57 protein-coding genes (2 of these 57 running past the window's edge) are annotated in these 56468 nt (G+C 60.1%); 40 read left to right on the forward strand and 17 right to left on the reverse strand.

From position 1 onward, the window contains the following. Together J2T09_RS09665 and J2T09_RS09670 are read right to left on the reverse strand one after the other, a co-directional pair. A protein-coding gene (locus tag J2T09_RS09665) for a SctD/MshK family protein (RefSeq protein WP_306833688.1) crosses the window boundary here: on the reverse strand, positions 1-140 show its 5' end (the start). 796 nt of this gene lie to the left of the window's left edge; 140 of the gene's 936 nt are visible here — the first part of the coding sequence; the start codon lies at positions 138-140; its stop codon lies off the left edge, out of view. A 130-nt stretch (positions 141-270) separates the two neighbouring features. Next, entirely contained in the window at positions 271-429 is a 159-nt protein-coding gene (locus J2T09_RS09670) for a hypothetical protein (RefSeq protein WP_210300465.1), read from the reverse strand. Between J2T09_RS09670 and J2T09_RS09675 the strand changes: the two genes are divergently transcribed. From J2T09_RS09675 to J2T09_RS09740, 14 genes are all read left to right on the forward strand, one after another. Further along, the gene (locus J2T09_RS09675) at positions 428-661 is read left to right on the forward strand and encodes a hypothetical protein (protein ID WP_306833691.1); all 234 of its coding nucleotides are present in this window, start codon (positions 428-430) and stop codon (positions 659-661) included. The two genes, J2T09_RS09670 and J2T09_RS09675, sit on opposite strands and share 2 nt — an antisense overlap. A gap of 345 nt (positions 662-1006) precedes the next feature. After that, positions 1007-1627, forward strand: coding sequence for a secretin N-terminal domain-containing protein (locus J2T09_RS09680; RefSeq protein ID WP_306833693.1), 621 nt, complete (start codon positions 1007-1009; stop codon positions 1625-1627). A gap of 72 nt (positions 1628-1699) precedes the next feature. Next, positions 1700-1909, forward strand: coding sequence for a hypothetical protein (locus J2T09_RS09685; protein ID WP_306833695.1), 210 nt, complete (start codon positions 1700-1702; stop codon positions 1907-1909). A 38-nt stretch (positions 1910-1947) separates the two neighbouring features. Continuing rightward, a complete protein-coding gene (locus J2T09_RS09690) occupies positions 1948-2400 on the forward strand; it encodes a hypothetical protein (RefSeq protein ID WP_306833698.1) in 453 nt (150 codons plus the stop codon). A 5-nt stretch (positions 2401-2405) separates the two neighbouring features. Beyond that, entirely contained in the window at positions 2406-3224 is an 819-nt protein-coding gene (gene sctJ, locus J2T09_RS09695; RefSeq protein WP_306833700.1) for a type III secretion system inner membrane ring lipoprotein SctJ, read from the forward strand. Then, the gene (locus tag J2T09_RS09700) at positions 3221-3805 is read left to right on the forward strand and encodes a hypothetical protein (RefSeq protein WP_306833702.1); all 585 of its coding nucleotides are present in this window, start codon (positions 3221-3223) and stop codon (positions 3803-3805) included. Before sctJ ends, J2T09_RS09700 begins: the two co-directional genes overlap by 4 nt. Further along, entirely contained in the window at positions 3802-4398 is a 597-nt protein-coding gene (sctL, locus tag J2T09_RS09705) for a type III secretion system stator protein SctL (RefSeq protein WP_306833704.1), read from the forward strand. The genes J2T09_RS09700 and sctL overlap by 4 nt, the downstream gene beginning before the upstream one ends. Beyond that, the gene (locus tag J2T09_RS09710) at positions 4395-5735 is read left to right on the forward strand and encodes a FliI/YscN family ATPase (protein ID WP_373458409.1); all 1341 of its coding nucleotides are present in this window, start codon (positions 4395-4397) and stop codon (positions 5733-5735) included. Before sctL ends, J2T09_RS09710 begins: the two co-directional genes overlap by 4 nt. Further along, positions 5732-6217, forward strand: coding sequence for a type III secretion system stalk subunit SctO (gene sctO / locus J2T09_RS09715; RefSeq protein ID WP_306833706.1), 486 nt, complete (start codon positions 5732-5734; stop codon positions 6215-6217). The genes J2T09_RS09710 and sctO overlap by 4 nt, the downstream gene beginning before the upstream one ends. Next, a complete protein-coding gene (locus J2T09_RS09720) occupies positions 6211-7260 on the forward strand; it encodes a FliM/FliN family flagellar motor switch protein (RefSeq protein WP_306833708.1) in 1050 nt (349 codons plus the stop codon). Before sctO ends, J2T09_RS09720 begins: the two co-directional genes overlap by 7 nt. After that, complete coding sequence (gene sctR, locus J2T09_RS09725; protein WP_306833710.1) at positions 7257-7913, forward strand: type III secretion system export apparatus subunit SctR; 657 nt, start codon at positions 7257-7259, stop codon at positions 7911-7913. The genes J2T09_RS09720 and sctR overlap by 4 nt, the downstream gene beginning before the upstream one ends. A gap of 3 nt (positions 7914-7916) precedes the next feature. After that, positions 7917-8186, forward strand: coding sequence for an EscS/YscS/HrcS family type III secretion system export apparatus protein (locus J2T09_RS09730; RefSeq protein ID WP_306833712.1), 270 nt, complete (start codon positions 7917-7919; stop codon positions 8184-8186). 9 nt (positions 8187-8195) lie between these two features. After that, the gene (sctT, locus tag J2T09_RS09735) at positions 8196-9023 is read left to right on the forward strand and encodes a type III secretion system export apparatus subunit SctT (RefSeq protein WP_306833714.1); all 828 of its coding nucleotides are present in this window, start codon (positions 8196-8198) and stop codon (positions 9021-9023) included. Beyond that, positions 9020-10618 (forward strand): hypothetical protein, encoded by a 1599-nt coding sequence (locus J2T09_RS09740; protein WP_306833716.1) that lies wholly within the window; start codon positions 9020-9022, stop codon positions 10616-10618. Before sctT ends, J2T09_RS09740 begins: the two co-directional genes overlap by 4 nt. Positions 10619-10699: 81 nt before the next feature. Here the strand turns inward: J2T09_RS09740 and J2T09_RS09745 are convergent, their stop codons facing one another. Both J2T09_RS09745 and J2T09_RS09750 read right to left on the reverse strand, forming a co-directional pair. Continuing rightward, the gene (locus J2T09_RS09745; protein ID WP_306833717.1) at positions 10700-11161 is read right to left on the reverse strand and encodes a hypothetical protein; all 462 of its coding nucleotides are present in this window, start codon (positions 11159-11161) and stop codon (positions 10700-10702) included. A gap of 91 nt (positions 11162-11252) precedes the next feature. Beyond that, the gene (locus tag J2T09_RS09750; protein ID WP_306833719.1) at positions 11253-12269 is read right to left on the reverse strand and encodes a substrate-binding domain-containing protein; all 1017 of its coding nucleotides are present in this window, start codon (positions 12267-12269) and stop codon (positions 11253-11255) included. Positions 12270-12420: 151 nt separating this feature from the next. Here J2T09_RS09750 and J2T09_RS09755 point away from each other — a divergent pair, with 151 nt between their 5' ends. From J2T09_RS09755 to J2T09_RS09775, 5 genes are all read left to right on the forward strand, one after another. After that, the gene (locus tag J2T09_RS09755; RefSeq protein ID WP_306833721.1) at positions 12421-13422 is read left to right on the forward strand and encodes a substrate-binding domain-containing protein; all 1002 of its coding nucleotides are present in this window, start codon (positions 12421-12423) and stop codon (positions 13420-13422) included. 78 nt (positions 13423-13500) lie between these two features. Continuing rightward, positions 13501-14988 (forward strand): sugar ABC transporter ATP-binding protein, encoded by a 1488-nt coding sequence (locus tag J2T09_RS09760; protein WP_306833723.1) that lies wholly within the window; start codon positions 13501-13503, stop codon positions 14986-14988. Beyond that, on the forward strand, positions 14981-15964 hold the full coding sequence (locus tag J2T09_RS09765; protein WP_306833725.1) for an ABC transporter permease: 984 nt from the start codon (positions 14981-14983) through the stop codon (positions 15962-15964). Before J2T09_RS09760 ends, J2T09_RS09765 begins: the two co-directional genes overlap by 8 nt. A gap of 2 nt (positions 15965-15966) precedes the next feature. Continuing rightward, a complete protein-coding gene (locus tag J2T09_RS09770) occupies positions 15967-16965 on the forward strand; it encodes an ABC transporter permease (RefSeq protein WP_306833727.1) in 999 nt (332 codons plus the stop codon). Between the two features lie 17 nt (positions 16966-16982). Beyond that, positions 16983-18524 (forward strand): FGGY-family carbohydrate kinase, encoded by a 1542-nt coding sequence (locus J2T09_RS09775; RefSeq protein WP_306833729.1) that lies wholly within the window; start codon positions 16983-16985, stop codon positions 18522-18524. A 27-nt stretch (positions 18525-18551) separates the two neighbouring features. On the opposite strand, the gene J2T09_RS09780 is transcribed toward J2T09_RS09775, so the two are convergent. The 7 genes from J2T09_RS09780 to J2T09_RS09810 form a co-directional block, all read right to left on the reverse strand. Continuing rightward, positions 18552-19274, reverse strand: a complete 723-nt coding sequence (locus J2T09_RS09780) for an MOSC domain-containing protein (protein ID WP_306833902.1) — start codon at positions 19272-19274, stop codon at positions 18552-18554. Between the two features lie 69 nt (positions 19275-19343). Then, entirely contained in the window at positions 19344-19919 is a 576-nt protein-coding gene (locus J2T09_RS09785) for a redoxin domain-containing protein (RefSeq protein WP_306833731.1), read from the reverse strand. Between the two features lie 218 nt (positions 19920-20137). Continuing rightward, a complete protein-coding gene (locus tag J2T09_RS09790; protein WP_306833733.1) occupies positions 20138-20854 on the reverse strand; it encodes a hypothetical protein in 717 nt (238 codons plus the stop codon). A 39-nt stretch (positions 20855-20893) separates the two neighbouring features. Continuing rightward, positions 20894-21532, reverse strand: a complete 639-nt coding sequence (locus J2T09_RS09795; RefSeq protein ID WP_306833735.1) for a MarR family winged helix-turn-helix transcriptional regulator — start codon at positions 21530-21532, stop codon at positions 20894-20896. 106 nt (positions 21533-21638) lie between these two features. Then, complete coding sequence (locus tag J2T09_RS09800; RefSeq protein WP_306833737.1) at positions 21639-22355, reverse strand: GntR family transcriptional regulator; 717 nt, start codon at positions 22353-22355, stop codon at positions 21639-21641. Beyond that, positions 22348-23022 (reverse strand): GntR family transcriptional regulator, encoded by a 675-nt coding sequence (locus J2T09_RS09805; protein ID WP_306833739.1) that lies wholly within the window; start codon positions 23020-23022, stop codon positions 22348-22350. The genes J2T09_RS09800 and J2T09_RS09805 overlap by 8 nt, the downstream gene beginning before the upstream one ends. 102 nt (positions 23023-23124) lie before the next feature. Then, positions 23125-25017: a bifunctional sugar phosphate isomerase/epimerase/4-hydroxyphenylpyruvate dioxygenase family protein gene (locus tag J2T09_RS09810; protein ID WP_306833741.1), complete on the reverse strand. Its 1893-nt coding sequence runs from the start codon at positions 25015-25017 to the stop codon at positions 23125-23127. 188 nt (positions 25018-25205) lie between these two features. Between J2T09_RS09810 and J2T09_RS09815 the strand changes: the two genes are divergently transcribed. The 7 genes from J2T09_RS09815 to J2T09_RS09845 all read left to right on the forward strand — a co-directional run bounded on the left by J2T09_RS09815 (position 25206) and on the right by J2T09_RS09845 (position 30671). After that, on the forward strand, positions 25206-26036 hold the full coding sequence (locus J2T09_RS09815; RefSeq protein ID WP_306833743.1) for a transporter substrate-binding domain-containing protein: 831 nt from the start codon (positions 25206-25208) through the stop codon (positions 26034-26036). A 107-nt stretch (positions 26037-26143) separates the two neighbouring features. Next, positions 26144-26587, forward strand: coding sequence for a type II 3-dehydroquinate dehydratase (gene aroQ / locus J2T09_RS09820; protein WP_306833745.1), 444 nt, complete (start codon positions 26144-26146; stop codon positions 26585-26587). 21 nt (positions 26588-26608) lie between these two features. Next, the gene (locus J2T09_RS09825) at positions 26609-27277 is read left to right on the forward strand and encodes an amino acid ABC transporter permease (protein WP_306833748.1); all 669 of its coding nucleotides are present in this window, start codon (positions 26609-26611) and stop codon (positions 27275-27277) included. 13 nt (positions 27278-27290) lie between these two features. Beyond that, the gene (locus J2T09_RS09830; RefSeq protein ID WP_306833751.1) at positions 27291-27932 is read left to right on the forward strand and encodes an amino acid ABC transporter permease; all 642 of its coding nucleotides are present in this window, start codon (positions 27291-27293) and stop codon (positions 27930-27932) included. 83 nt (positions 27933-28015) lie between these two features. Further along, on the forward strand, positions 28016-28747 hold the full coding sequence (locus J2T09_RS09835; RefSeq protein ID WP_306833903.1) for an amino acid ABC transporter ATP-binding protein: 732 nt from the start codon (positions 28016-28018) through the stop codon (positions 28745-28747). Positions 28748-28793: 46 nt separating this feature from the next. Beyond that, positions 28794-29621, forward strand: coding sequence for a shikimate dehydrogenase family protein (locus J2T09_RS09840; RefSeq protein WP_306833753.1), 828 nt, complete (start codon positions 28794-28796; stop codon positions 29619-29621). A 12-nt stretch (positions 29622-29633) separates the two neighbouring features. Then, positions 29634-30671 (forward strand): Gfo/Idh/MocA family protein, encoded by a 1038-nt coding sequence (locus J2T09_RS09845; protein ID WP_306833755.1) that lies wholly within the window; start codon positions 29634-29636, stop codon positions 30669-30671. A 10-nt stretch (positions 30672-30681) separates the two neighbouring features. Here the strand turns inward: J2T09_RS09845 and J2T09_RS09850 are convergent, their stop codons facing one another. Beyond that, the gene (locus tag J2T09_RS09850; RefSeq protein ID WP_306833757.1) at positions 30682-31575 is read right to left on the reverse strand and encodes a LysR family transcriptional regulator; all 894 of its coding nucleotides are present in this window, start codon (positions 31573-31575) and stop codon (positions 30682-30684) included. 132 nt (positions 31576-31707) lie between these two features. Here J2T09_RS09850 and J2T09_RS09855 point away from each other — a divergent pair, with 132 nt between their 5' ends. The 8 genes from J2T09_RS09855 to J2T09_RS09890 are packed head-to-tail and all read left to right on the forward strand — an operon-like array spanning position 31708 to position 40757. Continuing rightward, complete coding sequence (locus J2T09_RS09855; RefSeq protein WP_306833759.1) at positions 31708-33258, forward strand: ABC transporter substrate-binding protein; 1551 nt, start codon at positions 31708-31710, stop codon at positions 33256-33258. A 27-nt stretch (positions 33259-33285) separates the two neighbouring features. Beyond that, the gene (locus J2T09_RS09860; protein WP_306833761.1) at positions 33286-34167 is read left to right on the forward strand and encodes a dihydrodipicolinate synthase family protein; all 882 of its coding nucleotides are present in this window, start codon (positions 33286-33288) and stop codon (positions 34165-34167) included. Positions 34168-34204: 37 nt separating this feature from the next. After that, positions 34205-35167 carry a nucleoside hydrolase gene (locus J2T09_RS09865; protein ID WP_306833763.1) on the forward strand — a complete coding sequence of 321 codons (963 nt, stop codon included), beginning with the start codon at positions 34205-34207 and terminating at the stop codon, positions 35165-35167. After that, on the forward strand, positions 35164-36144 hold the full coding sequence (locus J2T09_RS09870; RefSeq protein WP_306833765.1) for a nucleoside hydrolase: 981 nt from the start codon (positions 35164-35166) through the stop codon (positions 36142-36144). Before J2T09_RS09865 ends, J2T09_RS09870 begins: the two co-directional genes overlap by 4 nt. Then, positions 36141-37115, forward strand: coding sequence for an ABC transporter permease (locus J2T09_RS09875; RefSeq protein ID WP_306833767.1), 975 nt, complete (start codon positions 36141-36143; stop codon positions 37113-37115). Before J2T09_RS09870 ends, J2T09_RS09875 begins: the two co-directional genes overlap by 4 nt. Next, entirely contained in the window at positions 37115-38056 is a 942-nt protein-coding gene (locus J2T09_RS09880) for an ABC transporter permease (protein ID WP_306833769.1), read from the forward strand. The genes J2T09_RS09875 and J2T09_RS09880 overlap by 1 nt, the downstream gene beginning before the upstream one ends. Positions 38057-38060: 4 nt before the next feature. Next, positions 38061-39866: an ABC transporter ATP-binding protein gene (locus tag J2T09_RS09885; protein ID WP_306833771.1), complete on the forward strand. Its 1806-nt coding sequence runs from the start codon at positions 38061-38063 to the stop codon at positions 39864-39866. 12 nt (positions 39867-39878) lie between these two features. Then, positions 39879-40757: a ribokinase gene (locus J2T09_RS09890; protein ID WP_306833773.1), complete on the forward strand. Its 879-nt coding sequence runs from the start codon at positions 39879-39881 to the stop codon at positions 40755-40757. Here the strand turns inward: J2T09_RS09890 and J2T09_RS09895 are convergent, their stop codons facing one another. From J2T09_RS09895 to J2T09_RS09915, 5 genes are all read right to left on the reverse strand, one after another. Continuing rightward, positions 40758-41504 (reverse strand): aspartate/glutamate racemase family protein, encoded by a 747-nt coding sequence (locus J2T09_RS09895; protein WP_306833776.1) that lies wholly within the window; start codon positions 41502-41504, stop codon positions 40758-40760. Next, positions 41504-42322, reverse strand: coding sequence for an ABC transporter permease (locus tag J2T09_RS09900; protein WP_306833778.1), 819 nt, complete (start codon positions 42320-42322; stop codon positions 41504-41506). The genes J2T09_RS09895 and J2T09_RS09900 overlap by 1 nt, the downstream gene beginning before the upstream one ends. A 12-nt stretch (positions 42323-42334) precedes the next feature. After that, positions 42335-43243: an ABC transporter permease gene (locus J2T09_RS09905; protein WP_306833780.1), complete on the reverse strand. Its 909-nt coding sequence runs from the start codon at positions 43241-43243 to the stop codon at positions 42335-42337. A 177-nt stretch (positions 43244-43420) separates the two neighbouring features. Continuing rightward, positions 43421-44710: an ABC transporter substrate-binding protein gene (locus J2T09_RS09910; protein WP_306833782.1), complete on the reverse strand. Its 1290-nt coding sequence runs from the start codon at positions 44708-44710 to the stop codon at positions 43421-43423. Between the two features lie 35 nt (positions 44711-44745). Then, positions 44746-45837 carry an ABC transporter ATP-binding protein gene (locus J2T09_RS09915; protein ID WP_306833784.1) on the reverse strand — a complete coding sequence of 364 codons (1092 nt, stop codon included), beginning with the start codon at positions 45835-45837 and terminating at the stop codon, positions 44746-44748. A 236-nt stretch (positions 45838-46073) separates the two neighbouring features. Between J2T09_RS09915 and J2T09_RS09920 the strand changes: the two genes are divergently transcribed. From J2T09_RS09920 to J2T09_RS09945, 6 genes are all read left to right on the forward strand, one after another. Beyond that, complete coding sequence (locus J2T09_RS09920; protein ID WP_306833786.1) at positions 46074-46790, forward strand: GntR family transcriptional regulator; 717 nt, start codon at positions 46074-46076, stop codon at positions 46788-46790. Positions 46791-46894: 104 nt separating this feature from the next. Then, positions 46895-47422: an RNA polymerase sigma factor gene (locus tag J2T09_RS09925; RefSeq protein WP_306833789.1), complete on the forward strand. Its 528-nt coding sequence runs from the start codon at positions 46895-46897 to the stop codon at positions 47420-47422. 2 nt (positions 47423-47424) lie between these two features. Continuing rightward, positions 47425-49440 (forward strand): vWA domain-containing protein, encoded by a 2016-nt coding sequence (locus tag J2T09_RS09930; RefSeq protein ID WP_306833791.1) that lies wholly within the window; start codon positions 47425-47427, stop codon positions 49438-49440. A gap of 213 nt (positions 49441-49653) precedes the next feature. Then, the gene (locus tag J2T09_RS09935; RefSeq protein ID WP_306833906.1) at positions 49654-52452 is read left to right on the forward strand and encodes a M16 family metallopeptidase; all 2799 of its coding nucleotides are present in this window, start codon (positions 49654-49656) and stop codon (positions 52450-52452) included. A 147-nt stretch (positions 52453-52599) separates the two neighbouring features. After that, on the forward strand, positions 52600-54681 hold the full coding sequence (locus tag J2T09_RS09940; protein ID WP_306833793.1) for a carboxy terminal-processing peptidase: 2082 nt from the start codon (positions 52600-52602) through the stop codon (positions 54679-54681). 480 nt (positions 54682-55161) lie between these two features. Then, on the forward strand, positions 55162-56468 hold the 5' portion of the coding sequence (locus tag J2T09_RS09945) for an ABC transporter ATP-binding protein (protein WP_306833796.1). 484 nt of this gene lie beyond the right edge of the window; only the first 1307 of its 1791 coding nucleotides appear in the window; its start codon is at positions 55162-55164; its stop codon lies beyond the right edge, outside the window.

Raw genomic sequence — 56468 nt, forward strand, 5'->3', positions numbered from 1 at the left:
CAGGCATCGCCATCGATGGGCGCGCGCACGCCGTGATGCAGGCCCGACAACACGTCCAGCGACAAGCTTGCCGGTGTCGTTGTCACGGTGGTCGTCGATAGTGCCGTGGCGCTGGGAGAACTCAAACTGTTGAGCGACATGGTTGCACCCCCTTATCGAATTCATTTCGCAAGCGGCCGGCTGGTGCAACCGACCATGAGCACCCACCCGTTCAAACCCATGGTGGTGAGTGGCGGCGCGGACGCGCAATTTCGCCCGCGCCGAACCGGATTAGTTCTGCGGACGCTGCTTGGTGGCGTCGAGCTCGGTCTTCTTTTCGGTCGTGATCTCGGTGATCTTGGCCGACTTTTCGATAGCAGCATCGAAAGCAGCTTCCATCTTTGCGATCGCTGCGTCAGAACCGCCAGAAGTAGGGCTTACAGTAGCCATGATGGCCTCCATTTTCCTGTTTATGGTCATCGATTGCGGCACCTTGGGACGCCGCTTCACGCCGCTCTCCTCGAAAGGCCGCGACAGGGCGGAACCTAGAATCCGTTTTCTACAGATTAACGACAAAGTGAAAATTCTTGTCGAAACGTTAAGGCTGGCCGCCCACTTATGCATTGTTGCTGATGTAAATTTACGCTTAAAAAGGCTTTTCAATCAGGGGATTGACGGCTGAGCTGCCGCTCTTCGAAAGGGCGCGAAAAGAAAATGCGAATCCGCTCGCGACGACACATTTATTAACACGGCGCCCAGCCTTCGGTGGTTCTGGACTAGCTCCATCGATACCGTTGCGAGACCGAATGCGGTCGTGTGCGAGGACGGATGTCACCACGCGTTCTTACGGTTAAATTTCATTAAAATTTCATACTGGCTTGTTCATTCGCCGCATGTGTTCCGCTAGCCTTTGGGCATGATTTTTCGGTTCGCCCATTTTTATGTGTTGAAGAACAGGATGGCCGGGCAGGCATTTAGCGAGCCTGTGGCGCGGATGTCCTTCCGGGCCCGGATCGGGTTGCGTTCGTTGGCCGTTTCCGCATTCCTGCTGGCGGCGGGCATGCCGCTTGCACCACCGGCGATTGCGGCACCCGCATGGTTCGACAGTGCCTATAACTATGTCGTTCTCGATCAGGATGTGCGCGTGGCGCTCACCGAGTTCGGGCGCAATGTCGGCCTTCCCGTCGTGCTCTCGGATGCCGTCAATGGCCGGGTTCGTGGACGTATCGAGGCCAAGAGCGCGGGTGAATTCATCGATCGGCTCGCCGCCACCAACGGGCTTGTCTGGTACTTTGACGGATCGGTTCTGCATGTCAGCGCCGACAAGGAATTTATCACGCGGGTGATCGATGCGGGGCGGCTGCGGGGCGATGTCGTTGCCAACCAGATGCGCGATCTTGGGCTGGCCGACGAGCGTTTTTCGCTGCGCGCCGCCCGTAACGGCAATGTCATAACCGTGTCAGGACCGCCTGCTTACATCAATGTCGTCAACCAACTCGTCGAGCGTCTGCAGCCGGAACCGGTTGTTGCGGGCGACGATCCGCGCGTTCGCGTGTTTCGCGGCGGGGTGATGACGGAAATGGTTTCGACCGGGCCGGCGGATAATGCGCCTTCCGGTCAAGGTCGGGAGAATTCCGCGCGAAAATGATTTTCGGCGGATGAGGCTGAAACGGGTGAGGACAGCGACGCTTCGCCCACCGATGAAAAGAGGAAGAAGACAATGGCTGTGCCCCCTGTTTCCGGCGTGGATTCCGTTTCGACGACAAATGGCGAGGCTGCTTTCGATGCCGCCGTCAACAATGCGCAGGGCAGCGAAATGACGCCCGAACTGGAAGACATGATGATCGAAGGTGCCATCAGCATCGGTGGCCAGATGATCATCATGCCGCGCGCCAACGACATCCTCAACGAGGCGATGTCGGACGAATAATCGCTGACAGACACGCGATTTTTTCGGAAGGAAAACCGATGACGACACCGATCGTGGCTGCGGGCATGCCGCAGCCGACAGCCGTGCCGGATGTGGCAGCCCAAGCCAGCCAGAACCTGTTCGAACATGTCGCCGCCCAAGCCAAGGCCCTGCCGGAGAGCGCCGGTCCAACACAGCTTGGCCAGGAAGTGCTGCAGAACCTGCAGGGCTTTTTCGAGCGCAGCGGCAGTTTTTCCGAACGCGCCAGCGGGCTGACCCAGCGCACGCCGCAGGCGACCGGTGGCGAACTCGTCAGCCTCGGCCCGGAAGGTGCCGGTGTGACCGATCTGTCGCAGACCCGCAATTCGGCGCTGCCGGTCGATCAGAACCAGATCGACAAGGTGATCCAGTCGCTCGGCATGATGTTTGATCATTCGATCGAGACCCAGATGGTGGTGCGCGGCACGACCCAGGTTTCGGGCGCGGCCAACACGCTTTTGCGCGGTCAGTGATGCGCATGAAACATTCGGGGCCTGTCCGTAGCTTTGTCACCCCATTCCTGTCCGCACCGCTGAAAAGGTTCGGCAGCGCGGCTCTTGTCGTATGCACTCTTCTGCTCGCGGGCTGCCAGCAGGATCTTTATACCAATCTTGCCGAACGCGAGGCCAATTCCATGGTCGCGACGCTGCAACGCAACGGCATTCCGGCCAGCCGCGTGTTGCAGGACGACGGCAAGATGAAAGTGGTCGTCGACGGTGAACGGTTTGGCGAAGCCGTGCAGGTTCTCGAAGATGCCGGCCTTCCCAAGCAGGCCTTTGCCACGATGGGCGAAGTGTTCCAGCAGGAAGGTCTCGTGGCCTCGCCGACGCAGGAACGCGCCAAAATGCTCTATGCGCTGTCGGAAGAGCTTTCGCGTACCGTTTCCGAGATCGACGGCGTTCTCTCCGCCCGTATTCACATCGTACTGCCGGACAATGATCCGCTGCGCCGCGAGGCCTCGCCATCCTCCGCTTCGGTTTTCATCCGCCATGAGGCGGGGTTGAAGATCGATCCGCTCATTCCGCAGATCAAGACGCTTGTTGCCAACGGCATTGCCGGGCTTTCCTATGACAAGGTTTCGGTCGTACCGGTTGCCGCAGCCGCTGCCCAGCCGGCATCCGCGAGCCAGCCGATGGTGTCATTTCTCGGTCTGTGGATGCTGGAAAGCAGCGTTTCGCGGGCGATGTGGATTGTCGGCGGGCTGGCCGGTCTTGTCGTCGCATTGTTGGCTGGTGTGGCCGCCCTGCTTTTGCGCCAGCGTGATCGAAAAACCTATCAGCTGGAGAGTTTTCGATGAGCGCTCTGCTGGCCGAGATGCATCCGGATCGCATCGCTGTGTGTTTTCGCACGGTCGGTGCCGATGGCCTTCCTGACGGACTGTTGGACGAGCCTCGATTTGCCGCGCGGCTCACACAGATCGTCACGCGCCATTACGACCTTGCCGATACGGGCGAAAGCGTTGAGGAGGCCGATCGGGCGCTTGCCCTGCTTTCGCGTGAAAATCTGGAAAAACTGGCGATCCGTGCCGGTGTCGTGCTGCATGCGCGCCAGTTCGTGCAGGAAATCCGTGGACCGGTTCTGGCCGCATTGGGTGAACGCTTCGGGGCCGACGCTCTGGACGATGCGCGCCGTCACGCCGATCTGGCAATGGACAAGGCGAAAATCGACGATCTCGATAAGCTTGAAGCCGAAATCGCGGGCGATGGAACGGCGTGCCTTGCTGCCTGGATCGAGGCGCTTCCGGTTTCCCTGAAGCGCCGTGTGTGGCTGAAATGGCCTAACGACCATGCTGTTCCGGCGACGGATCGTGTCGATCTGGCCGAGCGCGGCCCGGCCATCCTGCGACGCCTCGGCCTCTTTGAAAGCCGAATCGCATGACGGAAATGCCCAACCGACCGCTTGCCCGGATCATCCGGGCGGAGGAGGCCGAATGCTGGATCGACGGTTACGCCTTTTTGGAGCGCGCCAGGACAGAAGCGGCTGCCATTCGCGCCGGTGCACAGGATGAGGTGGCCAGGGCCCGCGAGGCCGGCCATGAGCAGGGCCGAGAAGCAGGCGAGGCGCAGGCAGCGGCGCTGCTGATGCGCTGCCAGGCCGATGTGGAACGCTATCTCGGCTCGGTGGAGCCGATGGTTGCTAATCTGGCCATGCAGATCGTCGAGCGTGTTATCGGTAGATTCGATGATGCCGAGCTTGTGGCGCGCGCCGCCCGCGAGGCTCTGGACGGACTTCGGGAAGACAAGGCTGTCGTGGTCAATGTCGCGCCCGAGATTTTGGGTGAGGCGCAGCAGCTGCTCGCGGAGATGAATTCGGGTGCCATGACGGTGCGTGTGGCCGCCGATCGGCATCTGTCCGCGCGGCAATGCACGGTAACCACCGCCTCGACCAGCATCGATGTCGGCATCGATACGCAGCTTGAAGCGATCCGCGCCGCCATGCAGGACCAGTATGAGGAGCGGGGCGGCGCATGAACGAGATGCCGCGCGCCAAAAACCTCGAGAGCATTTTGCCGCGGCTGTCGCTGGCGGTGTCCTCCGTCGATACGCGGCCGACGCGCGGGCGGGTGCGGGAAATTCGCGGCGTCATCGTGCATGCCAGCCTGTCCCAAGCGCGGATCGGCGAGCTCTGCCACCTGCGCGATCCGGTAACTGGGCGGCAGGTGCCGGCCGAGGTGATCGGTTTTGAAGACGAGCGGGCCGTGCTCTCGCCGATTGGTGATCTTGAGGGCATGTCGGCGCGGACAGAAGTGATCGCCACCGGGCGGTCCCTGCGGGTGCCGGTCAGCGAGGCGTTGCTCGGGCGCGTCATCGATCCCCTGGGGCGAGCGCTCGATGGAGATGCCGGCCAGCTTGCCACATCGGAAACCTATCCGGTTCAGGCCGATCCGCCACATGCGCTGAAACGCGATATCATCGAACATCCTCTTCGTCTCGGCGTGCGCGCCATCGACGGGTTGATGACGGTGGCGCGTGGCCAGCGCGTCGGCATTTTTGGTGAGCCGGGCGTCGGTAAATCCTCGCTTCTCGCCTCGATCGTTGCGGGCACGGAGGCGGATGTCATCGTCGTCGGACTGATCGGTGAACGTGGCCGCGAAGTGCGCGAATTCGTTGACGTGCAATTGAGCGCTGAGGCGCGCAAAAAATCCGTAACGGTGGTGGCAACCTCGGATCGTCCGGCAATCGAACGCGTCAAGGCCGCCTATGTGGCGACGGCAATCGCCGAATATTTTCGCGATCAGGGTCGCAATGTGCTGCTGCTGATGGATTCCGTGACCCGGTTTGCTCGTGCGCAGCGCGAGATCGGTCTTGCCGTCGGCGAGCCGCCGACGCGGCGCGGTTTTCCGCCATCGTTCTTTGCGGCCTTGCCGCGTCTCTTGGAACGGGCGGGACCGGGCAGGGGCGGTTCCATCACCGCGCTTTATACGGTTCTGACGGAAGGCGATGGCGGGCTGGATCCGGTGGCCGAGGAAACCAAGGCTATTCTCGACGGTCATATCGTGCTCTCCGCCGAACTGGCGCAGCGCAACCATTTTCCGGCGATTGATGTTCTCAAAAGCCGCAGCCGCCTGATGAACACCGTCGCGACGAAGGACCATAGTGACCTTGCCGGTCAGATGCGCGAAAGCATGGCCGCCTATCAGGATATCGAGCTTCTGCTGCGTGTCGGCGAATACAAGGCGGGCAGCGACAAGCGCGCCGATCTGGCCGTCAGTCGCCATGCCGCGATCGAAGCCTTTTTGCGCCAGCCGTCGGATGAGATCTGCGACATGGCGGCAACGCTGAAGGCGATGAAGGAGGCTTTGGGTTGAGCGGTCTTTCCGATCTTTCCCGGCTTCTGGACCTGCGCTCGCTTCGCGAGGAGCGTGCGCGAGCAGCCGTATCGGTGGCCGCGTCGCGCTTGCAGAATGCGGAGCGCGCCGTGTTGGTCGCCGAAGCCGAAATCGACAGGCATGATCGCGAAACCGGACAGAAGGAACAACGCTTTTTCGCGGCCATGGGTATGAGGCCGGTCACTGAAAACGAGCTGGGCCGCTCGCGCGATCTTCTCGGCATCTCCGACCAGAAACGCGAAGGGCTGGTTGTTGCGCGCGATGAGGCGCGGCAGACGGTTGCCACACGACAGACGGAACTTACCGCAGTGCAGGCAGAATGGCGGCAGCGCCTGTTTGAGCGCGACAAGCTGAGTGAAGCGCAAGATCGATTGCGGCGTCAGGAGCTTGGGCGCAGCGATGCCGCCAGCGAATTGGAAGCAGAAGAAATGAGTGCAGACCGGATGCGGATGTCATGCTGAGGGATACAGGTGCCCATTTTGGTCTGGGCTGCGGCGGTGCCAGTGTCGCCGAGATTTTGGTGACGCAGCCAGCACCGGCGCCGGTTTCTCTGGCTGAACGCCTGTCGCGACCCCGCCGGCCGATTGCCGGTATGCTCGCGGGACGAAAGATCGGGCTGCATCCGGCCGTTGGCCGCGTCGATGACAAGCTGGTAGCGATGTCGTTCAGGATCGGCGCTGAAACCTGCCGGCTTCATGCTTCAGCCGGGTTGGTCGACTGGCTGGCGCAACCGCTCGGGCTTGAAGGCGCTCTTATCGACGAGGAGCCCTTGCAGCGCGCGGTGCTTCTTGAACTGGCCGGTCTCGATTTCATTCGCCAGATCGAGGCGCATATCGGCGATGACATTCGTCTGGGCGAAGGCGATGCGGGGCCAACACTGCATGCGCAGGAAATGAGCATCGAAGCCGATGGCACGATGTTGCCCCTGAGGCTCGAGCTGACCGAGCGTCTTGTGGAAAAACTTGCCGATTATCTTGACCGGCTCCAGCCGCCCGAACCGGCCGATCTGTCCGGTGCTGCCGTCGAACTGGTCATCGAAGCCGGGTCACAGGACCTTTCCATTGCGGAGCTGGAAAGTCTTAGCCCCAGTGATGTGGTGATGCTGACGCATCATCGCCCGGTTGTCGTGGCGAATGACCGTCTGGTCGCCGCCGTCCGCCGCAAGGCTGATGGCGTTGAGCTTGATGGCGCGTTTTATCCGCTCACCCGCCGCGCCATGGTTGGTTCATTGGCCGATATCCAGTCGGGCCGCGAAACCCGGCATATGGTGCACATGGTTTCCGAGACCGGTCGTGTGACGACCACAATCGGCGCCATCGATGCTCTCAAGCCAGGCGAGGCGTTGCCGCTCTCCTGTTTCGACGGAACCGGGGTGGACCTCGTTGTCGATAACAGGCGGTTCGGGCGCGGTGAGCTCATCATGATCGGCGCCGGCCTGGGTGTGCGTATCGTTTCCCTTTTTCCCGCAGCCCCCGCCTTAGCACCAGACAGCCGGACAGCATGACCGAATTTCAGCCCAACCTGATTGCCATCATCATCGTCGTTTCGACGATCGGTCTGCTGCCGCTGGCGGTGGTGACGATGACGGGATTTCTAAAGATTTCCGTTGTGCTGTTTCTGATCCGCAATGCGCTCGGCATCCAGCAGTCACCGCCGAACCTCGTGCTTTACGGTATCGCGCTGATCCTCACCGTCTATGTGACGACGCCTCTCGTCGGCAACATGTACCGGGCGGTCGAAAGCCGACCGATCGATATCGAAAGTGTGGAAGGGCTGCGCAGTGTTGGCGAGACGCTTGCCGATCCGCTACGCGAATATCTGAAGCGGTTCGCAAACGAACGGGAACGTCAATTCTTCATCGAGGCGACGGAAAGCGTGTGGTCTCCGGAGGCGCGTGCCGATCTGAAGGAAGACGATCTCGTCGTGTTGATCCCGGCCTTCGTTTCGTCCGAGCTGACACGCGCCTTCGAAATCGGCTTTCTTCTCTACATCCCGTTTCTGGTGATCGACCTGATCGTCGCCAACGTGCTGATGGCGATGGGCATGATGATGGTGTCGCCGACGCTCATCTCCATTCCGCTGAAAATATTCCTGTTCGTGGCGGTGGAGGGCTGGTCGCGACTGATGCATGGACTGATCCTGAGCTATGGAGGATAGCCGATGGGCCAGGAAATCTTTCTCAATGAGATGAACCGGGCGCTGGTGACGGTGCTGATCGTTTCCGCGCCGGCCCTTGGCGTTGCTATCGTCATCGGCGTGGCTGTCGGTCTCATTCAGGCGCTGACGCAGATCCAGGACCAGACTTTGCCGCAGGCGGTGAAGCTCGTGGCGGTCATGCTGGTGCTGATCTTTGTCGGTCCGCTTCTCGCCGTACAGGTGGGCGCGCTTGCCAGCCAGTCGCTGGACAGTTTTGCCTCGCTGACGAGGTAGGGTGACGCGATGAACCTTGCGGCGGTCACGGCAGCGATTACCGAGTTCGCCTACCCCGTTCTGGTGGCGGCGGCGATTGCGGTTGCCCGCGCGATGGGCATGATCATGCTGACGCCGGCCTTCATGCGGCTTGGCCTGACCGGCATCATCCGTTCTTCGGTCGCTTTCGCCATCTCGCTGCCGATGATATTTCCGATCTTCCAGCAACTGGCCGTCAGTGGTCAGCCGACAAGTTTCGATCTCGCCGGCCTGCTGATCAAGGAAATGGTGGTCGGCGCGCTGATCGGCCTCGCCTTCGGCATTCCTTTCTGGGCAGCGGAAGTGGCGGGCGACCTCATCGACCTGCAGCGTGGTTCCACCATGTCGCAGCTTGTCGATCCATTGTCGGCCGGCGAATCCTCGGTGACTGCAACGCTGCTCACCATCACGCTTCTGGCGCTGTTTTTCATGTCCGGCGGTTTCATGCTGTTGCTGGATGGTTTTTACCGCAGTTATCAGCTCTGGCCAGCCGCCAGTTTTTCACCGGTGCTCGATCCATCCGCCTTTGTCGGCATTCTGAAAGTGCTCGACCGCATCATGCAGATCGGCGTCCTCATCATCGCGCCGCTGGTGATCGCCATCCTGATTGTCGATATCATGATGGCCTTTCTGTCGCGCATGGCATCACAGCTTCACGTTTTCGATCTATCCCTGGCGGTGAAGAACCTGATGTTTTCGTTTCTGATGGTGCTTTACCTGAGTTTCATGGTGCCGCTGCTGCTCGATCAGATGGGCGCGCTCAAGGGCACGTTTGAAATCCTGCGTGGTTTTGTCAGCGGTGGCGAGGGGGCCTCATGAACAATCCCATTCTGCCGACACTCGATGGCCTCTTGGGCCTCGCCCAGACATTTTCCGAAAATGCCAGTCAGAAGAACTGGGCCGAGATCGAGGATTTGGAAAAGGAACATGGCGCATCCGACGGCAATGTCCGGCAGATGTTGTCCAATGGTACTTCGCTTTCCACTTTGGCCGGGCCCGCTGATCTTCTGCAACGGGCATCCGCTGCATGGGATGGCAAGGCGGATGCTAGCGGCATGTCGCGTGCGGAAATTTTGGTGGAAGAATCGGCTGAGTTTTCTTCACCTGCAACGGCGCTTCAGGAAGCCGAAACCGGCGCCGAACTGCATTCCGGTAGCAGTGAAATATCACCATCACCGCTCTCCGGCAACAGCGGCAAGCCCGTTTCCGGCCCGCAGCCGTCTATGATGCAGAGTGCCGATTGGAATGGTGTATCCGAGGTCGCTCTCGCGCCGGTCTCCGCAGATGCCGGCAAGGAACGTGTCATTGAAGCAGCCATCGCCGGTGTCGAGCACGCGCTGGCAACATCCGGTCCGGCCGCATCGGCGCAAAAACTGCATGCTGCCACGCGCTCCCTGTCTGCAGAACAGGTTTCGGTTCTGCTCGACAATGCGGCGCCCCTGATCACCCGGCTTGTCGAGCAGGCAGCGCATAGCGAAAACGCGGTTGGCGTGACGGATGAAAAACCGCGCGATGCCAAGGCGGCGCTCGTGCTTGCGCATGTGGCGGCCGCCATCGACAAGGACCCGCGCCCGCCGTCATCGATCCGCCTCTTGCGCGATATCGGCACGATCCTGCTGGCGCCCGCCAACCAGAATGACAATGCCGTATTTTCCGGTCTGGTGCGCACGATTGCCGTTGGCGCCGGTGTGCGGCTGGTTTTGGCCGTGGCGGACGAGCTTGCGCATCGCGATGGCAATCCGTCGCGGGCAAAAGCGCTGGTGACGCTGATGCTGTCGGCATTCGCCGATCTCGGCGCAAGGATCGAGGCAGCCTATTCCGATGTGCTGCAGCAGGTCGGGCCTCTCTGCCTTGAATGGCTTGCCTGGCGTGACGAAGGTGAGGAGCGCGCAATTGCACGGCTCATCGAGCATCTGCAACGACAGCCTGCGGCTCTGGAGGATATGGCCCCGAAACTTGAGAGGCTGGAACAGGTCGGGCTGGAAACCTTTCGCGCAGTTCGGGATCTGGCGGCTTTTGCACTTGATCCCAGACTGGAAACGGTTCGCGGCCATTTCCTGAACAGTCCCGAGATTTTTGGCGCCATCTCCGGCAGCCGCATGGCGATTAGGGACATGCGCCATGCGATGACTGTGCCATCGGCCGGCAATCGCGACGAGACACTCGACATGGTGCGGCTGACGCTCACCGATATCGGCTTTTCCGCACCGCGGGCGGCGTTTCTCGCCGAACTCTGCGAGCTTGAAAACAATGCGCTGATGCTGGGAGCCGGATGGACGGCGCTTGAGAGTTTTCAGTTCATGGAACAGCAGGGCCGGGCTTTTCAGCGTCTGCTCAGCTTCCTCAACGGCCAGTTCGTGATGGCTGCTGCGCCCGATGTCATCGGCTTCGGCGATGACGATATGCAGGTCTGACCAGCGTTTCTGAATGTCGATTGCGAAAAGGCATGCCGGCGATACTTTTTTGCATCGCCGGCATGCCCGTTTCGAACAAAATCAGTTCTGGGCGCGCTGCTTGGTGGCGTCGAGCTCGGTCTTGCTCTCGGTGGTGATCTCGGTGATCTTGGCCGAGGCGCCGATGGCGCGGTCGAACGCTTCGGTCATGGCGGCGATTGCCTCGACGGAAGAGCCTTCAAGGCCACCGGCGGCTGCCCATTCGAGGTTCCAGACGCCCGAAAGACCGTCTTTGCCGGCAACGTCATGGGTTTCGATGGCGGTGAAAACGTCTTCGTGGCGGACCATGTAGGATGCCGCTGCCGATACTTCTGAAGAAACGTTGCCATTGCTGTTGTTGGCGAGAGCTGCAAGTTCCTGCTCGTTGATGGCGGACTTGCCGTTTTCCTTCAGATATTCCACGAGAACCTGACTGGATTTCGCGGCATTCAGCTTCTGCTCGAACGATGCCGAATTGCTGGTGGGGGATGTTGGCGAAACATTGGTTGGCAAAGTGATAGACATGAAAACCCTTCCCTTGGCTTGGAACCGTTAGGATCTATTAACCACCTGCGTGACGCTGGTATGAAAAGGAAGGTGCATCCCGGCAAACGGTCTATTGCACGCCCAAAATCTCGGGCTGGATCTCGATCAGGGCCGTCGAAGGGGCGTGAGGCGAATCGATCAGGTCGAAAAGGCGGTCGATCATCACCGGGACATTCTGCCGAACCATCAGGAAATGCGGGTTGAAGACGGCGGCCAACGGGTCCCAGTCGAAACAGCCGAACACGATTTCACTCATGTTGTGGCCCTGTTCGTTGAACCACCGCGCGATGCCTTCCAGGGTGATGGTGGAGTTCACGAAGATGGCCGATGGCAAGGTCTTGTGCTTGAGCAGATAGGCATCGAGAACCGGTGCTGCCCGCGCGCCGGAATAACCGCATGGCATGATATTTTCCTCGGGGCTTTCCAGACCGCGCGCCGTCAGGGCTTCCCGGAAACCGGCGATACGTTCGCGCGTATTGTGATCCTCGATCCGCCCGCCGACGAACAGGATCGGATCCTGCGGGTTTCCGCGATCTTCCAGCCGGTCGAGAATCGCCGTGGTCAGTGCTTTAGCGCCATTGCGGTTGTCGGATATGACGGAAGGTGCCAGCCTTCCCGGAAGGTCGAGATTGATGGTTTCCACGCCCTGCGCATGGCACATGCGGGCGATGCTGTCGGGATCGGTTGCGCCGGTGCAGATGAGTTTTTCCACCCGGTGGGCAATCATCATCTGGGCAGCGGCCTGCTCCTGCTGCGGGTCGCGATTGGTGCAGGAGACGATGGCAAAAAGCCCGCGTTTGCGCGCCTCGGCCTCAAAAATCTGGGCGATGGAGCTGAAATAGCGGTTGTCGTAAAGCGGCAGGATCATGCCGATGATGCCGGAACGCTCTCGTCTGAGTGCGCGTGCCTGCATGTTGACCGAATAATCCGCGTCCGCCGCCACGGCGAGGATGCGCGCCGCCAGCTTTTCGCTGATCCGGCGGTTCTGCCAGGTTCCGTTCAGAACGGCGCTCACGGTGCTGGGCGACGAACCGGCAAGTTTCGCCAGGTCATAGATCGTCAGACGCTTCGGTACTTCGGTGGACAAATCGGCACTCCTGAAGGGATTCGGAAATTAGCATTGACAAGCCGCTTCGCAACAACATAATGCACAACCGATTGCGCAATGCTGCACAAAGGATTGTGCATAAATTTGCTTTTGCCGGTGGAGGTGAAACCGGCGACATAGGGAGGGTCTCATGAAGCGCAGAGCTTTTATTCTCGCAACGATGCTTGCCGGTTCGATGCTTGCGGCCTCGGCGCTGGGCGGCGGTGCCGCATTGGCTGCTGACAAGCCGACAATCGCCGTTGTTGCGAAGGTTGGTGGTATCCCGTGGTTCAACGCCATGGAAAAGGGCATCAAGGAACAGGGCGAGGCGCTTGGCGTCGAAGCCTACATGATAGGCCCGACCAGCGCCGATCCGGCCCTGCAGGTGCGCGCCGTCGAAGATCTCATCGCCCGTGGCGTCGATGTCATTGGTGTTGTTCCAAACGATGCCAAGGTTCTGGAGCCGGTTCTCAAGAAGGCGCGCGACAAGGGTATCGTCGTTTTGACGCATGAAAGCCCGGATTCGGAAAATATCGACTTCGATTTCGAGATGATTTCCGCCCAGCAACTGGGCGAAGAGCATGCCAAGCTGCTCGCCAAGACGACTGGCTGCAAGGGCTCCTATGCGGTTTTCGTCGGTGGTCTCAGTGTTCCGGCGCATAACGCCTGGGCGGATGCCGCAGTCAAATGGCTGTCGGCCAATTGCCCGGACATGAAGCAGGCGGCCGATCGTTTCGGTGTTGCCGAAAGCGTTGATGACAGCCGCGACACCGCGCTCGATCTCATTCGCGCCAATCCGGATCTCGCAGGCATCATGTCTTTCGGCAGCCAGGGTACCGTTGGTGCCGCGCGCGCCGTCAAGGAGCGTGGTCTTGGTGGCAAGGTTGCCGTCATGGGTCTGTTTTCGCCGGGGCAGGGGCGTCGCCTCGTGCATGAAGGCGTCATCACCGGTGGTTTCCAGTGGAGCCCGCTTGAAGCCGGCAAGGCTTTCGTCGCGCTCGGCGACAAGCTCGTGAAGGGCGAAAAGGTCGAGGACGGCGCCGATCTTCCGGTTCTCGGTCCGGTCAAGATGGAAGGCAAGGTTCTGTTTGCCTCCAAGCCGCTCGAACTGAGCAAGGAAACCGTCGACGGTCTGGCCGAACTCGGCCTCTGATATCCTCCCAAGGGACTGAACAGCCGCCGGCATTCCGGTCGGCGGCTGTTCCCGCACGGTGACGGCAAGGTCAAAATCATGATGGATATTGCAATAAGCGCCAAGCATATCAGCAAGGTGTTTGGACAGGTGCGCGTTCTCGACGATGTCGCGTTCGAACTGCGCCGCGGCGAGGTCCTGTGCCTTGCCGGAGAAAACGGCTGCGGCAAGAGCACGCTGATTAAGATCATCAACGGTGTCTATACGCCCGAGGCGGGTGCCGAATTCCAGTTCGGCGACGACAAGGTGTCCGGTGTCACGCCGCATGATGCGCGTCATCGCGGCATTCATGTCATCTGGCAGGATCTGGCACTTTTCCCGCACCTGACCGTTGCCGAAAATATCGTCTTCGACGACTACGTCGCCAGCCCGCTTCGTCCGCTATCGCGCAAGAAAGCGCACGACGAGGCGCGCAGGATCATCGGCAAGATCGGTGCGGATCTCGATCCGGACATGCTGGTCGAGGACCTGTCCATCGCCAAGCGTCAGCTTGTCGCCATCTGCCGTGTCATGCGGGCGGAAGCAAAGATCATCTTCATGGACGAGCCGACGGCCTCGCTCACCGCGCGCGAAGTGAAGGCGCTGCTCGATATTGCCCGCACCTTGTCTGCTCAAGGCATATCGATCGTGTTCGTTAGCCACCGTCTTTCCGAAGTGCTGGATGTCTGCCAGCGCGTCACGGTGCTGCGCAATGGCAAGCTGGTCGGCACCTATCCGACGGAAGGCATGACGCAGGCGCGGCTTTCCGAGCTGATGACCGGCCGCGAACTGACGCAGGAACCGCGTGCGGCCGGCAAGGTCGGCGAGCTTCTGCTGGAACTTCAGGGCTTGAGCCGGACCGGCGAATTCGAGGATGTGTCCCTGAAACTGCATCGCGGCGAAATCCTCGGCCTTGCAGGTCTGTTGGGGGCCGGGCGCACGGAACTGGCGCATGTGATCTTTGGCATGCATGCACCGAGTTCGGGCCGCATGTTCAAGGACGGCAAGCCCTTGGCGCTGTCGTCGAACCGTGACGCGGTTGCCGCCGGCATTGCCTATGTCTCGGAAGATCGTCTCAATCTCGGTCTGGTGCAGAACCAGTCGATCAACATGAACACGGCCGCAACCGTTCTTCCAGAGCTGGAAGCGCCGCGTTTCTTCCTGTCGCCGAAGCGCATCAGGCAGTTGACGGCGGACTGGATCGCCCGGCTGCAGACCAAGGTTTCGAATGCGGAACTGCCGGTTTCATCGCTTTCAGGCGGCAACCAGCAACGTGTCGTTCTGGCCAAATGGCTGGCGACCAAGCCGGATGTCCTCATTCTCGATTGCCCGACCGTCGGTGTCGATGTCGGCGCCAAGCAGGGCATTTTTACAATCATCCGCGATCTGGCGGATCAGGGCATGTCGATCATCCTGATTTCCGACGAGGCGGGCGAACTCTGGTACAACAGTGACCGCATTCTGCTCCTGCGCGACGGGCGTCTGGTCGAGGAAGCCCGGCCAAGCGACATCAAGGAAGAAGAGTTGGAGGGAATGATCAATGCCTAACATCCGTCTCGGCACGGAAGGCGTGCTCGCACTCCTGATCCTTGCCCTCTGTATCCTGCTCGGCTTTACCACCGACACGTTCCTGTCGCTGCAGAACCTGTTCGATCTCCTCAACAACCAGTCGGTCAACATCATCTTTGCCGTCGGGCTGGTCGTCGTTTTGATTGCAGGCGGCATCGATATCTCCTTCGCCGTTGCGGCCTCGGTCGTGCAATATGTGGTTCTCACATTGCTGATGCCGATCGGTGGCGGAAACTGGTTTTTCGGGATCGCGCTGGCCATGGCCTGCGGCGCGGTTCTCGGCCTCTTCAATGCCTTCCTGATCCACCAGTTCCGTATCGTGTCGATCATCGCGACGATCGGTACGTTCAATCTCTATTTCGGCCTGCTGATGTATTTCACCGGCGGTGTCTCGATCTACGATATTCCCGACTGGCTCTACGATGCCGTACCGCTGGTCGCGCTTCCGGCCGAACGGGGGACTGCTACACTTTATCTGCCGGTGGCGGTGATGATCGTCATGTCGCTTCTGACATGGTTCATCCTGGCCAGAACCGGTTTCGGCCGCGCCGTTTATGGCTACGGTTCCAGCCCGGAAGCGGCTTTGCGCTCCGGTGTGCGGGCATGGCAAATTCAGGCCTTTGCTTATGGCTGGCTTGGTCTGTGTGCCGGTGTCGCAGGCCTCATGCAGGCGCATATCGTTCAGGAAGCGGTGCCGAATGCCCTGAACGGGCAGGAATTGCCGATCCTGGCATCCGTCGTGCTCGGCGGCGCCACGCTTGGTGGCGGGCGCGGCACGGTCATCGGCGCCATCCTCGGCGTGCTGCTGCTTGCCGTGGTGCAAAATGGCCTCAACCTGATGGGCGTGACACCCTATGCTTTCCAGATGATCGTTGGCTTCATCATTCTGGTGGCGATCACGGCCAGCAATCTTGGAAAAATCCTGCCCGGTAAAGCGCGGGCGAGGGAGGTTTGATCATGGCGTCCGATAGCACAAAGACGGTGTCTTCCGCACTTTCGCCAAAACAGATCGGTGGCGATGCAATCGAGCTGATGGTGATGGCGCTGTTGCTTGCCGCAAGCATTGCGCTGTTTTCCTTCATGGCGCCGGGCTTCCTGAGTACAGGCAACTTTTCCTCCATGGCGCTGCAGCTGCCGGAACTTGCCATTCTTTCTCTCGCCATGTTCGTGCCGATCATTTCCGGCGGCCTGAACCTGTCGGTGACGTTTACCGCCAATATCGCCGGTCTCACCACCGCCTGGCTGGTCAAAGGCGCTCTCGTCAGCGCCGGTTTTGCCAGCCTGCCGCTGGCAATCGCCGCCGGTCTTGCCGCCGGTGGTCTCTCGGGTTTCATGATCGGCGTGATCGTCGCCTATGTCGGCGCGCATCCGATCCTCGTGACATTGGGCGCGATGATTTTTTTGCGCGGTCTCGGTGAGTTTCTCACACGCGGCGGTGACATTTCCGGCATGCCGGAAGCGTTTCTGGCCATCGGCAACAGCGCCTTCCTCGGCATTCCGATGCCGATGCTGATCTTTCTGGTTGCCGCAGGCGTGCTGGCCTACATCATGCAGTTCACGCGCGCAGGCTTTGCCATCCACATGATCGGTTCCAACCTCAAGGCCACCGAATATTCGGGCATCAACGTCAAGAAGGTGACGATCATCCTCTACACCCTGTCCGGTGTGCTGGCAGGCCTTGCGGGCATGATCATGCTGGCGCGCTTCAATTCGGTGCGTGTCGGTCACGGGGAGAGCTATCTCCTGATCACGATTCTCGCCTGTTTCATGGCCGGTGCCAATCCGTTCGGTGGTTTCGGACGTGTCCTGCCCCTGGTGCTCGGCCTGATGAGCCTGCAGGTGATCGCATCTGGTATGAACCTGATGGGCGCCAGCCAGCATCTGGCAACAGCCGTGTGGGGCGCATTCCTGATCGCGGTTATGATCGTGCGTGCCCCATTCCTCAAGAAGACGTGAAGTAGGTGAAGATCAGCATGAACGTTCAGGATTACGTCGTCGGCATCGACATCGGCACGGGCAGCGCACGCGCCGGCGTTTTTGACCACAAGGGCAATCTTCTGGCCGAAGCCAAACAGGCGATCGCCATGAACCGGCCGCAGACGCATTTCGTCGAGCAGAGCACGACGGATATCTGGCAGGCCATCTGCCATTCGGTTCGCAAGGCGGTCGGTGATGCCGGTATTGCGGCAGAACGCGTGAAAAGCGTTTCGGTCAGCGCCACCTGTTCGCTTGTCCTGCTGGACAAGCAATATGCTCCGCTTCGCCTTTCCGAAGGCGATCCGGCCTGGGATATCATCGTGTGGATGGATCACCGTGCGACGGCCGAGGCCGAGGAATGCACGGCGACCGGCGGCGCACCGCTCGCCAATCTCGGTGGCGTCATGTCTCCGGAAATGGAAATGCCGAAGCTGATGTGGCTGAAGCGCAATCGCCCCGACCTTTACGCCAATATCGGTTACGCTGGCGATTTGGGTGATTGGGTCGGGTTCAAATGCACCGGTTCGCTGGAGCGCTCGGTCTGCATGCTGGCCTGCAAATGGACCTTTGACCCGCGCCCCGGCTTTGGTTGGGATCGCGATTTCCTGAGCCAGATCGACATGCTCGATGTTATCGAGCGGGCAGGCCTGCCTGAAACCGCACTGCCGGTCGGAGCGACGCTTGGCCCGCTGACGGCAGAAGCCGCGAGCGATCTCGGCCTCACCACCGACTGTATGTTTGCCGTCGGAATGATCGATGCCTATGCCGGCGCGCTCGGCACACTGGGTCGCAGTCTTCAGGACAAGCCGGAACATCGGCTGGCGCTGATTGCCGGCACGTCTACCTGCCATATCGCCGCCCAGCCGGAGCGGCGTGAAGTGCCGGGCGTCTGGGGCCCTTATCCCGGCGCGCTGTGCGACGGTTATGTCGCCAACGAAGGCGGGCAGAGTGTCACCGGCGCATTGCTCGATCACATCGTGGCACTGTTCGCCGGTGGCCGCGAATTTGGCGAGGATCCGCATGGCGAATTGTCGGCGCTTCTGCTTGAGCGCCTCGAAAACGGCGATCCGGCCCCCGACATTCACGTGCTGCCGGATTTCATCGGCAACCGCTCTCCCTTCGCCGATGCCGACATTCGCGGCAAGATCGTTGGCCTGACGCTGGAAGATCCACGTGAAAGTTTCATCAAGATCTATTGGGCGGCAGCGACGGCGCTGGTTTACGGCACGCGGCTGATCATCGAGCGCATGAACGCGCATGGTTATGCGATCGATACGTTGCATATCAGCGGCGGCCACAACAAATCGCCATTGCTGCGCAAGCTTTATGCGGATGGCACAGGCTGCAGGATCGTGCTTTCGCAGGCGCGCGAACCCGTGCTGCTTGGCGCAGCGGTCGCGGCCATGGCGCCGTTCAGTTCCGGCGATGTGCTGGCGGTGGCCAATGCGCTTGAACCCGGCGAGGATATTCTTGAGCCGGATGCGGCCTATCGAGCCATGCATGAAGAGCGTTACGAGGCTTTCAAGGCGCTTTACTGAACCGTGTTGGCGACAAGGTGACGTACGTCACACCTTGTCGCCGTCATTCGTTACATCACGTGGGGCATCCGCTCCCGTCAGCCGCTTCGTCCAGCCTTCCACGCGGTTCGTCTGCAGCCTGCGGGCGGCATGGGTTCGCCAGCCCTCGGCGAGTGCCGGCAGTTCGGCAAGCGCTTCCAGCTCACGCCGATTGAGCGTGTCGATGTAGAAAACCCGCCACACCCGCGCGACTGTCCAGTCAGGAAATGGCCGGTCAATCAGGGTCAACCTGTCGCCGGGGGCGACCTCTCCAGCGATGATCACGCGGTAATACCAGCCCGTTCGGCCGCTCGTTTGCACGGATTTCGCCATGTCGGACCGGCCGAAACGTTCGTTCAGCTTCCAGCAGGGTTGCCGCCCCTGGCTGATCTCGATGGTCGCGCTTCCCAGCCGGAAAACATCGCCGATCGCGACCGTTTCCTCGGTCATGCCTTCTGTCGAAAGGTTTTCGCCGAATGCGCCGGGCTGTTTCAGCATGGCGTGGTGGCCTATCTCCTTCGCCCACATCGCATAATGATCGAAAGGATAATGGTGCACGGCTTTTTCAGGGCCGCCATGCCGCACGCGGTCGCCCTGCTCGTCTCCGGAAAAACCGAGTTCGGTCAGGGAGAGGACGGATTGGACGGGTGATTTTGCAATGCCGCTTGGGGCGCCGCGCGCGCCAAGCGGTGCAACCTTGCCCACCAGCAGATCCTTCAACGGGCATGGGATCACGGGCGGGCCTCACGGTTTGCGAGCGTTTCGCTCGTCAGGATGGTTTGCGTTTCTTTCGTCACAAGATCAGGCCGCACCGGTTGAAGTTTCGGGCATTTCGCAGCGACCGGCCAGGCAATCGTCGCTTTCGCCTTCAGCCGGGGATGACAATGTCACAGACGGCTTTTCGGCCAGTGCCATGGCAATGCGCGCGCCGACGACAATGTCATCTTCGACACCGAAGACATGATGGCGAATGGTGCCGTCTCTGCCAATCAGAATCGACGAGGGCGTGCCGCGCAATCTGAAACGCTGCATGGTGATCGGCGTTTCAGAGTGTTCATCCGCCAGATCGACGCCGACCGGATGGGTGATGCGGTATTCGTGCAGAAACGCTTCCAGCGTCACCGGGGTCATTGCGGCATGGTGCTCGAAAACGGTGTGGAGGCCGATGATCTGCAGATCGGTATCGGCAAAGACGCGTTCGATCTTCTGCACCTGAGGGATCGATTGCGCCACGCAGCCGGGGCAGAGAAGCTGGAAACTGTGCAGCAGCACCGGGCGGCCGCGCAATCCGGCAAGCGTCAAGGGGGCTGCCGTGTTGAACCATTGGCTGATCGCAAGCTCCGGAGCCGGAGCCGGAGACTGTCTCGAAATATCCATCGTCATGTTCCTTTTGAAAAGGGCGAGCCGCACCAACAGGCGCTCCGCCCGTCAGGTTCGGTGTTACGCAGAGGCGCGTGTGGGCATCGCGCCTGTTGCGTTTGATGGTTCGATGAGGGTAATCCTGAACATGTTCTTTCCTTTCAATGCCTGGAGGGGAGGGATTGTCGGTTCGGTGATGGCAGTCTCCGAACCGACGCTTTATTATTTGGTGGGCATTACTTTGCGGGCATGACCTTGCCGGGCAGGCTGAGATTGCCGGATGCGACCTTGAAGACGTCGCTGACGCACAGAAGCGGCGCATGCAGATTGCCGTTGATCTTGAGACCGGCGGTGACGCCGTCATAGGACGCGCCGACAAGACCGCCGATCAGCGATAGCGGGATTTCCACATCGACACGATCTCCCTTGAAGTCCGTCGGATAGTCCGGGCTGTCGATCAGCAGCGGTACGCCGGGCCATGTCGCCGGCACTTTCGGCTTTGCGCCTTTCGGAATGTCGACAACTTTCAAACCGGCACCACAGGCTTCGTCCTTGGCCAGCACGACCCAGTGCGGATGCCAGACATGACGGTTCTTGCCGCCATTCGCCGCATCGTCGAAATCTGGATGGAAGGTGACGGCAAGTGCGACAATGCCTTGGCTTTTCTCAAATCCGATCGCACCACTATCGAGGCTGGTCGGCCAGACATAGGCATAGACGCTCGATCCTTCGAACTTGCCGGTTGCATCGGGCTTGTCCTTGCCGGCCTCGCCGCGCACGCGGGTCGAGAAGACCGCAGTCTTGCCCTTGGTCGTTATCGTCGTTTCGATGATATCGAACGATGCCTGCACCGCATCGTTTGGTTCCGCCTTGATGGAATGTGCATGGGCCGATGAAAGCCATAGCGATGCCACCCCGGCAACAAGCGCGCCGGCTACAAATTTCCCCAACATGGACAATCTCCTTTTCTTTCCTTGCCTGGAGGGTTTCGCCTATCCCTTTTCGAAAAGGTTCCAGGTGGCAGCCCGGAGCGTCGGATCGGCGGTTTCATGTTCACGACAATCGATGCGGAGGTCCCGCTGGCCGAAAGCCGCGTCTACGAACTGACAATGATGCGGCCTGACCGCATCGGAATGGGCATAAGGCGTGAAATACCGACAGCTGACGCACATGCGCTGGATCGGTATCGCGTCGCGTTCCTGGAGGTGCCGGATCATCTTCACGAGACTGACCAGCAATTCCTCCTGTTCTGCGTTGGCCAGCGCGCCAACCGCATCCTGCGCCGCCCCGACACTGGAACCGGTCTTTGCGGCCAGGATCGAGCGGCCCTTTGGCGTCATCACCACCTTGACGGCGCGCCTGTCGGCGCCGTCGCTGTTTTTGGTCACGAGTTCCTTGCGCTCGAGCGCGGCAATGGAATCCGTTGCTGTCGGCTGCGAGACGCCGAGATTGGCGGCGATCTCCTTGACGGTCAGCCCATCGCCACGGCCTTCGAGCAATTCGAGGATCGACAATTGCGTCGGGTTGAGGCCGGATGCCTTGGCGCGGTTCCAGTCCTCGTTGCGCATGACGGTGGCGATCCGGGAAAGCCCTTCCCGGATGCGGTGGTTGACTGAACCTGGCTCTTTCATCGTTTCCATGGTGATAAATATATATAGGACTCCTATTTATGCAAGGGGTGCCTATACGATTGATTGCTTTTGGTCGGGAGAGGGCAGGCTTAAGCAGCCCGTATGATCATTTGGCGGAAAGAAAGCCCTGACGCTGCAGGATATGTTGTGCACCGCTTTTTACATGCTGCTCGACGATGTCTTTCGCCGCGCCGGCATCCTTCCGAAGAGCGATGTCGAACAGCATCTTGTGATCATCGACGACAGCCCGGCCACGAAAACTTTCGGCGAGCATGTGGTAGCGCAGGAAACGATCGAAGACGGAGGAGAGGCTCTGCATCAGTGTCGCAGAATTGCAGGCCGATACGATGGCCTGGTGAAACTCCCAGTCGGCTCGCACCCAGTCGATTGTCCGGGCGGTATCGCCGGCCAGAAGCCGCCTTTCAATGGCGGCCAGCTTATGGTGCGCGGCGACGATGCGGCCTTCCCATTCGAGATCGCCGGCGGCAAAGGACAGGTCGATCGCATGGCATTCGAGCACGATGCGCAGGTCGGCGAGTTCCATCAATTCCTGTCGTGAAACGGGGCTCACCTCGAAACCACGCTGACCTTCGGCAATGACCAGATTTTCCGCCGTCAGCCGATAGAGGATTTCCCTGAGCGACGACACGCTGACCGAGTAGCGCTGCCTTGCCTGTTCGAGCTTGATCTTGCTGCCTGGCGGCAAAATACCGAGGATGATGTCCTCGCGCAGCTTGTGAAAGACGGATTCGCTGACGGACTGTCCGGCCTCGTTTTCCGGCGGTGCCGCAAGGAGATCCGGTTTTACTGTTTTCTTAGCCATCGTTCAGCGGCTTTCTGGCCAGGGCATGTTCGACCCCGCCTTGAATATGCTGGACGAGCAGCTTTCGCGCTGTTTCCTGGTCCCGTTTCATCGCTGCATCGAGAAGCTGCTGGTGTTCATCGGACGCAACGTCGCCACGATAGGAGAGCGCGACCATCTGATAGCGCAGGTATTTGTCGAAAACGACGGAATGGGTGTCCATCAGCAGTTTGGAGCCGCAGGCCGAGATCAGTGCCTGATGGAATTCCCAGTCATAGCGTTTCCAGTCTTCCGCCCTACTGGTATCGCCAGTCGCCATCACCTGTTCCATGCGCGCCAGCTTGTAATGAGCGGATACCAGACGGGCCTCCCATTCGACATCGCCGTTTTCGAAGGATTGCGCCAGCGCATGGGTTTCCAGCAGCAGGCGCAGTTCCGCGGTTTCGCGAAGATCGGCTTCCGAAATCGCCGCCACTTCGAAGCCGCGCTGCCCCTCGGCCGTCACGAGACCTTCCGAGGACAGCCGGTTGAGGATTTCTCTCAAGGTGCTGACGCTTGTGGCGTAGTCATCCTTGAGCTTGTCGAGTTTCAGTTTGCGGCCCGGCGGCAGGCGCGCGAAGATTATGTCGGCACGAATGCGTTTGTAGGTGCTTTCGGCGACAGTCTGGTTGCTGATGTCCATGGGCATTCGCGGATCTCGGGCATTTCCTTGATCCTCATATAATCGTTCAAATGCGGTCTGCTCAAACGATATTGTCATTTCCCTGCACATCTTTCGAAAACCGAGCTTTTACGCGCGCGGGACGCCTTCCGGGCGAAGCGCCTTCTTTAATGCGGCAATGCGGAAGATGGCGTTGGCTGCGCCGTAACCGCGATAACCGCTGCGCTGGACGATCTCGAAGAAAAAGCCCTCGCCGAATGTCGTGCTGTAAAGCTGGAAATATTCGCCGTGATCGTCGCGGTCGTAGAGGATGTTGTCCGCCTTCAGCCTCTCGGTCAGGTCCGGATCGAGGCCGAAACGTGCTTCCACATCGCCATAATAGTTGGGCGAGATCGGCAGGGGTTTGAAGCCGTTGGCCCGCAATGCGGCGGCAGTCGCAAAGATGTCGTCAGTGTGGAAAGCCAGATGCTGGATGCCCGAGCCGAACTTTTCCGCGATGAAATGACCCGCCAGCGTTCGGCGGTTTTCCGCGCCGTTCAGGGTGATGCGCAGGCTGCCTTCGGCATTTTCCACCACCTGACTGCGCACCACACCGGCAGGATCGATGATATCAACCATTGGGGTTTTGCGGGCTTCGAATATGGATGTGTAGAACAGAAGCCAGGTGAGCATTTCATCATAAGCGACTGTCTGGGCGATATGATCGACATGCAGGAGATGCGTGGTTTCAAGGGCGTCGCCATGATTTGTGACGGGGATGAAATCGATGTCGGCAAAACGGCCGAGATCGCCCTTGTCGTCGATGAGATAAACCAATCCGCCGCCGACGCCGCGAATGGCGGGTATCCGCACTTCGCCCTCCGCCACCACTTGTTCGAAGGGGGCAGCGCCAAGGGCAATGGCACGCGCAAACGCCTTCTGGGCGTCATCCACCACGAGCGCCACGGCATAAGCCGTCGTGCCGTGCACCGCGAAGGATGCATTGGCAAATCCCTGCTCGTCGGTATTGACCAGCAGCCGGATTTCTCCCTGTTCGAACAGCGAGACCTTTTTGCTGCGATGTCTTGCTGTCTGCCGGAAACCCAGCGTTTTCAAAATGGTGGTGAGATCTTCTGCGTCCTTTTCATCGGCTGAAAACTCCACGAATCCCACACCCTTGACCGCTGCCTGTTGCGGCATGTCCGGCACGGACAGGGTTGCCGCTTCCGGTGAGCGGCGCACCTGATCGCCGAGATAGATCAGCGATCGATGGCCATCCGCGGCAATCGCCTTTGGCGAGCCTCCCCGGAACTGGTCGTTGAAGATTTCCAGCGAGAGATAGCCATCATAACCGGTGGCGGCGATGGCCGATGTGAACTCGGTGACCGGCAGATCGCCTTCGCCCGGCATGTTGCGGAAATGCCGTGACCAGTAGAGCAGATCCATGTCGATCAGCGGCGCATCGGCCAGTTGCACGATGAAGATCTTGTCCTTGGGGATCGAGCGGATCGAGTTGATATCGATCTTGCGCGACAAGGTGTGAAAACTGTCGAGGATGATGCCGATATTGGCATGATCGGCGCGGCGCACGATCTCCCAGGCATCGCGGTGATCGTTGATATGCCGGCCCCAGGCCAATGCCTCATATCCCACTTTGAGGCCACGTTTGGCTGCGCGCTCGCCCAGTTCATGAAAATCCGCGGCTGCCCTATCTATGCCGCCAAGAGAAGCAGGAGACACGTTGGAGCAGACCAGAACGAGGTCGGTGCCCAATTGTTGCATGATATCGAACTTGCGTTCCGCGCGGTCGAATGTGCGGCTGCGCAAGGGTTCCGGCATGCCCTCGAAATCGCGAAATGGCTGGAACAGGGTGATCTCCAGCCCGTGATCGCGCACCATGCGGCCGACATCTGCCGGACTGCCGTCAAAGGCCAGAAAATCATTTTCGAAAATCTCGACGCCGTCAAAACCGGCGGCCGCGATGGCTGCGAGTTTTTCCGGAAATTCGCCGCTGATCGAAACGGTCGCGATGGACGTTTTCATTGGCTCTCCTTCTGTGGCTCCTCCCGAGCCTTGTTTTCATATCATAGATAGGTCAATTTCCGTGTAAATCAGAAACATCATATATTTTGAAAAAACTATGTTGAAATGCAATCTGTCTCGTGGCAAGTTTGACACTTGTCAGCAGGAGGAGCTGGCAGGCCTGACTGGCCATCAAAGGGAGGAGCACCATGTTCAAAATCGCATTGAAGCGCCGTCAGGCGCTGCTGGGCGCACTTGCGTTCGCTGCCGCGGCCTCGCTGTCGCAGCCGGCTGCGGCCATCACGCCGGATGAAATCAAGGCCCGCGGAAAACTCGTGGTCGGCATTCAGGGCGACAACCCGCCTTGGGGTTTTGTCACCAGCGCCGGCAAGCAGGACGGTTTTGATGCCGAAATGGGCGCTTTGTTCGCCAAGGAACTGGGCGTCGAGGTGGAATTCGTGCCGCTCGAAGTCAATAACCGCATTCCGGCGCTGACCTCTGGTCGCGTCGACATTCTCTTCGCGACCATGGCCATGCTACCGGATCGCGCCAAGGCCGTGCAGTTCAGCCAGCCGTATAACGCCAATGCCATCGTGCTGATCGGCCCGAAGGACAAGGTGATCAAGACGAACGAGGACATGGCCGGCCTGACGATCAGTGTCGCCAAGGGCGCGGCGCAGGACACGCAGGTCACGAAAAATGCCCCCTCCAGCGCAACGATTCGCCGTTATGACGGTGACGCTGCCAGCGTTCAGGCGCTCGCCTCCGGCCAGACCGATGCGCTCGGCGGCAATATCTTCTATCTCGATCGTGTCGAAAAGGCCGTGCCCGGCAAGTTCGAGAACAAGCTCGAATTCCAGAAGCTCTACAACGGCGCCTGCACCCGTCTTGGCGAAAAGGAAATCAACGTCGCGGTGAATGCGTTCATCGACAAGATCAAGGCGAATGGTGAGCTGAAGAAGATCTACGACAAGTGGATGAAGGTGCCCGTGCCGGAATTCCCCAAAAGCCTCGAGGGTATTTCGTTCACCGCGAACTGACCGTATTGCGGTCCGTTTGAGCTTACGAGTCGGCGTTTCTGAAAACGCCGGCCAGTGCCGGTGCCGGGCAATGTGCCACGGCGCCGGCGCCGCTGGAGCCGATTTCCATGTCCAAGACGATCTATGTTCTGAACGGGCCCAATCTCAACCTTCTGGGTGAGCGGGAGCCTGAAATCTATGGCACGACCAGTCTGGTGGACATTCGCGATGCGTGCCATGCGAAAGCCGAGGCGGTGGGGTTTGAGGTCGAGTTCCGGCAGACCAATTTCGAAGGCGAGCTGGTGGAATCCGTGCACCAGGCGCGCAGCGAGGCCTGCGGTATCATCATCAATCCGGCCGGTTACACGTTCACCTCGATTGCGCTTCTGGATGCGCTCAAGATGTTCGACCGCCCGAAGATCGAACTGCATATCTCCAACGTGCATGCCCGTGAAAGCATCTACCACAATTCCCTGATCTCGCGCACCGCGACCGGCATCATGATCGGTTTCGGCGCAAGGGGCTACGAGCTTGCCATCGAGGCGATGGCGGGAATGGTCAGGCCGTCCTGAGGCACATCTGCAGGAAACACCATGAACTACACTTTGGATTTCACGCCTGTCATCGATGGCCTGCCGAGCCTGCTCTCGGCATGTCTCGGCACATTCTTCCTGGCCATTTGCGGCATGCTTCTGGCAACCGTGATCGGCATCGGCGGCGTCGTGTTGCGCCAGTCGCCGATCAAGGCGCTGCGCTGGCTGGTCATCGGTTTTGTCGAGATCATCCGCAACACGCCGTTTCTCGTGCAGATCTTCTTCATCTATTTCGCACTTCCGCTGGCGGGTATCCGGCTGGATCCGACGCCGACCGCCATCATTGCGCTCGGCATCAATGGCGGCGCCTATGCGATCGAGATCATCCGTGGCGGTGTCCAGTCCATCTCCAAGGGGCAGATGGAAGCCGGTCTGGCGCTTGGTCTGCACAAGGCGCAGGTGTTTCGCCTGATCATCCTCAAGCCGGCGCTGCGGGCGATCTATCCGTCGCTGACCAGCCAGTTCGTTCTCCTGACACTGTCGACCAGTATCGCGTCTGCGATCTCGGCCTATGAGCTGACCTCGGTATCGCAGCGGATCGAATCCGACAGTTTCCGCAGCTTTGAAGTCTACTTCACCGTGACGGTCTTCTACCTCGTCATTTCCTGGGTGATGATGCGTATCTTCGCGTTCTTCTCTGCCCGCTATTTCAGCTATCCGGTCAAGTGAGGAGAACGGCACGATGGGTCGCGATGAATTTGTCTTTCTCCTGATCGGTCTCAAGTGGACGGTGGCGCTCTCCGTGGTCGCCTTTATCTGCGGCTGTATTGCCGGGCTGATCGTGGCGCTGGCGCGCACCTCGGGCATTACGCTTCTGGAGCGGATCACCGCCGGTTATATCGCCGTGTTTCAGGGCACGCCGCTGCTCATGCAGCTTTTCGTGGTCTATTACGGTCTGGCGCTGATCGGTATCCGCATGGATGCCTGGGCGGCGGTGTCGGTCGGCCTCACCCTGCATGCCAGCGCCTATCTCGGCGAGATCTGGCGTGGTTCGATCGAGGCGGTGCCGAAGGGGCAGACCGAGGCGGCAAAGGCGCTGGCGCTTCGATACTTCTCGCGGATGAAGGATGTCGTGCTGCCGCAGGCGATCCGCATCTCGCTGCCGGCAACGATCGGTTTCCTCGTGCAGCTCATCAAGGGCACGTCGCTGGCGTCCATCGTCGGTTTCACCGAGCTTACCCGCGCCGGCAACATCATCTCCAACCAGATCTTTCAGCCCATCACGGTCTTCGGCATCGTCGGCATCCTCTATTTCCTGATGTGCTGCCCGCTGACCATCTACGGCGCGCATCTGGAGCGCAAGTTTGCCGCATCCACTCGCTGATCATCGACCATCGGCCACCATTCGAAACATTCGGAGCATTCCCAATGACCCAAGCTGCAATCCAGGCGGATGCCTCTGACGCGATGATCACCATGACCGGGGTCGGCAAATGGTATGGCGCATTCCAGGCGCTTCATAATGTCGATATCACCGTCGCGCAGGGTGAAAAGATCGTGCTTTGCGGGCCTTCCGGCAGCGGAAAATCGACACTGATCCGCTGCATCAATCATCTGGAAGCCTATCAGGAGGGTGAAATCCGGGTGGGTGGCATGCTGCTCGGTCACCAGTCCAAGACGATCGATGCCGTTCGCCGCGAGGTCGGCATGGTGTTCCAGCAGTTCAATCTCTTCCCGCATCTGACGGTGTTGCAGAACTGCATGCTGGCTCCGGTCAAGGCTCTGGGTCTCGGCAAGGCTGATGCCGAAGAACGTGCGCGGCAGCTTCTGGAGCGTGTGAAAATTTCCGAACAGGCGGAAAAATATCCGGCCCAGCTTTCCGGCGGCCAGCAGCAGCGTGTCGCCATCGCGCGCGCGCTTTGCATGCGGCCGAAGGTGATGCTGTTCGATGAACCGACATCGGCACTCGATCCGGAAATGGTCAAGGAAGTGCTGGATACGATGATCGCGCTGGCGGAGGAGGGGATGACGATGATCTGCGTCACCCATGAAATGGGCTTTGCGCGGCAGGTGGCCGACCGGGTCATCTTCATGGCCAGCGGCGCCATCGTGGAAGAGGCGCCGCCTGCCGAGTTTTTCTCCAATCCGCAGCACGAGCGCACGCGCAAGTTTCTGGGTGAAATTCTGGGACGGCACTGATGTCGTCCGTCGCCCGTTCACACGCCGCTGGCGGAAGGTAAAAGCGATGATCAACGGCAACACGAAACTCATCGCGCATCTCGGTTTTCCAACGCACACGTTCAAGGCGCCGCTGATCTACAATCCGTATTTCGAAAAGAACGGCATCGACGCCGTGGTCGTGCCGATGGGCTGCCGGCCGGAAGATTATGCGTCCTTTCTGAAACTGGTGTTTCGCCTGTCCAATATTCACGGCGCCCTGATCACCATGCCGCACAAGATCACCACCATGGCGCTGCTGGACGAGGTGTCGACGAACGCGCAGGTGGCCGGCGCCTGCAATGCCGTGCGCCTGCTGCCGGATGGTCGTCTGGTCGGCGACATGTTCGATGGCGAAGGTTTCGTGCGCGGCATGTTGCGGCGTGGGAGATCCGTAGAAGGGCGACGTGCGATCATCGTCGGCTCGGGGGGCGTCGGCTCGGCCATCGCGGCGTCGCTGGCAAAGGCCGGACTGGCGGAACTGGCGCTCGGCGATACGTCTCTATCGATGATGGAGGGGCTGGCCGGGCGATTGAGAAACCACTATCCCGACCTGCGCGTGACCACTGGAGTGACCGACCCCGACGGATACGACATCGTCATCAATGCGACGCCGCTTGGCATGAAGGAAGGCGATCCGCTGCCGTTCGATGTGTCGCGGATTTCAGCCTCTGCCTTTGTGGGGGAGGTGGTGTTGAGCCAGGAGATCACGCCGTTTCTGGCGGCGGCGCGTGCGCGCGGCTGCGATTGTCAGGTCGGCACGGACATGCTGTTCGAGCAGATACCCGCCTATCTCGAGTTTTTCGGCCTGCCGACCACCACCGCCGCCGAGCTTCGCTCGATCGCGCGTCTTTGAGAGGGACAAGCCATGTCTTCACGAAAGAGGATCGTGTTGCTGGGCGCGGGGCTGATCGGGCGGGAACATGCCGCATTGCTCGACAGACATCCCGAAGCGGCGCTGATCGCGATCGCCGATCCAAGTGACGCGGCGGCAGTCGTGGCCGAGGCGTTCGGTGCGCGGCACCATGCCGATTATCGCCGGATGCTGGATGAGGAACGGCCGGATGGCGCCATCATCGCCTTGCCGAATGCCCTTCATGCGCAAGCGGCCATTGCCTGCACCGAGCGTGGCATTCCCTGCCTTCTCGAAAAACCGATCGCCGATACGCTTGAAGCCGCGGCGCGCATCGTTGAGGCTTCGGAACGCAGCGGCGTGCCGGTGCTGGTCGGGCACCAGCGGCGCTACAGCCCGGATATCGCCAAGGCCCGCCAAATGGTGGCGGAAGGCGCACTTGGCCGTCTGGTCGCGGTCAACGGGATGTGGATAGCGGACAAGCCGGACGCCTATTTCGAGATGGCGTGGCGGCGGCAGGCCGGTGGCGGGCCGCTGCTGATCAACCTCATCCATGACATCGATTGCCTCCGCTTCATCTGCGGCGATGTGGAGGAGGTCATGGCCTTTGCCTCGAACGCCGTGCGCGGGTTCGAGGTCGAGGATACCGCCAGCGTCAGCCTTCGTTTCAAATCCGGTGCGCTCGGGACATTGCTGATGAGCGATACGGCGGTCTCGCCCTATAATTGGGATACGGCTGCCGGCCAGGCCCTCTATTTTCCGCACCAGCCGGAAAACGCCTATTTTCTCTCCGGCACCAAAGCCGCCCTGGCCATTCCCTCGATGGATATCTGGCGGCACGAGCCCGAGGGTGGCCATTGGCAGGAGCCGCTTGTCCGGCGCCATGTGACGCTGGACGGCAGCCGTGCCTATGACAACCAGCTCGCCCATTTCCTCGACGTGATTGCCGGTCGTGCTCAGCCGCTTGTCTCTGCGCGCGATGCCATGACGACGCTTGAGACCATTTTTGCGATCATTGGATCATGCCGGGAGCGGCGATTGATGAAGGTCTGAACTTGCCCGTTCATGTTTCGAATGGCTGTGCCATCATGGCCTGCAGGCGGGCGATCAGATCATCAATCACGCCTATTCTCTGGCCGCCGACGGGACGGATCGCGTAATAGGATACTTCGATCTTGGGCTCGAATGGTATCGCCACCACCTTGGCGCCGGCGGAACGCAGGCTGGTCTGGTCGACGAGGCCGACGCCCATGCCCGCTGCCGCAAAATAACAGCAGTTCAGCATCGACGTTTCCATCGAACTGACCGGTTGATGCTCCTCGATCGAAAAGGCGCGATCAAGCGCCAGCCGCAGCGGCGAATTGCGCCCAGGAATGAGCACGCGTTCATCGATGAGGTCGGCCGGCGTGACGATGTCACGGGAGGCAAGCCGGTGATCCGATGTCATAGCGGCAACGGCATTCGAACTGTGAAGCAGAACGGCATTCTTGTCGGCCATCCGCGGTGAACCGAAGACAAGACCGAGATCGTAACGGTTCTGGTCGACCATATCCCAGATGTAACGGCTGTTTTCGACATCGATGACAAGGGGAATATCCACCCGGTCGCCGATCACGTCGATGATCGCCTTGTGGAGATAGGGGCGCACCAGAGAGGTGACGCTGGCGATGCGCAGAACCGTGTTCTTGTGCAGGCGGATATCGTCGGCGGCCTGTGCGATCTGGTCGAGGCCGAGATAGAGCCGTTCCACTTCGCGATAGAACTGCGTGGCTTCCGCCGTCGGCACCAGTCGGGCGCCCACCCGCTCGAACAGCGTCATCCGCACGATCTCTTCAAGATCGCGGATCAGGCGGCTGACGGCCGGCTGGGTGACATTCATGGCTTCGGCGGCAGCAGTAATGCCACCGGCCATCATCACGGCGCGAAAGGCTTCGACCTGTCTCGGTTTCAGTCTCACCCGTTACTCCTCCCATAACATTCCGGCATGACTTAAGTACAAAATGCAATTTTTCTTTTGGCAGGTAAAACGTTAATTGATGTTTACCCGCAGGGAGAGTGCGGTGATGGACAACCCGGAGGAGTCCCAAATATGAAGTTTTCTGTGTTCGCAGCCGCATTGGCAGCGTCTGTTTTCGCCATGCCGCTCGCAAGCCAGGCTCGGGATCTGACCGTTGGTCTGTCCGCTTCGACGACGTCCATGGACCCGCAATTCTATGTCGTTGGCCCGAACAGCGCGATGGCGCGCAACATTTTCGATGGCCTCGTCAATCAGGATGACAAGCAGCAGATCCAGCCGGCTCTGGCTGTTTCCTGGCAGATCGTCGATGACACGACCTGGGAATTCAAGCTGCGCGAAGGCGTGAAATTCCACGACGGTAGCGACTTTACCGCTGAAGACGTTGTCGCCAGCATCAAGCGCATTCCGCTCGCATCGACCAACAGCCCAAGCTCGTTTGCCGCTTACGTCAAGGCGATCACCGAAGTAACGGCCGTCGATGCGCTGACGGTGCGCATCAAGACATCCGGCCCGACGCCGCTTCTCCTTAACAACTTGAGCCGCATCGCAATCCTGCCGGCCGAGATGGAAAAGGTCACGACCGGCGACATGAACACCGGCAAGGGTGTCATCGGCACCGGCCCGTTCAAGTTCGTGTCCTGGTCGCCGGACGATAATGTCGTTGTCGCCAGGAATGATGCCTATTGGGGCGAAAAGGCGCAGTGGGACAAGGTCACGTTCCGCGTCTTCAAGAACCCGAGCGCCCGCGTTGCCGCCATGCTGTCCGGCGATGTCGACATGATCGAGAACATCCCGACCGCCGATACGCGCCGTCTGGAAGCTTCGGACAAGATGAAGGTCGTCAACATTGCCGGCAACCGCATCATGTATCTGCACATGGACCAGAACCGCGAGCAGTCGCCGTTCGCCAAGGGGCCCGATGGCAAGAACCCGCTGCTGAACGCCGATGTTCGTCGCGCCCTGTCGCTGTCGATCAACCGCGAAGCGCTGGTCGATCGCATCATGGACGGTCAGGGCGTGCCGGCCGGTCAGGTCGTGCCGGAAGGCTATTTCGGTTATGATCCGGCCATCAAGGTCGATGCCTACGATCCGAACAAGGCCAAGGAACTGCTGGCCAAGGCCGGTTATCCGGATGGTTTTGCGCTGACCTTCCATGCGTCGAACGACCGTTATCCCAACGACAGCAAGGTGGCGCAGGCCATCGGCCAGTTCTTCAGCCGTATCGGTGTGAAGACCGAAGTCGCCACCCTGCCGGGCAGCGTTTATTTCACCCGCGCCTCTAACCTCGAATTCTCGTTCATCATGGGCGGTGCGGCGGTCGAAACCGGTGAAGCGTCTGGCGTTCTCGGGCCGATCCTCGAGAGCTACGGCGAAAAGGCCGGTCAGGGCAATCGCGGTCGTTATTCCAACCCGGAATTCGACAAGGCGCTGAACGAAGCCCGCGCAACGCTCGACGATGCCAAGCGCGAGGAGCTTTTGAAGAAGGCGACGGAAATCGCCATGGGCGATCTCGGCGTCATCCCGGTCTTCTATCTTGCCAATACCTGGGCGGTGAAGAGCGACATCAACTATGCCGGTCGCTCGGATGGTTACACGCTTCCCTACTACGTGAAGCCGAACTGATACCCGGATAAACAGGAGCGATCCGCCATGTCCTTCAGCGGTGTATTTCCCTATCTCGTCTCGCCGATCGATCCGTCCGGCCAGGTGATGCAAGGTGTGCTGACGGACCTGGTGGATCATCTGATCCATGCGGGCGTGCATGGTCTCGCACCGCTCGGCAGCACCGGTGAATTTGCCTATCTCTCCCAAGACCAGAGACGTCGCGTCGTCGACACGGTGATTTCGGCCAATCGTGGCCGGGTTCCCGTTGTCGCCGGCGTGGCGTCGACCTCGACCGCCGATGCCGTCGCCCAGACGGAATACATGGTCGAAGCGGGAGCGGACGGCATTCTGGCCATTCTCGAAGCCTATTTTCCGGTGAGCGACGAGGGTGTGGAAGCCTATTTCACGGCGATCGCCAAGGCGGCCAAGGGTCGGCCGGTGGTGCTCTACACCAATCCGCAGTTCCAGCGCTCCGACCTGTCACTGCCGGTCATCGAGCGGCTGAGCCATATCGACAACATTCGTTACATCAAGGATGCGTCCACCAATACCGGCCGTCTTCTTTCCATCATCGAGCGCACCCGTGGCCGCATGGAAGTGTTTGCCGCCTCCGCGCATATTCCGGTCTGCGTGATGATGATCGGCGGCGTCGGCTGGATGGCGGGGCCTGCCTGCATCGTGCCCAAACAGAGCATCGCGCTTTACGAGGCGGCCAAGGCCGGTGACTGGGCGCGTGCGATGGACCTGCAGCGGCCGATGTGGAAGGTCAACGAAATCTTCGCAAAGTATTCGATCGCCGCCTGCATCAAGACGGCGCTCGACCTGCAGGGTTTTGCCGTAGGTGCGCCCATGCATCCGCAAATGCCGCTGTCTGATGCGGCGCGGATGGAAATTGCCGGCGTACTGCGTGATGTCGGCGCGCTCTGAAGCTTTCTTATACCCCAGACATTGAAGGCGTTATTTTATGAAGCCGATTTCGATCATCGTAGATTGTGATCCCGGTATCGATGACACGATTGCGCTCCTGACTGCATTCGTATCGCCGGAACTGAACATCCTTGGCATCACGCCTGTTTGCGGCAACCAGCCGCTGGAGCGCACCGTGCGCAACGCCTTGCAGGTCTGCGAACTTGGCCAGCGCACCGATATCCCCGTTTATGCCGGCTGCTTCCGGCCGATGCTGCGCGAGCCGATCCACGGCCAGTTCCATGGCAAGACCGGGCTTGGCAATACGACGCTGCCGGATCCGGTGAAAAAGGCGGAAGACATGACCGCTGTCGATTTTTTGGTCGAAGCGCTCGGCAAGGCGGCCGAGACCGGCGAGCGCATCACGCTGTGCTGCCTTGGTCCGCTCACCAACGTTGCCGTCGCCCTGCGCATGAAGCCGCAACTGGCTGACGGCATCGAGCGCATCGTCATGATGGGCGGTGCCTATCGCGAGCCGGGCAATCGCACGATGACCTCCGAATTCAACGTTCTGGCCGATCCGCATGCCGCGCATGTGGTGTTTTCGAGCGGTATCCCGATCGTGGCGCTGGCGCTCGACGCCACCCATCAGGTGATGTTGAAGCCGGAGCATGTCGCCGAATTTTCGCGTGTCAGCGGCCGCATTTCCGAGACGCTCGCCGAACTCATGGCCTTCTGGGACCGCAACGATGTGCGCCGTTACGGCTCGCGCGGCGGCCCGCTGCATGATCCGCTGGTCATGGCCTATATTCTTGCCCCGCATCTGTTCGAGACACAGAAGGCCCGCGTTTTCGTGGAATACGAAAGCGAACTCTGCATGGGCCAGACGATTGCCGACTGGTACGGCAAGAGCGGACTGGAGCCGAATGCCGATATCGTCACCAAGGTCGATGCGGACGGCGTGATCGCCTTCTTCCTCGAACGCCTGTCGCGTTATGCCGATGAAAAGGCCGTCGCATGAGCATGCACAAGGTCATCATCGATGCGGATCCGGGCGTGGACGATGCCGCTGCCATCCTGATGGCGCTCGCCTCGCCGGAAATCGAGGTGCTCGGCCTGTCGATCGTTGCCGGCAACGTCTCGCTGGCCGATACGGTCACCAATGCCTGCAAGCTCGTCGGTTTGAGCGGTCGTCGCGACGTGCCGGTTCATGCCGGCGCCAGCGGCCCGCTGGTGCGCGAGCAGGTTTATGGCAAATATGCCCGTATCGGCTCATTTGACGAAAAACTGGTCAAGGCCGGTGACATCGTGCCGTCGGACGAAAACGCGGTTCAGTTCATCACACGTTCGGCGCGGGCTGCCGCAGCCGTGGGTGAACAGATCACCATCTGCGCCATCGGCCCGATGACGAATGTGGCGCTGGCGCTGATCCAGCATCCTGATGTGGCGCGCGGTATCCGCCAGATTGTCGCCATGGGCGGCGCGTTTACGGCGCTTGGTCACCGCACGCCCTGGGCGGAATTCAACATTTATGCCGATCCGCATGCGGCCGAGATCGTTTTCCAGTCCGGCGTGCCGATCGTGCTGATGCCGCTCGACATGACATTTCAGGCGCTGTTTACCGCCGAGCACTTTGAAAAATTCCGCGCCGGTGGCGAGGCGGGTGCAGCACTCTACAATCTTTTTTCCACCTTCGACCGCAGCGATGAAAAGCGCTTTGGTCGTCCGGGCGGGCCGATCCATGATGCGACGACGATCGCCTGGCTCATCCGCCCCGAACTGTTCACCAGCCGCGAGGCTTTTGTCGGCGTTCAGGTCACCGGCCTGACGATGGGTTATACCTATGCCGATTTCTACAAGAAGATGGACCGGCCAGCCAATGCCACCGTCGTCACCGATGTCGACGAGGCCGGGTTCATCGCATTGCTGATCGAGCGCATTGCCCGCCATGGCGGCGAGGCGCTTGGCAGTCGAACCATTGGAGGCTCACACGCATGAGCGGATATCTCTTAAGCCGGTCGTTACAGACCGTGCTCACCCTTCTCGTCATGTCGGTTCTGGTTTTTGCCGGCCTGTTTCTGGTCGGCAACCCGGTCGATGTGCTGTTGAGCCCGACCGCGACTCCCGCCGAGCGTATTCAGGTCATCCAGTCCTTCGGTCTCGATAAGTCCGTCTGGGAACAGTACTGGATCTTTCTGACCAATGCGCTGTCCGGCGATCTCGGCAATTCCTTCGTGTTCAATCAGCCGGCCTTGACACTGATCCTGAACCGCATGCCGGCAACGCTGGAACTGGCTTTCGTGGCCCTCGCCATGGCGCTTGTCATCGGCATTCCGCTTGGCGTTTATGCCGGCCTGAAGCCGAAGGGTTTTATTTCCAAGTCGATCATGACCTTCTCGATCTTGGGCTTCAGCCTGCCGACATTCTGGATCGGGCTGGTGATGATCATGTATTTCAGCGTCTATCTCGGCTGGCTGCCGTCTTCGGGCCGTGGCGATACCGTCAACGTGCTCGGTGTGCCGCTCTCCATGTTCACGCTCGATGGTCTTTCGCATCTTCTGCTGCCGGCCTTCAATCTGGCGCTGTTCAAGATCTCGCTGGTCATTCGCCTCACCCGCGCCGGCGTGATGGAAACCATGCAGCTCGATTTCGTGCGTTTCGCCCGCGCCAAGGGCCTGCCGGAACGCCGTATCGTCACCGTGCATGTGCTCAAGAACACGCTGATCCCGCTCATCACCGTCATCGGCCTCGAACTCGGTTCGCTGATCGCCTTTGCCGTCGTCACCGAAACCATCTTTGCATGGCCGGGCATGGGCAAGCTGATCATCGACGCCATCGGCGTTCTCGATCGCCCCGTCATTCTCGCCTATCTGATGATCACCGTCGTGATGTTCAGCGTCATCAATCTCCTGGTCGACATCCTCTATTCGATCGTCGATCCTCGCGTCCGTCTTGAGGGGAACTCGTGATGACCGACAACACTTCATCCTCGACCACCTCGGTTCATGCCGCGGCCAACAGCGGCGCGACATCCGCATCGCGCTCTCCGACCCGCGAAGTCATCCACGCGCTGCTGCATGACAAACTGGCGCTGCTCGGCATCGTGCTGGTGACGATCTTCATTCTCGCCGCCGTGTTCGCACCGCTGCTCGCGCCCCAGAACCCGTATGACCTTGCACAGCTGGATATCATGGACGGCCGTCTGCAGCCGGGTTCGGAAAGCATGTCGGGAATGACCTATCTGCTCGGCACCGATACGCAGGGCCGCGACCTGTTCAGCGCCATTCTCTACGGCCTGCGCACCAGTATCCTCGTCGGCCTGTCGAGTGCGGCCATCGCGCTTGTCATCGGCGCCTCGATCGGTCTTACCAGCGCTTATGTCGGCGGCCGCACGGATTCGATCCTGATGCGCATCGTCGATATCCAGCTCAGCTTCCCGGCCATCCTGATCGCGCTGATCTTTCTGGCCATCCTTGGGCAGGGCGTCGACAAGATCATTCTGGCGTTGGTCGTGACGCAGTGGGCCTATTACGCCCGCACGATCCGTGGTTCGGCGCTCGTGGAGCGCAAGCGCGCCTATGTCGATGCCGCCCGTTCGATGGCGCTGCCGGATCGCAGCATCCTGTTCCGCCATATCCTGCCGAACTGCCTGCCGCCGCTGATCGTCGTTGCCACCATGCGTGTCGCTTATGCGATCATGCTGGAAGCAACGCTCTCCTTCCTCGGTATCGGCCTGCCGGTGACCGAACCGTCGCTCGGGCTGCTGATTTCGAACGGTTTCGAATATCTGCTGTCCGGCGATTACTGGATCAGCTTCTTTCCGGGCATCGCCCTCCTGTTGCTCATCGTCGCGATCAACTTGATCGGCGACAGCCTGCGCGACATCCTCAATCCGCGTCGTGAGGGCTAAGATCATGACAAAACCAATTCTCTCGATCTCCAACCTCAACACGGCCTTCCGCGTCGGCGGTGAGTGGCGCAATGTCGTCAACGATGTCAGCTTTGATATCGCCCCGAAGGAAACCGTCGCCGTCGTCGGTGAGAGCGGCTCGGGCAAGAGCGTTACCGCGATGTCGATCATGCGGCTTCTGTCGCCCGCCAATTCGCGGGTGACCGGCAAGATCGAGTTTGAGGGCAAGGATCTTCTATCGATCCCGCTCGACGACATGCAGAAAATCCGCGGCAACCGCATCGGCATGATCTTTCAGGAGCCGATGACCTCGCTCAACCCGGTCCTGAAGATCGGCGAGCAGATCACTGAGGTTCTGCGCCAGCATCGCGGCATGTCGGAAGCACAGGCGCAGGCGGAAGCCGTGCGGCTTCTGGAAAAAGTCCGTATTCCGTCGGCCAAATCGCGCCTCAACGAATACCCGATGAATTTTTCGGGGGGCATGCGCCAGCGCGTCGTCATCGCCATTGCGCTTGCCTGTGATCCAAAACTGCTGATCGCCGATGAGCCGACCACCGCGCTCGACGTCACCATCCAGGCGCAGATCCTCGAGCTGATCAAGACGCTGCAGGAAGAGGAGGGCATGTCGGTCCTCTTCATCACCCACGACATGGGCGTGGTCGCGGAAATCTCCGACCGCACCGTCGTCATGTATCGCGGCGAGCAGGTCGAGACCGGCACCACGCATGACCTCTTCGCCGGTGCCAAACATCCGTATACGCGCGCGCTTCTGTCGGCCGTGCCGCAGCTTGGTTCGATGACCGGAAAAGATCGTCCGTTGCGTTTCCCGCATGTCGATATGGCAACGGGAGACATCCAGCCGCCCAAGCAGACTGAAGATACCGTCAAGCGTGACGCACCTCCCATCCTCAAGGTCGACAATCTCGTCACCCGTTTCCCTGTCAAACAGGGTTTTCTGCGCAAGACGATTGGCCGTATCCATGCCGTTGAAGGCGTGTCTCTGGAACTGCGTCAGGGCGAAACGCTGTCTCTGGTCGGCGAAAGCGGTTGCGGAAAATCCACGACCGGCCGTTCGATCATCCGCCTCACCGATCCGGTCTCCGGCGAAGTGCAGATCGACGGCAAGAACGTCATCAGGGCCGGCAAATCGGAACTGACGGATATCCGCCGCGAAGCGCAGATGATCTTTCAGGATCCGTTCGAAAGCCTCAATCCGCGTATCCGCGTCGGTCAGGCGATTGCCGAACCGATCATCACCCACGGTCTGGTCAAGGCATCGGATGCCCGCCAGCGTGTCGGCGAACTTCTTGAGCGTGTCGGCCTGTCCGCCTCCATGGCGGATCGTTTTCCGCACGAGTTTTCCGGCGGCCAGCGTCAGCGTGTATGCATCGCCCGTGCGCTTGCACTCGAACCCAAGCTGCTGATCGCGGATGAGTCCGTCTCGGCGCTTGATGTGTCGGTAAAGGCGCAGGTCATCAACCTGATGCTCGACCTGCAGGAGAAATATGGCCTCGGTTACCTGTTCATCAGCCATGACATGGCCGTTGTCGAACGCATCAGCCACCGCGTCGCTGTCATGTATCTCGGTGAAATCGTCGAGATAGGCCCGCGTCAGGCCGTGTTCGAAAACCCGCAGCACGATTATACCAAACGCCTGATGGCGGCGGTGCCGATTGCTGATCCGTCACGCCGGCAGACGCGCCGTATCTCCAACGACGAGATCAAGAGCCCGTTCCGTGCTGCCGATTACGTGCCGCCGAAGCGCACTTACGAAGAAGCCGGCGAAGGCCACTTCGTTCAGGTCGCGTAAGGAAGCAATGCCATGATCATCACCTTCGGCTCCATCAATGTCGACTTTGTCTATGAGGTCGAGGCGATGCCGCAAGCGGGCCAGACCCTGCTTGCCAAGCGGTTTCGTACCGAATCCGGTGGCAAGGGCGCCAATCAGGCGCTTGCGGCAGCGCGGGATGGCGCCGAGGTGGTGATGGTGGGAGCTGTCGGAAACGACGGTCTGGCCGAGGTCGGTCTGCAGAACCTGTCGACAGTGACGGATATCAGCCGGGTCGCGCGTGTCGCGGAACCAACCGGTAATGCCTCGATCCATATCGACGCTGCAGGCCGCAACATGATCGTGGTGGCGGCTGGGGCCAATCTGGTTGCCTCTTCCAATGCCGTGGAAAAGGCTCTGCTGGATCGTGCCAATGTCGTTCTCCTGCAGATGGAAAACGATGTGGGGGAGGTGGAAAAGCTGATCCGCCGCACACTGGCGGTCAAAGCCACCTCCATCCTCAATCTTGCCCCGGCTTTCCCTTTGCCCCAGCAGGTTCTGTCGCTGTGCGATCTGATCATCGTCAACGAGGACGAAGCGGAAGCGCTGGCCGGGTGGTTGGGCTGTGGCGCATCGGCTGAGGCGCTGTCCGCCCACCTCGATACCGGCGTTCTTCGCACGCTGGGCGGCGAGGGTGCGGAAGCCTCGGCTTTCGGCGAATATATCCGCATTGCGGCCATGTCGGTCGAGGTGAAGGACACGACGGCAGCGGGCGATTGTTTTGTCGGCGTGCTGGCGTCTGCGCTCGATCGCGGCCTGCCACTTAAGGCTGCCATGGAACGGGCATCGGTCGCGGCCGGCATTGCCTGCTCGAGGCCCGGAAGCCAGAGCAGTCTTCCGACGTTTCAGGAAACCGAACAGGTCATGGCCTGATCACGCGTCCATCAGTCTGCCGGGCTCGAAGACGTCCAGCAGCCCGAGATAGGGTTTTGAGACTGGCGTCGCATAAGCCCCGCGCTTGGCAGTGGACAGCCCCATCGTGACCAGCGATTCCGCCTGTTTTACCGCCGCCGCGACGCCATCCACGACAGGCACGCCGAATTCGGCGAGCAATTCCACCGTGAGATCCGCCATGCCGGCGCAGCCGAGCACGATGGCTTCGGCGCGGTCTTCTTTCAGCGCCAGTCCTATCTCTCTACGCAGCCGGTCGCGGGCATTGGAGTTGGGGTCCTCCAGCGAAAGCACCGGAATGTCCGCCGCTCTGACCTTGCAGCGGGACGACATGCCGTAGCGATGCACCAGGTGTTCCAGCGGCAGGCGCGAGCGTTCCATCGTCGTTACCACGGTGAATTTCTGGGCGATGAAGGCGGTGGTCGACACCGCAGCCTCGCAGATGCCGATGACCGGGACGTTTGCCAAAGCGCGGGCGGCATCGAGACCGGTATCGTCGAAACAGGCGATCACGACGGCATCGATGCCGGCCTTCTCTCCCTCGGCAATCGCCTTCAGCAGGCCGGGAATGGCAAAAACCTCATCGTAATAGCCTTCGATCGAGACCGGCCCCATCGAAGAAGTGACGGCAATGATCTCGGTTTCACGGGAAGCGACACGCCGTGCCGAGTCGGCGATTGTCGCTGTCATGCTGGCCGTTGTGTTGGGATTGACGATGAGGATGCGCATCAGCTTTTCGCTCGGCGGCGGTTGAGGTGGACGATCAGGCCGAGTGTTCCGGCGATCACGAGGAAGGAAAAGACGGTGGTGACCGTGCCGAGCGCGTAGAGAACCGGCGTCGTCACATTGGTGGTCATGCCGTAGATTTCCAGCGGCAGCGTGTTGAAGGAACCGGCCGTCATCAATGTGCGCGCAAATTCGTCATAGGAGAGCGTGAAACCGAACAGGCCGACGCCGATCAGGCTCGGCGCGATCATCGGCAGCACGACATGGCGAAAGGTCTGCCAGGAGGTGGCACCCAGATCGCGTGCCGCTTCCTCGTAAGCCGGGGAAAAACGGTTGAACACGGCGAACATGATCAGCACGCCGAAGGGCAGGGTCCATGTCAGATGCGCGCCGAAACCGGAGGAATACCATGCCGGCTGCAGCCCGAGCTGGTTGAACAGCACGCCGATGCCGAGCGACACGATGATGGACGGCACGACGAGGCTGGCCACCGCCAGATAAAACAGCGCCGTCGCGCCGATGAATTTGCGCCGGAAAGCCAGCCCGGCCAGCAGTGAGACGATGACTGTGACCAGCATGACCATCATGCCGAGCATGGCCGAACGCCGGAACGAGCCGCCGAAATCCCCGACCGCCTGCGTTTCGAACAGATTGGCGAACCAGCGCAACGACACGCCATTGAGCGGGAAGGTGAGACCGCCATTCGGGCCCTGAAACGACAGGATCAGGACCGCCGATAGCGGGCCATACAGAAACAGCACGAAGACGGTGAAGAAGATGGCGAGAAGGTAAAACTCGTGGGATCGGGGTTCGCGGTACATGTCAAAGCTCCCCTATAGTTCTTTACGTATATCAACGATGCGCAGGATGCCGGCGACCATCATCAGGACGAGTACGAGCAGCACGACCGCATTGGCGGCCGCGGCCGGATATTGCAGCAGCGACATCTGGTTCTTCATCATCAGCGCGACGGACGCGCTCTGTCCGCCGGACATGACCTGCACGGTGGAAAAATCGGCCATGACCAGTGTCACCACAAAGATCGTGCCGATTGCCATGCCGGGTTTGGCGAGCGGCATGATGACATTGGTGAGGACCTGCCAGCTGGTCGCGCCGGCATCGCGCGCCGCTTCCACCAGAGATTTGTCGATGCGCATCAGCGTGTTGAAGATCGGCGTTACCATGAACAGCGTATAGAGATGCACCATGGCGAGAACGACGGCAAAATCCGAATAGAGCAGCCATTCGATCGGCTGCGAAATCACGCCGGAACCGGTGAGTGCCGAGTTGATCAGCCCGTTTCGTCCCAGAACCGGGATCCACGAGATCATGCGGATGATGTTGGATGTCAGGAACGGTACGGTGCAGATGAGAAAAAGCACCATCTGCATTGAGGTGGTGCGGATGTGGAAGGCGAGAAAATAAGCGACCCAGAAGCCGATGAAAAGCGTGATCGCCCAGACGAGGAACGCGTATTTCAGCGTGTTGAGATAGGTCTTCCAGGTGACCCATGAGCCGAGCGTTTCCTCGTAGTTCATGGTGAGGAAATCCGGGTACATCTGGGCAAAGTCGTAATCCCAGAAGCTGACGACCGCGATCATCAGGATCGGCAGGAGAAGGAAGAAGCCGAGGATCAGCGTCAGCGGCACGGCCTGCAGGTAGGAGATGACCGCAAGCGGCAGGCGGAAACTTTTTCCCGCGCGCTCCACTCCGTTGGTCTCTGATGATGTGATCGTTGCCATTGTCGCCTTTCTTGCTGGGGGTCTGATATCCCCTCATCCGGTCCTTTGGCCCCCCTTCTCCCCGAGGGGGAGAAGGGGATTTGCCGCGACGTTGCGGATATTCCTCTCCCCCGCGGGGAGAGGTCGCCGAGCGTAGCGGAGGCGGGTGAGGGGGCCGTCTGAGGCGCCCCTCCATGCTTAAGCCGCGATGAACTCGTTCCAGCGGCGGACCATGTAGCGGTCTTCGTCCATCACCGAGTTCCAGCATGCAACGTGCCCCATGCGCTCCTCGAAGGAGCCGCCATCACGCACGGCGCCGGCCTTTTCCATGACCTTGCCGTCGGGCGCCACGATATCGCCGGCGGCCGCCTTGCCTTCGATCCAGTAGCCCCATTCGTCGGCCGACATGTGTTCCTTGGCGGTTTCCATGCAGGCGGAGTAATAACCCTGGCGGTTGAGATAGGCGCCGACCCAGCCGGACGTGTACCAGTTGATATATTCGTAAGCCGCGTCCAGCTTGGCGCCGGTCAGGTGCGCGGCAAGGCCGATGCCGCCGCCCCATGAACGATACCCTTCCTTGAGCGGCTGGTATTTGCAGGCAATGCCCTTGGAGCGCACGGCGGCAACGGCCGGCGACCACATCGACTGGATGATGACTTCACCCGAGGACATCAGGTTGACCGACTCGTCGAACGACTTCCAGAAGGCGCGGAACTGGCCGTCCTGCTTGGCCTTGATCAGGAATTCGATCGTCTTGTCGATCTCTTCCTTGGTCATGTTGCCCTTGTCCGCATATGTGAGATTGCCCATCGCCTCCATGATCATCGCGGCATCCATGATGCCGATCGAGGGGATGTTGAGGATCGAGGTCTTGCCCTTGAATTTCGGGTCCATGATATCGGCCCAGGTGGTGATGTCGCGACCGACGAGATCAGGACGAATGCCGAGCGTATCGGCATTGTATATCGTCGGCATCATGGTGAAATACTGGGTCTCTTCCTTGGCGAATGTCTTGTCGCCCGGCTTTTCGACGAAACCGACGGTATGCGGCGCGGTGCCTTGCGCGATCACGCTGTCGGGCTTGAGCTTGCCGTTCTTGAACAGCGGCACGACCTTGTCATAATATTTCAGCTTCTTCACATCCATCGGCTGGATGACATTGGCCGCATAGACCTTTTTCAGGATCCAGTATTCGATATCGGCAAGGTCGTAGGATTGCGGCTGGGTGACGGCGCGCTGGGCGGCGGCATCCGAATCCGTGGCGGTCATCTCCAGCGTGATGCCGAGATCGGCCTTGCACTTTTCGGCAATGGCATTGAGGTTCGATACGCCGGTGCCGAACTGGCGAAGCGTGATCGGGTTCTGGGCCCAGATGGTCGGGAAACCGGTAATCGCCCCGGAACCGGCGGCAAGGCCCGCGGCGGCCGAGGCCGTTTTCAGGAGCGAGCGGCGGGAAATGCCGTTGTGCGTATTCTTTGTCTCGGTCATGCCAGTTCTCCTCTTGAGGTTTTATTGTTGTATTTTCAGTGCTTCAGCCGCCCCAGCACGAGCGCATCCGCGCGCTCCCAGGAAAGCGGAATGGCGTCGCCGACCTTGACGGGATTGGCGAAAAACTCCTTGTCGCTTAGGATCACGGTGAAATCCTCGACGCCGGCACCGTTGACGGTGAGCTTGACCGAGGCGCCGCGATATTCGACGTTCGAAACCAAGCCGGTAAATCCGAGACCCTTTTCCGTTGGCGCACCAACGCGCACCCGGTCCGTGCGGATGGCGATATCGGCCGTCTCGCTGAGCGCCGAAGTGCCGGTCGGCGTGGCGAGAAAATCGCCGCCCGCCGGCACGGAAATCATCAACCCGTCATCGCTGCTTTGCGTCACCCGGCCCGAGACGACGTTGTGATCGCCCATGAATTTCGCCACGAAGGCGGTGGCCGGCCGTTCGAACACCGTGCGCGGATGAGCCGCCTGCTCGATGCGGCCGTCATTCATGATGACGATGATATCGGCCAGCGCCATCGCCTCTTCCTGACTGTGCGTCACATGCACGAAGGTGATGCCGAGCGAGGTCTGCAGTTTTTTCAGCTCTGCCCGCATGCGGATTTTCAGAAACGGATCGAGCGCCGAAAGCGGTTCGTCGAGCAGCAGTGCTTCCGGATCGGTGATCAGCGCGCGGGCGAGCGCCACGCGCTGCTGCTGGCCGCCGGAAAGCTGCGCCGGACGGCGGTTCGCATAGGCTTCCAGCTGCATCAGACGCAACATGTCGAGCGCCTTGGCGCGGCGTTCATCCTTGTCGACGCCCTTCATCTTCAGAGAGAATGCGACATTGTCGACGAGATCGAGATGCGGGAAGAGCGCATAGGACTGGAACATCATCGCCGTGCCGCGTTTGGCCGGGGCTAAGTCGGTGACGACGGCATTGCCGAGCCTGATATCGCCGATCGAAATCGTCTCGTGTCCGGCGATCATGCGCAGTGTCGAGGTCTTGCCGCAGCCTGAGGGGCCGAGAAGGCAGCAATAGGTGCCTGCCGGTATCTTCAGGCTGATCTCGTGCACCGCGGTCGTGGCGCCATAGATCTTGGAAACGGAAACGATGTCTATTTCGGCGGCTTTGCTCATGGACACTCTCCTGCGACGCTTTTTCCATGCAGGGCGCGTGCCAGTTCGTTTCACCATTGAAACTCCAGCGCATTTACGGACGGGCCAGGAGTGGGAACACAGCGGTGAGCAAATTTACGGCGATGGTTTTCGATCCTTTGGGCAAGTTGTATGCAATCTTGATGGGTGATTGCAAAACATCTTACTAGGCAGACACGGGCGGGCGCGGTACAAGGAGACATGCCGGATAGAGCCCCATGACCCTTTTCGAAAAACCCGTTCCCCAAAGCGACAGCGTTATCGAAGATCGCGCCATGGCCATTCGGGAATCCCTGCGCAATGCGATCATCGATCGGCGGCTGGCTCCGGGGACAAAACTGTCCGAGGCCGAAGTCGGCTCGCTGTTCGATGTCAGTCGCACCGTTGCCCGCGCCGCGCTGCAGATGCTGACCTTCGAGGGGCTGGTGAAAACCGAGCGCAATCGCGGTGCCTTCGTTTCCAATCCCTCGCCGGAAGAGGCGCGGCAGATCTTTGCCTCGCGCCGGTTGATCGAGCCGGGCATTGTCGCTGCCGCCGTCGAGCGGATCACGCCGGAGGATATTTCTCGTTTTCGCGAGCAGTTGCGCGAGGAAGAACGTTACATGACCGAGCGCGGCCCGGCTGCGCGCCGGGCCGAAATCAAGGCTTCGGGTGATTTCCATCTCATGCTGGCATCGGTTGCGGGCAATGCCATCCTGCAGCGCTTCATGGACGAGTTGGTTGCCCGTTCCTCGCTGGTGATCGCCCTTTATGGCCGCTCCGGCATATCCAGCTGCGGCCATAGCGAACATTTCGCCATTCTCGACCTGATTGAAAGCGGCGATGCGAAACGTGCGTCGGATCTGATGCTGCACCATATCGATCATATCGAAGCCGATCTTGATCTTGAGCCGCGCGAGGGACGGGGCCTGCGGGACGCATTGCTGTCGTCCTGATCCGGTCGAGCGGAACAAATGCAAATTTCTTTTTCAAACGACCCAAGGATTTCCAATCGGCCATCGTCTAAGCTTCGCATGACAAAAAATGGACAGGACGATCCGTGAGTGCCGAACTCCTGAACAAGGCCCGTGAAGGTGATCGCGATGCGTTTTCACAGCTGGTGGAAGCGCATTACGATTTCATTCATGCCATAGCCTGGCGCTGGTGCGGTGTGGCCGGCGATGCGGAAGATATCGCCCAGGAGGCCTGTATCCGCATGGCGCGTGCCATCCGTGATTTCAAAGGCCAGTCGGGCCTGAAAACCTGGCTTTATACGCTCACCCTGAATGTGGTGCGGGATCATCAAAGGCAGATGGCAAGGCGGCGGCGGGATGAAAACCGGCTGGCAAGCGATCCGGTTTTTCTCGCCGAACGGGAAACGCCCGATGGTGCGGCGGAAGAATGGCTCTGGGCTGCCGTCCGAACCTTGCCGGACAAGCAGCGTGATGCGGTCCTGCTCGTCCATGCCGAGGGGCTGAACCACGCTGCCGCTGCCGATGTTCTGGGCTGTTCCGAAAAGACGATCTCCTGGCACCTGCACGACGCCCGAAAACGATTGAAGGACCTTCTGAAAAGGGAGGCTGTCTGACCATGACGGACGAATTCGAAACCTTGCGCAACCTCCCGCCCGCTCCGGCTCCATCCGCTGCGGCGCGCAGCCATGCGCGGCTTGCCGCCATGGAAGCCTTCGACGGCGCGGAAAAAAATGCGACCGGCACCCAAGGAAAGGCGGATGCCGGACGTCAAAGCTCCATCCTCAACCGGATCCGGAGTTTTATCATGATCACCCGCCATCCTTACCTTGCAGGTTCGGCACTCGCCACACTTCTGGTCGTGCCGTCCGCCACCTATCTCGCGTTTGAAGTCATGCGCACCAGCCCGCCGGTGGTGGCCCATGTCGCTTCGCCCGCACCTGAAGACGCGTCGAAGCCGTCAACGATGACCCGTAACAACGTTACCCCGAATGAGGTCGAGGATTTTCTGAACAGGCAGGATGCCGCCGGTGGTCCTATGCCGGGAGAGAGCGCAGCGCTTGGCGGCAAAAAGGCAACGGCTCCGGCCGCCGCGCCGATGGCCGAACTCGCACCGCCACCGGCACCCGCGCCCATGACATCGCGCATGGCGCCTGCGGCCGGACAGCGGGCGCAGATTCTGCTCGATCCCAGGGTGCGCCCTACGGAACAGTCCGGCGACCGGTTTGCCAATGCGCAAATCAATCCGGTGAAAAGCGTCGCAACCGATCCGGTTTCGACCTTCTCCATTGATGTGGACACGGCCTCCTACGCCTTTGTCCGGCGGTCGCTCATGCAGGGCCGTCTGCCTGATCCAGACAGTGTGCGGGTCGAGGAAATGGTGAACTATTTCCCGTATGACTGGCCGCGCCCGCAATCGGTCGACACGCCGTTCCAGACGACGGTCACCGTCACACCGACGCCGTGGAATGCCGGCACGCGGCTGATGAACGTGGCGATCAAGGGATATGAGCTGACGCCTGCCGTCGCGCCGCCAAGCAATCTGGTTTTCCTGATCGACGTATCGGGATCGATGAATGCGCCGGACAAGCTGCCGCTTCTCAAAAGCGCCTTTCGCCTGCTGGTCGGCAAGCTGCGGCCCGAGGACAAGGTCTCGATCGTCACCTATGCGGGTGCGGCCGGCACCGTTCTTGAGCCGACCTCGGCAAGCGAGAGCGAAAAAATCCTCAACGCCATCGATACGCTGCAGCCAGGCGGTTCGACTGCCGGTGCGGAAGGCATCGAGGCCGCCTATCGCCTGGCGCGCGAAGCTTTCGTGAAGGATGGTGTCAATCGGGTGATGCTGGCCACCGACGGCGATTTCAATGTCGGCGCCTCCAGCGACGAGGACCTCAAGCGCATGATCGAGGATCGGCGCCGTGACGGCATCTATCTTTCCGTTCTCGGTTTCGGGCAGGGCAATCTCAATGACGGCCTGATGCAGACACTGGCCCAGAACGGTAACGGTACTGCCGCCTATATCGACACGCTGGCGGAAGCGCAGAAGGCTCTGGTGGATGAGGTCGGCTCGACCCTGTTCCCGATTGCCAAGGACGTCAAAATCCAGGTGGAGTTCAATCCGCAAAAGATCGCCGAATACCGGCTGATCGGTTACGAAACGCGGGCATTGCGCAACGAGGATTTCAACAACGACCGTGTTGATGCCGGCGATATCGGTTCCGGTCATTCGGTGACGGCCATCTATGAGGTCACGCCGAAGGGAAGCGATGCCGTGCTCAATGATCCGCTGCGTTATCAGCCCGACGCAAAAACGGCGCCGGCGCAGCCATCGGATGAGCTGGCCTTCGTCAAGATCCGGTACAAAAAGCCGGATGCCGATACGAGCAGGCTGATCACCACGCCGGTGACCGAGGCAAATGCCGTCAACGATCTCGCCTCGGCTGCACCGGATGTTCGTTTTGCCACCGCCGTTGCCGCATTCGGGCAGAAACTGCGCAAGACACCGGCGCTTGAGCATTATGCCTATGGCTCGATCCTCGATCTTGCGAGGACTGGTCGCGGTGACGATCCGTTCGGTTATCGCGCCGGTTTCGAAACGCTGGTCGGCCTTGCCCAATCCCTCGACAGGAAATGAGCGGGTTAGAAAAATTCTCCGGCGGGCTGAATGGCCCGCCGGAAGTTGCCGTTCACCCAACTGTTATTCAGCGCTTAGCCATTTCCCGGCATATGCCTTGAAGGACGATGCGGGCTTTGAGATATTCCGCGCCACTGAAACGCTTTCTGCCAGGATGTTATGCTTCTCAATACACTAGCCGATACGACCCGCCGGATGCTTCTTGCTCTGGTCATGATTGCCTTGAGCCTTGGCCTGGCAATGCCGGTTCTGGCAGAAGGCCCGGCAGAACCTTGGCCGCAAACGCAGAGCGATCTGAAAGCCGATCCGGCTGTGCAGTTCGGCACGCTTGAGAACGGGATGCGCTATGCGATCATGCGCAATACCACGCCGCCGAAACAGGCGGCGATCCGTTTCCGCATCGGTTCCGGTTCGCTCGATGAGAACGAAGATCAGCGTGGTCTGGCGCATTTTCTGGAGCACATGGCCTTCAAGGGGTCGACGAACGTCGGCGAGGACGAGATGGTTCGTATCCTCCAGCGCAAGGGGCTGGCATTCGGGCCGGATACCAATGCCCATACCTCATACGGTGAGACCGTCTATTCGCTGGACCTTCCGCAAGTCGATGCCGACACGATTTCCACCGGGCTGAAGCTGATGCGGGAAACCGCAAGCGAGCTGACGCTCAATGCAGCGGCCTTCGACCGCGAACGCGGCGTTATCCTGGCGGAGGAGCGTTTGCGCGATACGCCGCAATATCGCGCCACAGTCAAGGCCATGAATTCTCTGATGGAAGGCCAGCGTGTCACGGAACGCATGCCGATCGGCAAGACCGACGTCATCCGCAATGCTCCGGTCGATCTCCTGCGCAACTATTACAAGAACAATTACCGCCCTGAACGCACGACGCTGATCGTCGTCGGTGATATCGATCCCGCCACGCTGGAAAAGGAAATTCGAGAGCGGTTCAGCGACTGGAAGACCGACACGCCGGCACCTGCCGCACCTGACCTCGGCAGCCTGAAGCCCAAGGGCGAAACGTTCGACGTCATTGCCGTGCCAGGCACCACGACCAGCGTTCAGATCGCCTGGACCATTCCGTTCGAGGATACTCCGGACACAGCCGCCAAGCGCCGTAAACAGGTGGTCGAAGGGCTCGGGCTTCAGGTTCTGCAGCGACGCCTCAGCAACATGGCAGCCAAGGCGGACGCGCCCTTTATCGGTGCGAATGCCGGTTCGCAGGACCTGCTGAAATCGGTCCATTTCACTGCGGTTTCCGCTGAATCGGAGCCGGATAAATGGCAGGCGGCCCTTTCGGCCATCGATCAGGAACAGCGGCGCATTCAGGAATTCGGCGTCAGCGAAGCGGAACTTCAGCGCGAAATCGTCGCCTATCGGTCCATGTTGCAGGCGGATGCTGCGGGAGCCGCGACACGCAGCACGACCGGACTTGCCTCCATGCTGGCGGGCAGTGTCGACAGCGATCAGGTGTTCACGTCTCCGGCCGATGATCTCGCCCTGTTCGATACGATTGTCGGTGAAGTGACCGCAGCCGAAATCAACACGGTTCTGCGCCAGACCTTTTCCGGAAATGGCCCGCAGGTTCTGCTGCAGGCGGCACAGGCGCCGGAAGGCGGCGCCGATGCGGTCCGTCAGGCCTACACGGCGTCCCGGGCTGTTGCCGTTTCCGAACTCGCCGGAGCCGATGATGTCGTATGGCCCTATACCTCGTTCGGAGAGCCGGGCGCTGTTGTCGAACGTCGCACCGTCGACGATCTCGGCCTGACCATGGTGCGTTTCGCCAATGGCGTGCGCCTTACCGTCAAGCCGACAAAACTGCGGGCCAATGAAGTCCTCGTTCGCCAGCTTATCGGCGGCGGCAGAATGGAAATGCCGCATGATCGTGCCCTGCCGATCTGGGCATCGCCGGGTATCATCCTGTCCGGCACGAAGGCGCTGGATTTCCAGGACATCCAGAAAGTGCTGGCGTCAAAAATCGCCTCCATCGATTTTTCGGTCGGTGACAACACCGTGATGTTCGATGGCCGGACACGGACGGAAGACCTTGCAACGCAGTTGCAGCTGATGACCGCCTATACGTCCGACGCCGCCTATCGGCCCGAGGTTTTCAAGCGCATCCAGCAGGCCTATCTGAGCGGCCTTGATCAATACGGTGCCACTGCCGGCGGCGTGCTCGGTCGCGATTTCGCAGGTCTGGTGCATTCTAAGGATCCACGCTGGACTTTCCCTGACCGCGAGCAGCTGTCCGCGGCGACACCGGATGGTGTCGAGGCACTGTTCCGTCCCCTCATTTCCAAGGGACCTATCGAGATCATCATCGTCGGCGACGTCACGGTCGATGATGCCATCCGCCTGACGGCAGATACGTTCGGTGCCTTGCCGGAGCGCGCGAAGGTTGACGCGAAAGCAGATCAGCAGGCGGTGCGTTTCCCCGATCCGACTGAAAAGCCCGTCATCGCCACCCATTCCGGCCGCGAGGACACTGCTGCTATCGCCGTTGGTGCGCCGATCGGCGATCTCCTGTCGGATATTCCGCGCGCTTTCATCGCCAATATCTCGACGCAGATCTTCGAGAACAGACTGATCGACCAGTTCAGAATCGCGGAAGGTGCGACCTACGGCCTTCAGGGCAGTGCCGATCTGTCGCGGGATTTGCCCGGTTACGGTTTTGGCTATTTCTACCTCGAGACGACGCCCGCGAAGGTGAGCGGATTCTATCAGCTGTTTGAAAAGGTTGCCGCCGACCTTGGCGCGAACCCGGTTTCTGACGATGAACTTGCCCGCGCCCGCGAGCCGGCAATCGAAACGCTCCGCAATCAGCAGCAGGCCAATGATTACTGGGTACGACACCTGAGAAACGCGCAGACCGATCCACGTCAGCTGGAGTTCATCCGCTACAGCATGGAGGGATATGGCAAGGTGACTGCCGACGAGGTGCGCGCCTTTGCAAAGGAATATTTCGCACCGCAAAAGTTCTGGAAGTTCGAGGTTCTGCCGGCCGGCATTCGCTGACCCGCACTGGCATCATGCAGATAACGTGAGGGGCCGGTCACACGGGCCCCTCACGTCGAATTGTCTTGGCTGGTTGCCAAAACACCTTAAATGCTCCACCTAAGTCGCATAATCCAATCCCGACATCGCAACTGGGGTCACATCTGAATGCGCTTACGATACGGCCTTATCGGTCTCATCCTCACTCTGGCAACGCCGGCCTATGCTCTGGAAGCCAAGGAGCTTCCGCAACTGGCACCGCTGGAACGGCAGGCGCAGGCCGCCAATCTGAGCGCGCAATTCCTGACACGTTATGCCTACAAGCCGGTTCCGCTGGATGACGCGCTGTCCGTGCGCATCATGGACCAGTTCATCAAGTCGCTCGATCCGGACAGGATGATGTTCTCGCAGGCCGACATCGATGGCTTTACGGCAGAGAACAAGAATATCGATGACGCCATCATCAATGAAGACCTGACGATCCCTTTCTCGATCTTCACCACCTATTCGCAGCGCGTCGTGGATCGCATGACCTATGCGCAGAGCCTGCTGAAACAGGATTTCGACTTCACCACACAGGAAGAGTTTGCCGTCCTGCGTGAAGATGCGCCATGGGCGAAATCCGAAGAGGAAAGCAAGGAGCTTTGGCGCAAGCGCGTGAAAAACGACTGGCTGCGCCTGAAAATCGCCGGCCAGAGCGATGAGGCAATCCGAAAGACGCTGGAAAGGCGCTACCAGAATACGCTCGATCGCGTTTACACCTACAAAAGCGACGACGTTTTCCAGTCCTTCATGGCGGCCTATACGACCTCCATCGATCCGCATACGGATTATTTCGGAGCACGGGCATCGGCCGAATTCGACATATCGATGAAGCTTTCGCTGGTTGGCATCGGTGCCGTCCTGCAGGAGCGTGATGGCTATACGACGATCCGCGAGCTTGTTGCCGGCGGTCCGGCGCAGCTGTCGGGCAAGATCGCTGTCGGTGATCGGATCATCGGCGTGGGTCAGGGCGAAGAAGGTGCGATCGAGGAAGTGGTCGGCAACCGCCTCGATGAAGTCGTGCAACTGATCCGCGGCAAGGAAAACTCAGTGGTGCGGCTGGACATCCTCCCGGCCGATGCCGGCGAAAGCGGCAATCACCGCGTCATCAACATCGTGCGTGAAAAGATCAGCCTTGAAAAACAGGCCGCATCCAAGACCATCGTACCGGTCGAGGAAAACGGCACGACCCGGAAGATCGGCGTGATCACGTTGCCGACCTTCTACGAGGATTTCGACGCCCGCCAGAAGGGCGACAAGGAATACCGGGGCGCGAGCCGTGATGTCGCCAAGCTTCTGGAAGAGTTGAAGACGGAAAAGGTCGACGGTGTCGTGATCGACCTGCGCGACAATGGCGGTGGTTCCCTGCAGGAATCGATCGAGATGACCGGTCTGTTCGTCGGCAAGGGTCCGGTCGTCCAGCAGCGGAATGCCGAAGGTGAGGTCCGGATCGAAAGCGACGACCTTTCCAAGCCGGCATGGACCGGGCCGCTCGGCGTGTTGATCAATCGCGGCTCCGCGTCGGCCTCCGAGATTTTCGCGGCGGCCATTCAGGATTATGGTCGCGGCGTGATCATCGGTGATCCCAGCTTCGGCAAGGGCAGCGTGCAGACGGTGGTCAATCTCGACCGCATGGTGAAAAATAAGGATGCGGACCTTGGCGAACTGAAGCTGACGATCGCGCAGTTCTTCCGCATCAATGGCGGCACGACCCAGCTGCGCGGGGTGAATCCCGATATCGCTCTGCCCGGGTTGGCCGATCCCAAGACATTTGGCGAATCGAGCTATGACAACGCTTTGCCTTGGACCTCTATCAAGCCGGCGAAATACAAGCCGTCGAAGGATATGGCTGCGGTGATACCGCAACTGCTCGAGCGCCATGAAGCGCGCGTAAAGCAGGATGCGGACTTCCAGCGTTTTGTCGAGGACATCGAAGCGGTCAAGGCACAGCGCGAGAAAGGCACCATTTCTCTCAACGAAGCCGAACGCCGCAAGGAACAGGCCACGCTGGCGGAGCGTCTCAAGGCACGCCAGCAAGCGGACGGCTCTGCACCGCAGGAAGACGATGGCCTGCAGTCCAACGAACGAAGCCTGACTGCGGATCTGGCCATGGAAGCAGCCCGCAAGAACGCGAAGGACGTGCTGCGCACGGAAGCCGCAGCGATCATTGCCGATCAGGCTGCCCTTTCCGCAGCAAAGGGGAAATAGGCCATTCGCCCCTCTATGTGATCCCTCACCGGATGACCCATCGGAGCCACGCTGAACGTTTCGGTGTGGCTCCGGACATATGCCATAAAGGCGTAGACGGGCGACACGAGACGGCTGTCAGGTCTCATTCGTCACGCGGCGTTGTGCCCGCCAAAAGTGTGTCGCATCTGCATCACTCTCCACAACTCCGCCTTGGCCCGGTTGGCAATCGCAAATCGCTTCGATACAAAGGTGCATCGCATCACCTCAAACTCATGGGAGGCATTGAATGACAGCAGTATTCATCGAAACCTTCCCATGTGGCATGTCCCGACTTTAGGACCTTGCCATTCCCGGCCCGCCTTGGGTCGCGACATGCGGTAATCTTTCCCCCTGTAGCCCAACTGAGACGGCTGGATCGTTTCGCCTGACGTTCGGGTTATGCCATTTAACTTATGTTTTGAGGGCCGGTTGCCGATACATGGCGCCGGGCTGGTTGATATGACTCGCAGAAAACTCGATTTTCGCGCCGACGCTTACCGTCACGTGCTCGGCTTCGTTTTCCACTATTGGCGCCACCGACCCGCACTGGTCGGCACGATCATCGTTCTGGTGATTGCAAGCACGCTGGCGGAAGTCATGGTGCCGGTTTTCTCCGGCCGGATTGTCGATGCCATTGCCGGCGGCGGCGGTGCAGATGACGCCATGCGCGCCTTTGCCATCGTCGTGACCTTAGGTTTGACCAGCGTCGTCCTGCGCTGGTTCATTTTTCATGGCATCATCCGCCTCACGCTGCGCACCATGAAGGATGTGACGAACAACGGATTCCATAAGGTCCAGCGCTTCTCCACCGACTGGCATGCCAACAGCTTTGCCGGCTCGACCGTGCGCAAGATCACGCGCGGCATGTGGGCGCTCGACCAGCTGAATGACCTGTTGCTGATTGCGCTTTTGCCGTCGGTCGTCATGCTGATCGGTGCCAGCATCGTGCTCGGCAGCTATTGGCCGGTCATGGGACTGATCGTGGCCTGCGGATCGCTGGTCTATATCGGCGTGACCGTGGCACTCTCGATGGGTTTCGTGTCGCCGGCGGCACGGCTTGCCAATGCCTGGGATACCAAGCTTGGCGGCGCTCTGGCGGATGCCATCAGCTGCAATTCCGTCGTTAAAGCCTTTGGCGCCGAAAACCGCGAAGAAGCGCGGCTCAGCCATGTGCTGGCGAAGTGGGACAGCCGCACGCGCCGAACCTGGAAACGCGGCACACTGAGCGGCACCATCCAGGGCTTCATGATGGTCTCGATGCAGGCCGGCATTCTTGGAACCGGTCTTGTCATGTGGCGACAGGGGCTGGCTTCGGCGGGCGACATCACCTTCGTGCTCGCCATGTTCTTCGTATTGCAGGGTTATCTGCGCAATGTCGGTCAGGATATCCGCAACCTGCAGCGCGCCGTCAACGATATGGAAGAGCTGGTGCTTCTGGACAAGATGCCGCTCGGCGTCGAGGACAAGACCGGTGCCAAAACCATCGAGATCGGCGATGGCGAGATCGTTTTCGATCGCGTCACATTTCAGTATGGCGCGCATCAAACACCGCTTTACGACGACTTTTCGGTCACCATCAAACCGGGTGAACGCGTTGGTCTGGTGGGGCATTCGGGCTCGGGCAAGACGACGTTCGTAAAGCTCATCCAGCGGCTTCATGACGTCAACTCGGGCACGGTCCGCATCGATGGGCAGAACATCGCGGATGTGACACAGGCAAGCCTGCGCGGCCAGATCGCCATCGTGCAGCAGGAACCCATCCTGTT

It is taken from the genome of Neorhizobium huautlense (genome assembly GCF_030811685.1).
Lineage (GTDB): Bacteria > Pseudomonadota > Alphaproteobacteria > Rhizobiales > Rhizobiaceae > Neorhizobium > Neorhizobium huautlense_A.

What these genes read in the sequence shown, in the direction of transcription:
- J2T09_RS09815 (WP_306833743.1), top strand. Translation starts at nt 25,206, where the DNA reads ATGTTCAAAATCGCATTGAAGCGCCGTCAGGCGCTGCTGGGCGCACTT.
- J2T09_RS09875 (WP_306833767.1), top strand. Translation starts at nt 36,141, where the DNA reads ATGAGCGGATATCTCTTAAGCCGGTCGTTACAGACCGTGCTCACCCTT.
- J2T09_RS09885 (WP_306833771.1), top strand. Translation starts at nt 38,061, where the DNA reads ATGACAAAACCAATTCTCTCGATCTCCAACCTCAACACGGCCTTCCGC.
- J2T09_RS09785 (WP_306833731.1), bottom strand. Translation starts at nt 19,919, where the DNA reads ATGGATATTTCGAGACAGTCTCCGGCTCCGGCTCCGGAGCTTGCGATC.
- J2T09_RS09825 (WP_306833748.1), top strand. Translation starts at nt 26,609, where the DNA reads ATGAACTACACTTTGGATTTCACGCCTGTCATCGATGGCCTGCCGAGC.
- J2T09_RS09880 (WP_306833769.1), top strand. Translation starts at nt 37,115, where the DNA reads ATGACCGACAACACTTCATCCTCGACCACCTCGGTTCATGCCGCGGCC.
- J2T09_RS09675 (WP_306833691.1), top strand. Translation starts at nt 428, where the DNA reads ATGATGGCCTCCATTTTCCTGTTTATGGTCATCGATTGCGGCACCTTG.
- J2T09_RS09910 (WP_306833782.1), bottom strand. Translation starts at nt 44,710, where the DNA reads ATGACCGAGACAAAGAATACGCACAACGGCATTTCCCGCCGCTCGCTC.
- sctR (WP_306833710.1), top strand. Translation starts at nt 7,257, where the DNA reads ATGACCGAATTTCAGCCCAACCTGATTGCCATCATCATCGTCGTTTCG.
- J2T09_RS09745 (WP_306833717.1), bottom strand. Translation starts at nt 11,161, where the DNA reads ATGTCTATCACTTTGCCAACCAATGTTTCGCCAACATCCCCCACCAGC.
- J2T09_RS09865 (WP_306833763.1), top strand. Translation starts at nt 34,205, where the DNA reads ATGAAGCCGATTTCGATCATCGTAGATTGTGATCCCGGTATCGATGAC.
- J2T09_RS09775 (WP_306833729.1), top strand. Translation starts at nt 16,983, where the DNA reads ATGAACGTTCAGGATTACGTCGTCGGCATCGACATCGGCACGGGCAGC.
- J2T09_RS09930 (WP_306833791.1), top strand. Translation starts at nt 47,425, where the DNA reads ATGACGGACGAATTCGAAACCTTGCGCAACCTCCCGCCCGCTCCGGCT.
- J2T09_RS09840 (WP_306833753.1), top strand. Translation starts at nt 28,794, where the DNA reads ATGATCAACGGCAACACGAAACTCATCGCGCATCTCGGTTTTCCAACG.
- J2T09_RS09685 (WP_306833695.1), top strand. Translation starts at nt 1,700, where the DNA reads ATGGCTGTGCCCCCTGTTTCCGGCGTGGATTCCGTTTCGACGACAAAT.
- J2T09_RS09700 (WP_306833702.1), top strand. Translation starts at nt 3,221, where the DNA reads ATGAGCGCTCTGCTGGCCGAGATGCATCCGGATCGCATCGCTGTGTGT.
- J2T09_RS09730 (WP_306833712.1), top strand. Translation starts at nt 7,917, where the DNA reads ATGGGCCAGGAAATCTTTCTCAATGAGATGAACCGGGCGCTGGTGACG.
- J2T09_RS09870 (WP_306833765.1), top strand. Translation starts at nt 35,164, where the DNA reads ATGAGCATGCACAAGGTCATCATCGATGCGGATCCGGGCGTGGACGAT.
- J2T09_RS09835 (WP_306833903.1), top strand. Translation starts at nt 28,016, where the DNA reads ATGATCACCATGACCGGGGTCGGCAAATGGTATGGCGCATTCCAGGCG.
- J2T09_RS09770 (WP_306833727.1), top strand. Translation starts at nt 15,967, where the DNA reads ATGGCGTCCGATAGCACAAAGACGGTGTCTTCCGCACTTTCGCCAAAA.
- J2T09_RS09710 (WP_373458409.1), top strand. Translation starts at nt 4,395, where the DNA reads ATGAACGAGATGCCGCGCGCCAAAAACCTCGAGAGCATTTTGCCGCGG.
- J2T09_RS09670 (WP_210300465.1), bottom strand. Translation starts at nt 429, where the DNA reads ATGGCTACTGTAAGCCCTACTTCTGGCGGTTCTGACGCAGCGATCGCA.
- J2T09_RS09810 (WP_306833741.1), bottom strand. Translation starts at nt 25,017, where the DNA reads ATGAAAACGTCCATCGCGACCGTTTCGATCAGCGGCGAATTTCCGGAA.
- J2T09_RS09755 (WP_306833721.1), top strand. Translation starts at nt 12,421, where the DNA reads ATGAAGCGCAGAGCTTTTATTCTCGCAACGATGCTTGCCGGTTCGATG.
- J2T09_RS09845 (WP_306833755.1), top strand. Translation starts at nt 29,634, where the DNA reads ATGTCTTCACGAAAGAGGATCGTGTTGCTGGGCGCGGGGCTGATCGGG.
- J2T09_RS09940 (WP_306833793.1), top strand. Translation starts at nt 52,600, where the DNA reads ATGCGCTTACGATACGGCCTTATCGGTCTCATCCTCACTCTGGCAACG.
- J2T09_RS09900 (WP_306833778.1), bottom strand. Translation starts at nt 42,322, where the DNA reads ATGTACCGCGAACCCCGATCCCACGAGTTTTACCTTCTCGCCATCTTC.
- J2T09_RS09760 (WP_306833723.1), top strand. Translation starts at nt 13,501, where the DNA reads ATGATGGATATTGCAATAAGCGCCAAGCATATCAGCAAGGTGTTTGGA.
- sctT (WP_306833714.1), top strand. Translation starts at nt 8,196, where the DNA reads ATGAACCTTGCGGCGGTCACGGCAGCGATTACCGAGTTCGCCTACCCC.
- J2T09_RS09890 (WP_306833773.1), top strand. Translation starts at nt 39,879, where the DNA reads ATGATCATCACCTTCGGCTCCATCAATGTCGACTTTGTCTATGAGGTC.
- J2T09_RS09790 (WP_306833733.1), bottom strand. Translation starts at nt 20,854, where the DNA reads ATGTTGGGGAAATTTGTAGCCGGCGCGCTTGTTGCCGGGGTGGCATCG.
- sctL (WP_306833704.1), top strand. Translation starts at nt 3,802, where the DNA reads ATGACGGAAATGCCCAACCGACCGCTTGCCCGGATCATCCGGGCGGAG.
- J2T09_RS09935 (WP_306833906.1), top strand. Translation starts at nt 49,654, where the DNA reads ATGATTGCCTTGAGCCTTGGCCTGGCAATGCCGGTTCTGGCAGAAGGC.
- J2T09_RS09905 (WP_306833780.1), bottom strand. Translation starts at nt 43,243, where the DNA reads ATGGCAACGATCACATCATCAGAGACCAACGGAGTGGAGCGCGCGGGA.
- J2T09_RS09860 (WP_306833761.1), top strand. Translation starts at nt 33,286, where the DNA reads ATGTCCTTCAGCGGTGTATTTCCCTATCTCGTCTCGCCGATCGATCCG.
- J2T09_RS09795 (WP_306833735.1), bottom strand. Translation starts at nt 21,532, where the DNA reads ATGAAAGAGCCAGGTTCAGTCAACCACCGCATCCGGGAAGGGCTTTCC.
- J2T09_RS09920 (WP_306833786.1), top strand. Translation starts at nt 46,074, where the DNA reads ATGACCCTTTTCGAAAAACCCGTTCCCCAAAGCGACAGCGTTATCGAA.
- J2T09_RS09855 (WP_306833759.1), top strand. Translation starts at nt 31,708, where the DNA reads ATGAAGTTTTCTGTGTTCGCAGCCGCATTGGCAGCGTCTGTTTTCGCC.
- J2T09_RS09895 (WP_306833776.1), bottom strand. Translation starts at nt 41,504, where the DNA reads ATGCGCATCCTCATCGTCAATCCCAACACAACGGCCAGCATGACAGCG.
- J2T09_RS09690 (WP_306833698.1), top strand. Translation starts at nt 1,948, where the DNA reads ATGACGACACCGATCGTGGCTGCGGGCATGCCGCAGCCGACAGCCGTG.
- J2T09_RS09915 (WP_306833784.1), bottom strand. Translation starts at nt 45,837, where the DNA reads ATGAGCAAAGCCGCCGAAATAGACATCGTTTCCGTTTCCAAGATCTAT.
- J2T09_RS09720 (WP_306833708.1), top strand. Translation starts at nt 6,211, where the DNA reads ATGCTGAGGGATACAGGTGCCCATTTTGGTCTGGGCTGCGGCGGTGCC.
- J2T09_RS09800 (WP_306833737.1), bottom strand. Translation starts at nt 22,355, where the DNA reads ATGGCTAAGAAAACAGTAAAACCGGATCTCCTTGCGGCACCGCCGGAA.
- aroQ (WP_306833745.1), top strand. Translation starts at nt 26,144, where the DNA reads ATGTCCAAGACGATCTATGTTCTGAACGGGCCCAATCTCAACCTTCTG.
- J2T09_RS09805 (WP_306833739.1), bottom strand. Translation starts at nt 23,022, where the DNA reads ATGCCCATGGACATCAGCAACCAGACTGTCGCCGAAAGCACCTACAAA.
- sctJ (WP_306833700.1), top strand. Translation starts at nt 2,406, where the DNA reads ATGAAACATTCGGGGCCTGTCCGTAGCTTTGTCACCCCATTCCTGTCC.
- J2T09_RS09765 (WP_306833725.1), top strand. Translation starts at nt 14,981, where the DNA reads ATGCCTAACATCCGTCTCGGCACGGAAGGCGTGCTCGCACTCCTGATC.
- J2T09_RS09830 (WP_306833751.1), top strand. Translation starts at nt 27,291, where the DNA reads ATGGGTCGCGATGAATTTGTCTTTCTCCTGATCGGTCTCAAGTGGACG.
- J2T09_RS09740 (WP_306833716.1), top strand. Translation starts at nt 9,020, where the DNA reads ATGAACAATCCCATTCTGCCGACACTCGATGGCCTCTTGGGCCTCGCC.